Consider the following 56,155-nt stretch of genomic DNA (forward strand, 5'->3'; position numbering starts at 1 on the left):
GCTCGAACTGGAACGACACGTCGTCAAAACCCACGGCCAACGCCGCGTCGTGCAGCGACCGCTGGGCGCTCGCGTCGCGCGCGGGATCGTCGTCCACGAAATGCACCGGCCGCCCCATCACCACGCGGCAAGGCGCCTGGCCCAGCGCCTGCGCTGCGCGCTCGCGCAACTGGTGCAGAAAGATCTCGACGATCTGCTGGAAGCTGACCTGCTGGTGGTTGACGACCGTGGATTCGTTCAGCAAGGGGCTGCCCAGCAGGCTCTTGAGCGAGCGCAGCAGACGCCCTTCGGTGCCGCCGAGGTAGTGCGCAACGGCATCGCGTCCGAAGTGGGTGAGGCGGTCTTCGGCGTTGAAAAATACCGCGGTGGGCATCGAAGTGGCATCGCCTTCCAGCGGCAACAGCCGCGCGGCGCCACCGGGCGCGGCCCAGGACACGGCGGAGTTGGAGGTGCCGAAATCGATGCCGAGCATGCCGGCGGACGGAGATTGCATGGGAAAGGGCGTGAAGAAAGAGAGAGGTGCCAACGGCATCCGCGTCAGCGACAGCGTTGGGGAGCGGGGATTCTGCCAGCGCGGCCGCGCCGTCAGCGTGCAGGCGGGCGCGGTGCCTTCTGGGCGATGCGGTCCCAGTCCCGCAGCGTTTGCATCAGCCGGTTTTTCGCGTCGGCGTGGCTGCTGCTGAAGAGCTTCGTCAGGTGCTTCTTCAGCGCCTCATCGGCGGGTGGCGCCCCCACGGCCTTGAGGCGGTCGATCACGAGCATCACGGTTTGAAAGCTGCCCGAGCGCATCGCCATCGACAAAGGCGTGCGGCCAAAGTCGTCGGCGACGTCCAGCACATCGGCACCGTGTTCGATCATGTACCTGACCAGGCCGGCCTTGCCGTGCGCGCAAGCCCAGTGCAAGGGCACCAGGCCGTCGTCCAGCCGCGCATTGAAATCGGCCTCGGGCGCCAGCAGCTCCGGTGCCAATGGCCAGCCGGAGGCCTTGATCATCTGCTGGGTTTTCCAATCGGTCACGTGCGTCCAGGGTGTGGTGTGGGGTGAGGGAGTGTACGCAGGCGGGCCACCGCGCTCACGCCACAGTCGGCGTGGCAGCGGTTTTCGCCCACCGGAAACACCCCAGCGCGACCAGGGCCAACGCGAACTGCGTGACCGCACACGCCACCACCGGGTCGCGTCCGTAGCCCACCAGAAAGGTGCTCAACGCACCCATGGCCATCTGGTTGAATCCATAGATGCCCGCAGCGGAGCCGGACATCGAGGGCACGACGCCCATGGCCCGGCCGAGTGCGGCCGGACCTGCGATGCCCGCGCCCATGGTCATCGTGACGGTGATGCCCACCAGCCACGCTGGGTTGAGCCATCCCAAGCCGTACACCGCCACGAACAACACGGCCACGGCCATCTGCAGACCGACGCCAAGCGTCAGGAAGAACTCGGGCGGTCGTGTACCGGAGAGGCGGCGGGTCAGCAGGGTCCCCAGGCCGGCGCCCGCGATGGTGACGGCGGCAAACCAGCCGATGCTCTGGATGGGCAATCCCATCTGCTCGTGCACGATGTAGGAGACGGTCGCCAGGTAGGGAAACAGCACCGAGCTGCAGCATGCACCCCCCAGCGTGAAGCCCGCGAAGCGCCGGTTGAACAGCAACTGGGCGTAGCCATTGGTGAGGGCGCCCAATTGCAAGGTCCTCTGCTGGACATTGGTTTCGGGCAGGCGCCAGACCGACAGCCCCAGGGCAGCGCAACCAAATATCACCAGAAACACGTAGATCGCGCGCCAGCCGAAGTCGCTCGCGAGGTACGACCCCAGGATCGGCGCGAGCCCCGGCCCCACCAGCGCCAGCAGGTTGAGCAACGCGAGGTCCTTGGTGACACGCGCCGGCGTCGCCGTGTCCCGCACGATGGCACGCCCCAGAGAGAGCCCTGCAGCGCCACCCAGCGCTTGCAACAGGCGCGCCGCCGAGAGCACCTCGACAGTGGTTGCGAACAAGGCCACCAGGCTCGCCGACAGGTAGATGCCCAGCCCCAGCAGCAGCGCCGGGCGGCGGCCGGTCACGTCCGAGACGGGGCCGTAAATCAGTTGCCCCACCGCCAGCCCCACCATGTACAGCGTGATGGTCTGCTGCATGCTCGATGCCGAAGCGCCGAGCGCCTGCCCGGCCAGGGTCAACGCAGGCACGAAGATGTGCATGGCCATGGTGCCGCTCAAGGTCACCAGCACCAGCAACCACAGCGGTGCGGCCGGCGTGGATCCGATCGGAGAGGCGGCCGAGGCACTCATCTAGGGGCAGTTGCCATGGCTGTCATGTTGATGGAGCGCTTCGAAGCGGCCCGCGATCTTCTCCAGCGTGCGACGCGTCACCGCCAGTTCCTCGGCGCTGAGACCTTCGAGGATCAAGCGCTCGATCTCCAGGCTCCTGGCCAGAATCTGCGAGGCGACTTCGCGGCCCGATGGCGTCAATCCGATGCATTTCGCACGCCGATCGGCGGGATCGGGTTCCCAGTCCACGTAGCCGGCATCGCGCAACTGCGAAAGCACGCGCACCAGCGAAGACGTGTCCAGATGAAGGGTCTGCGCCATGTCCTTCTGGCGCATGTGCGCCCCGTCCTGCGCGTAGAGCGCCAGCAGAGGCATTCGGGTGGCGTCGGACAGACCGAGGGTCTTGAAACTCAGATCAACCTGTCGGCGCCATTGGCGGTACACACCGCCCAGAAGCAAGCCGAACCGGGAACGCGCTCGGGAAACATCGCTTTCAGGCACATCCGAATTGGTTTGCATGCCAAGCATTCTCCCGCATCGGGGAAGAGTGGGCCTCGAAACCAAGGGGAAACCCTAGGCTGCAACCGGGCATCGTGTCGGCGCGGGGCCCACTGCGCGTGTGGCGCCCCGCGTGAATCGCGGCGTGGGGCTGACTGGTCCAGCCCCTTGCTCTCACAAAAAAACAGGATGTTTACAGCGTCAGCGAGGCCGTGCCGATGCCCGGAAATTCCACCGTCACGGCCTGGCCTTCGGGCACTTCCAGCACACCGCACCAGGTGCCGGTGCTGACCACGGTGCCTGCGGCCATCGACGCGCCGTGGCGTGTGGCGTGGCGCATCCACGCGGGCAACACCCAGGCCGGGTCACCAATGCCCAAGGAGCCGCGAAAGGTCTGCACGGCGGCATCGCCGATGCGCACGCGACAGTCCTGCTGGCTCCATGCGCGCGCCGAAAAGGGCACGAAGTCGCCCAATACCAAGGCACCGTGCATCAGCAGGTCGGCCTGCTTGAGCAGGAGCGGCGCCTCACGCCCGCCGCGCCAGCGCGAGTCGAGCAACTCGATCGACACGCACATGCCGTCCAGCAGCGTCCAGGCGTCTTCCAGACCGATCCGTTGCGCTTCCTTGGGCGACACCTCGCGGCCGACACGCAAGGCCACTTCGGCTTCGAACAGGCGGTGGCCCAAGCGCAGATCGCCCACGTCGGAGCCGCTTTTCCTGACACCTCTGGCGGGCAGCGGCGCGTGCTTCGACACATCCACACGCGTGGGCGCGCCGGACTTCCAGTGCATCGGACAGGCACCCGGCGATGCACCGAGTGCCGCGAGCAGGCAGTCTTGCGCGGCATACGCCTGCTCTTCCGTGTGGAGGAGCCCCTGATGGGCCTGGTCGTCCGCCAGAGGCCCGCCCTGGTGCACGCGCAGCAGGCTCTGCACGACCGTGTCGACGGTGTCCATGGCGCCGGTCTGAATGGGGGTCATAGCTGGGGCTCGCGCGTCGGCGCGCCCGGGAGAAGAAAGGGAAAGTCGCAGCCTTCGCTGGCCTGGCTCACGTGGTCGTGGAACAGGCGACCCCAACCGCGCTGAATCGGCGGCTCGGGCATGACCCAGGCGGCGCGCCGGCGTGTGAGCTCTTCGTCGCTCACGTCGAGGTGGATGCGTTGGGCATCGACGTCGAGTTCGATGAAGTCACCGTCCTCAACCAGCGCCAACGGACCACCCACCGCGGACTCGGGGGTGACGTGCAGCACGACGGTGCCGAAGTGCGTGCCGCTCATGCGCGCATCGGAAATGCGCAGCATGTCGCGCACGCCTTGTTGCAGCAGCTTTTGTGGGATGGGCAACATGCCCCACTCCGGCATGCCCGGCACGCCACGCGGCCCGGCCGAGCGCAGCACCAGCACGGTGTCGGCGTCAACATCGAGCGTCGGGTCGTCGATGCGCGCGGTCATGTCGTCGTAGTTCTGGAACACCAGCGCGCGGCCACGGTGCTTCAGGCGCGCCGGATCGGCGGCCGAGCGCTTGATCACACAGCCATCCGGCGCGAGATTGCCGCGCAGAATCACCAGGCCGCCTTTGTCCTTGACCGGTTGGTCCATGGGCCGGATAACGTCCGGGTGGTAGACCTGCGCACCATCGATCGCCTGGCCCAGCGTCATGCCCGAGACGGTGGGCACCGACAGATCGAGCACGTCGCGCATCATGCTGAGCAAGCCGCGCACGCCGCCGGCTTCGAAGAAATCTTCCATCAGGTAGTCGCCCGAGGGCTTGAGGTTCACCAGCACGGGCACGCGGTCGGCAAACGGCTCGAAGTCGCTCAACGACAGGGGAATGCCCGCGCGCCGCGCCATGGCGATGAGGTGGATCATGGCGTTGGTGGAACCGCCGAGCGCCATCAACACCGCCAGCGCGTTGTCGAAAGCCTTTCGCGTGAGGATGGCGCTGGGCCGCAGGTCTTCCCACACCATGTCCACGATGCGCCGCCCACTGAGCGAGGCCATCTGCGCGTGGCGCGAGTCGGGCGCTGGAATGGCGGCGGCGCCGGGCAAGGTCATGCCCAACACCTCGGCCAGCGAGGTCATGGTGGCGGCCGTGCCCATGGTCATGCAGTGGCCGGGCGATCGCGAGCTGGCCAGCTCGCTTTCGACGAAGTCGGCGTGGCTGAGCTGCCCCGCCTTGTATTCCATGAACAGCTTGCTCGTGTCCGTGCCGCTGCCCAGCGGTTGACCACGCCAGCGGCCGGAGAGCATCGGCCCGGAGGGCACGAAGATGGCCGGCAGGTCCATCGACATGGCGCCCATCAGCAGGGCTGGCGTGGTCTTGTCGCAACCGCCCATGAGCACCACGCCATCGATCGGGTGGGCGCGCAGCATCTCTTCCACCTCCATGGCGAGCATGTTGCGGTACAGCAGCGCCGAGGGCTTGATGTAGGGCTCACCCAGAGACATGACGGGCACTTCCACCGGGAAGCCGCCGGCTTGCCACACGCCCTCCTTCACGTGTTGCGCGCGTTCGCGGAAATGCCCGTGGCACGGATTCAGATCGCTCCAGGTGCTGAAAATCCCGATGACGGGTTTGCCCTCGTAGTCCTGACGCGGGTGCCCGGCTTGCGCGGCGCGCTGCCGGTGCACCGAGCCCATGCGCGTGGGCGCGGCGTACCAGCGGGCGCTGCGCAACTCGTTCGGCTGGCGGCGCGTCATGGGCCGCTATTCCGGAAAGCCGAGGAGCGCCTTCACCTCGAGATACTCTTCGAACCCGGCCACGCCGAACTCACGCCCGTTGCCCGACTGTTTGTAGCCACCGAACGGCAGGCTGCGGTCGAACGGCGCGCCGTTGAGGTAGACCCGACCGGCCCGGATGCGGTTGGCCACCCCACGCGCGCGCGCCAGGTCCTTCGACTGCACGAAGCCCGCCAGGCCAAACGGCGTGTCGTTGGCGATGGCCACGGCTTCGTCCTCGCTGTCGTAACTGATGATGGACAGCACCGGGCCGAAGATTTCTTCGCGCGCAATGCGCATGTCGGGCGTCACATCACCGAACACCGTGGGGCGCACGAAGTACCCGCGCGCCTGCTCGGCGGGGCGGCCGGTGCCGCCGGCCACCAGCGTGGCGCCTTCGTCCAGGCCCGACTGGATCAGGTCCTGCACCTTGGCCACCTGGGCCGGGCTCACCAGAGGGCCCATGGTCGACGCCGGGTCCAGCGGGTCGCCCAGCCGGATGCTGGCCACCGCCTCGCGCGCCGCCGCGAAGGCGGTCTCGCGTTGTGCGCGCGGAATCAACATGCGCGTGGGCGACTGGCAGTTCTGGCCGGCATTGGTGTTGCAGGCGTGCACCCCCGCGATCACGGCGGCTCTCACATCGGCGTCGTCCAGGATGATGTTGGCGGACTTGCCACCCAGTTCCTGCGCCACGCGCTTCACGCTGTCGGCCGCGAGCTTGGCCACCTTCACGCCAGCCGCGGTCGAGCCGGTGAAGGACACCATGTCGATCTCGGGATGGGACGCGATGGCTTCGCCCACGGTCGGGCCATCGCCATTGACCAGGTTGAACACACCCGGTGGCAAGCCGGCGTCGTGCACGATTTCGGCAAACAGCATGGCGCTCAGGGGCGCGATCTCGCTCGGTTTGAGCACCACGGTGCAACCGGTCGCCAGCGCGGGCGCGACTTTCGACGCGACCTGGTTCAGCGGCCAGTTCCACGGTGTGATCAGCCCGCAAACGCCGATGGGCTCGTGCCGCACGATGCCGGGGCCCATGCGCTCTTCGAACTTGTAGTCCGCCAGCACGCGCAAGGCCTCTTCGAAATGGAACAAGGCCACGGTGGCCTGGCGTTCGGTCGAGAACGTGATGGGCGAACCCATCTCCAGCGTCATCATGCGCGCGAGCTCGGGCAGGCGCGCGCGAAAGCCGTCGATGATGCGCTGCAGGTAGCCCAGGCGCTCTTCGACACGCACGGTGGAATAGGACGCGAAGGCCCGGCGTGCGGCTTTCGCCGCACGGTCGACGTCCTCGCGCGAACCCAGGCTGATCTCGGCGAACGCCTCTTCCGTGGCGGGGTTGATGACCGGAATAGGCGACGGGGTGACCGGGTCGACCCAGGCCCCGTCGATGTAGAACTTCAGACTTTGCATGGGATGGCGGTGGGCTCAGTCCAGGGAGATCTTGGCCGACTGCGCCACTTGCTTCCACTTGCCAGCCTCGCTGCGCATGAGCTCCTGCAGTTGCGCGGGCGTGCCGCCCAGCGCTGTCATGCCCAGCGATGCCAGCTTGGCCTTGCCCTCGGCCGACGCGGTGTACTTGTTGATCTCGCTGTTGAGCGACTGGACGATCGCTGGCGACAGGCCGGCCGGGCCGACCATGGCACTCCACACCGTGGCTTCCAGGGGCACGCCTTGCTCGTTGGCGGTGGGCACGTTCGGCAGACCGGCGAAGCGGGTCTTCGAGGTGAACGCCAGCGCCTTGAGCTTGCCGGCCTGTACGTGCTGAATCTGCGAGGTCACCGGCACCGAGACCGCCTGTACCGTCCCGGCCAAGGTGTCGGCCAGCGCGGGCGTGTCGCCCTTGTACGGCACGGACCTGAACTTGCCGCCGCCGTTGACGCTCAGGAACTCGATGGCCAAGTGTCCGATCGTGCCATTGCCAGGGTGCGCCATCAGCAGGGGATCGGTCGACGATTTGCTCAGGGCGACGAATTCCGCGAGGTTGTTCGCCTTCACCGAGGGATTTACCGAAATCAGCAGCGGTATTTCACCGACCAGCGCGATCGGGGTGAGGTCTTTCTCCGGATCGAAAGGCATGGACGTGAACAGCGCCTTGTTGTTCGCCAGCGGCCCCGAGGTCCCCAGGCCCAGGATGTACCCATCGGGCGCCGCTTTGGCGACGAAGTCGACCCCGATGTTGCCGCTCGCGCCGGCGCGGTTCTCCACGATGAATTGCTGGCCATAGTGCTGCGTCAGGTGCAAGGCCAGTTGCCGGGCCACGAGGTCCGAACTGCCACCCGGCGCAAACGACGCGATGATGCGCACCGGCTTGTTGGGCCAGGGGCTTTGCGCCTGGGCAGCGCCCTGGAACGACAGGATCGCGCCGGCCGCGATGGCCAGGGCAAGGGAGAAAGGGCGAAGGATGCGGGTCGTGTTCATCGTTGTCTCCGTAAAAAACCTGTTTGCGCAGTTTCGGCACAAAGCGCAGCCGCCACAACCGGATGTTTCCGAGTTTCCGAGGCGCGAAACTTCGCCGCCCCCCCGCCCGGCACACTGGCGCCTCAACCGAGCACGAAGCCCGCCTCGATGTCGATGAGCTGCCCGGTGCTCTTGGTGGCCCCGGTGGCGAGCCAGTGGGCCGTGCGGGCCACGTCCTGCACGCTCATCACCGCGTTGAGCAAGGCGCGCGATTCCCAGCGCTGGCGGCGCTGCTCGAACACCTCGGGACCCAGGCCATTGCGCATCCAGTCGCCGTCGATCATGCCGGGCAGGATGGCGTTGACCCGCACCTGCGGCGCCAGCGACCGGGCCAACGCAAGGGTCAGGGTGTTCAGCGCGCCCTTGGAGCAGGCATAGGCGATCGACGAGCCGGCGCCCATGCGGCCGGCGAGCGACGAGATATTGACAATGGCCGACAGCGGGCCCGCCTTGAGCAGGGGTGCCAGCGCCCGCGACATCTGGTACGCGCCAATGACGTTGACGCGGTAGGTGGCTTCAAAGTCGTGCTCCGACAACGCGTCCAGGTCCTTGATGTCGGCGAACTTCGTGGAGATGCCCGCGTTGTTGACCAGCACATCGGCACGACCCCAGCGATGGCGCACGGCATCGGCCAGCGCGCGGCACTGCGCGTCGTCCGCCACGTCACCCTGCACCACCAGCACATCGGCCCCGGCTTCACGGCATTGCTCGGCCATGTTTTGCGCCGGCTCGGCCTTTTTCACGTAGTTGATGACCACGTTGTGCCCTTGTTGAGCGAACAAAAGCGCCGTGGCCGCACCGATGCCGGAGGAGGAACCTGTCACGACACAGACGGGCTTTGCAGAAGGGTTGTTCATGGAGCAGCCTGCCTTTCGGTTTTGGTTTGGATTTCGGAGGTCGCGTGCCAGTACGGCGCGCGAAGTTCTTTCTTGGACAGCTTTCCCAAAGCGTTGCGCGGCAGTTCGGGCAGCAGCTCCACGGCGGACAGGCGCTGCGTTTTTCCCAGTTGGCTGTTGGCCCAGTCGCGCAACGCGTCGGCGCCGAGCGTGGCCCCGGACTGGAGCACCACCAGCGCCAGCGGCGTCTCGCCCCATTGCGGGCTGGGCACGCCGATCACGGCGGCCTCGAGCACGTCGGCGTGACCTGCCAGTACGGCTTCGAGATCGGCGGCGTAGATGTTGTTGCCCCCCGAGATGATCACGTCCTTCTTGCGGTCCAGCAGCGTGAGGAAACCGTCGGCGTCGAAGCGCCCGATGTCGCCCGAGCGGTGGTACACGCGCCCTTCGGCGTCGAACCAGCGCATCTGCGCGTCGGCATCCGGGCGGTGGTGGTACCCGACCATCATGAAGGGCGAGCGCCCGACCACCTCGCCGGTGACGCTCTCACCGGGCGTGAGCCGCTGGCCGGCGTCGTCGATCAGAAACACGTCGGTGCCGGGCGCGGCCTTGCCCACGGTGTGCAACTTGTCGGGGTGCTCGCGCATCTCCAGCAGGCAGGTCACGCCGCCTTCCGTGAGGCCATACACCTCCAGGAAGCGCCCGGGCCAGCGGGCCAGAATCTCGCGCTTCAAAGCTGCGTCCATCGGCGCGCCGGTGGTCTGGCTGAGGGCGAGCGCAGAAAGGTCGCTGCCGGCGAAATCGGGGTGCGCCAGGATGCGCTGGACCTGCACCGGCACCAGCATGGTGTGGGTGGCGCGGTGCGCCGTGGCCATGGCGATGAAGCGGCCGGCGTCGAACTTGCGCATGAGAATGCAGGCGCCGCCATTGGCCACCGCACCCAGCATCGGCATGATCGTGGTATTCGAATAGAGCGGCGTGGACAACAGCGAACGGCTGGTGGGCGAGAAGGCAAACCCCTTGCGGCTGGCCTGGCGCTGGCGCATGCCGTGCGCGTGCACGATGCCCTTGGGCACGCCGGTGGTGCCCGAGCTGTAGATGATGTTGAACGCATCGTCCGCTTGGGCGCGTGGCAAGGCTTGTTGACTGTCCGCGCCCTTTGCCCGCCAGGCCGCAAAAGCAGCGCCGTCGCTGCCGGCGTTGCCAAACGGGATCACCCGCACCACGCCATGGGAAGCCAGGCGCTGCGCCAACTCGGCAATCGCCGGGCCCGTGTCGGGGTCCAGAAACAGCAGCCGGGCGCCGCTGTCGCGCACCATTGCCTCCAGCGCCGCCACGCTGGCCGAGGCCGGCAGCGGCACGGCGCAGGCGCGCGCCGCCACGGCACCGAAGAAACATTCGATGTAAGCCAGCGAGGACAAACCGATCAGCGCCACCTTGTCGCCCGCGCCCATGCCGTCGGCCGCCAGCGCCCGCGCGACCTGCACCACCTGTTCGTGAAAGTCGCGCCAACTCAGGGCACGATCGTCCACCTGGAACGCCAAGTGGTCCGGCTGGGCAGCAGCGTGCGCGGCGATCGCCTGGGCAAACGACACGAAGGCCGGGGTGTCGGGGACTGCGTTCGGGATGCTCATCGGTCGAAGATCTGAACGAGGGTCTCGGCAACGAGTGCGGGCCGCTCCTGCCCGTCAATGTCAACGGTGCAGTCGAACGTGAAGCGTGTGCCGCCCTCCACCGCCACGCACGCCTGGAGGGATTGGCGCAAGCGCACCCGCGAGCCCACCGGCACGGGGCTGATGAAGCGCACCCGGTTGCAGCCGTAGTTGAGGCCTTTGCCGCGCTGGCGGATGCTGAAGACACTGCGCTGCAGAAACGGGATCAGTGCGAGCACCAGAAAGCCATGCACGATGGTTTTGCCTTGCGGCATTTCCTGCGCGGCACGCTCCACATCGATGTGGATCCAGTGGTCGTCCCCCGTGAGTTCGGCAAAGGCGTCGATCTTGGCCTGGTCCAGCGTGATCCAGCCGCTCACGCCCAGCGGCTGGCCGACGTAGGCGGCCAGATCGGCGGCGCGCTCCACGGCGACGGCGCTCACGGGTGTACCTCGCGGCAGGGAATGCGGCTGGCGGTGAGCAGCGTCATCGCGGTCTCGCCGTTTTGCGTGCGCACGCTCACCCGGGTGCGCACGATACCGTGCGTGGGGCTGGAGCCCGAGCGGCGCAACTCGATCACCTCGCGGTGGACGGTGATCACATCACCCGCACGCACCGGCCGGTGCCAGCGCAGCTCATCCACACCAAGACCGACCACCGGCGTGCCGCCGTAGCCACCCGCGCGGTGGAATTCGCGCCAGGAGATGGCGGCCACATGCCAGCCGCTCGCGATCAAAGTCTTGAAAGGCCCCTGCGCCGCCTGGGCCGCGTCGATGTGCATGGGCTGTGGATCAAAGTCGTGGCCAAACGCCACGATTTCTTCGGCAGTGACCACGGTGGGCGGGCTCTCCCAGGTTTCGTTCAACTGGAAATCTTCAAAGAGTCGGTGGGCAACAGGCTGCGGCGTGGGCATGGGGTGAGGAAAAAAGAAGAAGGAGATCTGAAGCGGCGCACGGCCAGTCTAGGGAGGACCCCTTGGCGCGACAAGCAAGGATTGGCGACTTTTCGCAGATCGAAATACGGCCACCGGCTCCGCGCATCCAAGGGTTTTCCTGCTCCACCCAGGCCACCGGATGCCGGACAGTTCCGGTGTGCAGACCGTGTCTGCGGTGGATGGGTGCTTTTCATGAAAGTGTTGACATGAGTTCGTCGCCCCCCGTGCGGGCCGTGGTGCGCGCCATCGACCTGCTACAGGCGCTCAACCGCCAGGCGGTGTCGACACTGGACGTGCTGCATGCGCAGACCGGGATGCCCAAGCCGACGCTGGTGCGCCTGCTACAGACCTTCGAGAACCGGGGCATCGTCAAGCACGCACCGCAACATGGCGCCTATTTCCTCACCTCGGGCGTGCGGTCGCTCTCGTCGGGCTACCACAGCGAACCCATGATCGTGGAAGCGGCTGCGCCCTTGATGGACGAGCTGACCCTGCGTGTGAAATGGCCCACGGCCGTGGCCATGCTCGACCACAGCGCCATGGTGGTGCGTTACAGCACGATCCCGCTCTCGCCCCTGTCCATGCGCCACTCGACGATCAACTTTCGGCTCAGCCTGGTGACCCGCGCGCTGGGCCGGGCCTATCTGGCGTTCTGCCCCTCCGACCAACAGGAAGCCCTGCTCAAGGACATCCAGACTTCGCCCCACCAGCCCGAGGACGAGGCCGTGCGCGACCGGGGTGCGCTGGACCATGTCCTGGCCAAGGTCCACGACGCGGGCTATGCCTTGCGCGACCCCACGGTGGTGCCCGCCACCAATACACTGGCGGTGCCGGTGTTCGATACCCACGGCGTGGCCGCCACCCTGGGGATGACCTTCTTCTCCTCGACCATGAAGCCGGAACAAGCGGTCGAGCGCTACCTGGCCGACCTGCAAGCCGTCGCCCGCCAGGTCAGCGGACGCCTGAAGGAGCTGCAGGCGACCGCTTAACCGGTGCCCCCTGGCGTGAAGGAGTTTGCGGCGCCGCGCCTCCCAAGTGGTTCCTACCTATAACCAGTTAATGGGGAATCTGATAGAACTCCAGGGTTCTGCGCGGGTCTATCCGGACGTCGGCTACTGGAGCCTGGTCCCCAAGGGGGGCGCTCCTGGAACACTAATTGCGTCGCCAGCCTGCCCGGTTTACACAACCGACATGTTTCGGTGCAACCATGTGGAGGACTTTTGCGCTGCTGTCTGGCAGCGTGGATGTCCTCATTTTTGTGCGCGCCTCTCGACTGTTTGCCCATTTCATGCCATTCACTGCCACGACCTCTGTCGACTTCTCCACCTCCCCGGTCGCCGCGTATCCGTACGGCGCGGGCCGGTCCATGCGCCTTCGCTGGACCGCGCTGGGATTCGTGTTGGCCGGTGTGGCGACCTTGGCCGCCTGCAGCGGCAAGGACGCCTCCAGCGCCACGGCCCCACCGCCGCCACCCGGTGTCGGCTACATCACGATCGAGCCGAAAGCCCAGGGGCTGCACACCGACCTCACCGGCCGCACCAAGGCCTCGCAAAGCGCGGAAGTCCGGCCTCAGGTGTCGGGCATTCTGCAAAAAAGGCTGTTCACTGAAGGGGCCATCGTCAAGGCCGGGCAGCCGCTCTATCAGATCGACTCACGCTCGCTGCAAGCGGCGGTGTCCAGCGCCGAAGCCGCGCTGGCCAAGGCGCGGGCTTCGGCTCAGACCTCCAAAGCCAACGCCGCGCGCAACGCCGAATTGGTGAAGATCGACGCCATCAGCCGCCAGGCCAACGACGAAAGCCAGGCCCAGGCGGCCCAGGGCGCGGCCGATGTCGCCGTCGCGCAGGCAGCGCTGGAAAATGCCCGCATCAACCTGCAATACAGCAGCATCCTGGCGCCCATCAGCGGCCAGATCGACCTGTCCACCGTGCTGCCCGGAGCCCTGGTCACGGCCAACCAGACGCAAGCCCTCACCACCATCAGCCAGCTCGACCCGATCCTGGTCGACATCACCCAGTCCAGCGCCGAGCTGCTGGAACTTCGGCGGCAATGGCAGGCCGGCGTGTTCGGCAAAGTCGAGGGCAGTGGTGCCAAAGTGCGCCTGATTCTCGAAGACGGCAGCCGCTACCCCCACGTCGGCACCTTGCAATTCACCGGCACCAGCGTGAGCCAGACCACCGGCGCGATCACCCTGCGCGCCACCGTGCCCAACCCGGAGCGCGTGCTCATGCCGGGCATGTATGTGCGCGCGCAACTGGCCACCGGAGAGGCGAGCGAGGCCGTCGTGATTCCTCAGCCAGCGCTGCGGCGCGACCCGGCGGGCAACCCGAGCGTGCAGGTCATCAACGCCGAGAACAAGATCGAGAAGCGCCCGATCAAGCTGGGCCAGGCACTGGGCTCGCAGTGGATGGTCACCGAAGGCCTGGCGCGCGGCGACCGCGTCATGGTCGACGGCTTCCAGAAAGCCCGCGTCGGCCAGAACGTGACACCGCTGGAGATGCGCATGGAGGGCGGCCGGGTGGTGACCGCCCAGGCCACGGCGGATGCGGGTCCCGGCAAGGCGCCGGCCAAGGCCACGCCGGCGCCCTGAAAGCGCCACGGTGACAGGCACACCCCAAGGGCGGCCCCTGGCGCTTTGAATCAACCGACCCCCGGAACACCGCCACATGGCTTATTTCTTCATCCATCGCCCGGTCTTCGCCTGGGTGCTGTCCATCGTGATCATGCTGGCGGGCGCGCTGTCGATCTTCACGCTGCCCCTGGAACAGTATCCGGACATCGCCCCGCCGCGCGTCTCGCTCAACGCCACCTACACCGGCGCATCGGCCGAGACGGTCGCCGATTCGGTCACGCAGGTCATCGAGCAACAGCTCAAGGGCATCGACAGCGTGCTCTACATGAGCTCGACCAGCGACTCCGCCGGCCGCTCGCGCACGCAGATCACCTTCGCACCCGGCACCGACATCGACGTGGCCCAGGTGCAGGTGCAGAACAAGCTGCAAACCGCCATGAACCGCCTGCCCGAGGCGGTCAAGAGCCGGGGCGTGTTCGTCAACAAGGGCGGGCAAGACAACCTGATGACCTACGTCTTCACCTCGCCCGACCCCTTGGTGACGCAGGTGGCGATCGGCGACTACATCTCCAGCAACGTGGTGGACGTGATCTCGCGCATCGACGGCGTGGGTGATGTGAGCGTGTACGGCACCAACTACGCCATGCGGATCTGGATGGATCCGGCCCGCATGGAGCAGTTCGCGCTGATGCCGTCCGACATCATCTCCGCGCTGACCTCGCAGAACGCCCAGGTCTCGGCCGGCCAGCTCGGCGCGCTGCCCGCGGTGAAAGACCAGATGCTCAACGCGACCATCACCGCGCGCACCAAGCTCAAGACGGCGGAGGAATTCCGCGCCATCGTGCTCAAGTCGGCCAACGACGGTTCGCTGGTCACCATCGGCGACGTGGCGCGGGTGGCCCTGGAAGCCGACAACCTGCTGGTGAAGTCGCGTCTGAACAACCGCCCGGGCGCGGGCCTGGGCATCGTGCTCGCCGACGGCGCCAATGCCATGAAGGTGGCCGGCGCGGTCAACGCCAAGATGGCCGAACTCGCGCCCTTCTTTCCCGATGGCATCACCGGTGTCATCAGCTCCGACACCACACCCTACGTGAAGGCCTCCATCAAGGAAGTGGCGATCACCCTGTTCGAAGCGCTGTTGCTGGTGGTGATCGTGATGTTCGTGTTCCTGCAGAACCTGCGCGCCACGCTGATCCCGGCCATTGCCGTGCCGGTGGTGCTGCTGGGCACCTTCGGCGTGCTCTCGGCCATGGGCTATTCCATCAACATGCTCACCATGTTCGCCATGGTGCTGGCCATCGGCCTGCTGGTGGACGACGCGATCGTGGTGGTGGAAAACGTCGAGCGTGTGATGCACCAGGAAGGCTTGCCGGCCAAGGAAGCGACCATCAAATCGATGCGCGAGATCACGCCCGCGCTGGTGGGCATTGGCCTCACGCTGTCGGCCGTGTTCATCCCCATGGCCTTCTTCTCGGGTTCGGTCGGTGTGATCTACCGCCAGTTCTCGATCGCCATCGTCTCGGCCATGGCCTTCTCGGTGCTGGTGGCGCTCACGCTCACGCCGGCGCTCTGCGCGACCATCCTCAAGCCAACGAACCACTTGCACGAAGGCGCGCCGGCGCGCAAAGGCTTGCTGGGATGGGTCGACCGCTTCTTCCGCTGGTTCAACGCCGGCTTCGACCGCAATGCCACGCGCTACCAAGGCATCGTGGGCAAGCTGTTGACGCGCAGCAAACGCATGATGCTGATCTATGCCTTGCTCATCGGCGGCGTGGTGCTCATGTTCCAGAAGCTGCCCACCTCGTTCCTGCCGGTGGAAGACCAGGGCTTCTTCTCGGTCTCGGTCACGATGCCCAGCGGCTCCTCGGACGCGCAACTCGAAGTGGTGCTGCGCGAGATCAACGACTACTTCTACCAGCAGCCCGATGTGCTGCGCGTGAACTCGCTGGCGGGCAACAACGGCAACCAGAGCTCCGGCATGATTTTCGTGCGCCTGAAGGACTGGAGCGAGCGGCCCGATGCGTCACAGAGTGCCGACGCCATCGCCCGCAAAGCCACCCGCGACCTGGCCAAGATCCGCTCGGCACGCATCTTCGTGAGCCTTCCACCGGCCGTGCGCGGCCTGGGCTCCAGCTCGGGCGTGAACTTCATGATCAAGGACATCAACGGCCTCGGCCACGAAGCCTTGCGCGCCGCCAAGGACCGCGCGATCGAGATGGCCGGGCAGCGCCCTGAACTGCGCAACATGCGTACCACCGATTTCGACAACACCTCGGAGCTGCAAGTGGTGGTCGACGACCGCAAGGCCGCCGCGCTGGGCCTGTCCACCAACGACATCAACAGCGTGCTCTCCAGTGCCATGGGCGGGTCCTACGTGAACGACTTCGTGCACAACGGCCGCGTCAAACGTGTCTACGTGCAAGGCGACGCCCCGTACCGCATGCTGCCGCAGGACATCGGTCAATGGACCGTGCGCAACCGCAGTGGCGAGATGGTGCCCTTCTCCACCTTCTCCACCACCCGCTGGACCAGCAGCGCGCCACAGCTGATGCGCTACAACGGTTCACCGTCGATGGAAATGCAGGCCGATGCGGCGCCGGGCGTGAGTTCCGGCGCGGCGATGCGTGCGATCGAAGAGATCATGAGCGAGATGCCGGTGGGCATCGGCTATGAATGGACCGGCGCGTCCTTGCAGGAGCGGCAGTCCGGCGCGCAGGCGCCCCTGCTGTACGCCATCTCGATCCTGTTCGTGTTCCTGTGCCTGGCCGCGCTGTACGAAAGCTGGAGCGTGCCGTTCTCGGTCATCCTGGCGGTGCCGCTGGGCGTGATCGGCGCACTGCTGGCCACCTACACGCGCGGCCTGTCCAACGACGTGTACTTCCAGGTCGGCCTGCTCACCACCGTCGGGCTGGCGTCGAAGAACGCGATTCTGATCGTCGAATTCGCGGTGCAGCTGCAGAACCAGGGCCGCAGCATCGTGCAGGCCGTGGTCGAGGCCGTGCGCCTGCGCCTGCGCCCGATCCTGATGACCTCGCTGGCCTTCGGCTTCGGCGTGCTGCCACTCGCGCTGGGCAGCGGCCCGGGCGGGGCCAGCCGCCAGGCCATCGGCACTGCCGTGCTGGGCGGCACCGTGCTATCCACGGGACTGGGCCTGTTCTTCGTGCCGGTGTTCTTCCTGCTGGTGCGCAGCTGGGTCAGTCGCAGAACGAAAAAAACGCCCGAACCGGCCGACACGCCGCACGCCCACACCGGCACCGGCACGCAGCCCCTGGCCACGCAGGGAGATGCCTGATGCCTGGCCGCAGCCCTCATCGCTTCGAGAAGAGACTTTCCGTGAACCATCGACCCTGGATGCCGCTGGTGCTGCTGAGCGCGGCCGTGCTCGCTGGCTGCGCGCTCACACCGCCCGCCCCACCCGACGTGCAAGGCGTGGTGCCGCCGGCCCTGGGCCAGTCGCAACCGCCTGCCAACGCCACGCAGCAGGCGCTGGACGAGGCCCAGGCGCTGGCCTGGGTGCAGCACCCCGGCCTGCGCCAGACCATCGCCCAGGCGCTCACTCACAACCGCGATCTGCGCACGGCGCTGTTCAACATCGAGCGCGCACGCGCCCAGTACGGCATTGCCAGCGCGGCCCAGTTGCCCACCGTGGCAGCCAACGCCCAGGGCAGCCGCACACGCACACCGGGTGATCTGTCCAGCTCGGGCAACCCCACCACCAGCACGCAGATCACCGCGCAGCTGGCCATCACGAGCTTCGAGCTCGATCTCTGGGGCCGGGTGCGCAACCTCAACGAGGCCGCACTGCAGCAGTTCCTGCAGTCCGAGGCCAACCAGCAGAACGTGCGTATCACGCTGGTGGCCGATGTGGCCAACGCCTGGCTCAACCTGGCCGCGAACCAGTCGCGCCTGAAGCTGGCACAGGACACCCTGGCCGGCCGCGAGAAGGCTTACCAGCTCACCGAGCGCATCTTCCAGTTGGGCGCCACCTCGGGCCTGGTACTGGCGCAGAACCGCAGCACGGTGGAGACGGCACGCGGCGACGTGGCCGCCTTCACCGCCCAGGTGGCGAAAGACCGCAACGCACTCATCCTCCTGGTGGGCAACGGACTGAACGCCGACTGGCTGCCAACGGCCGACACCTTGCAAGGCACACAGGCGCCAGCGGCCTTGCTCGAACGCCCGGCGACGATCGACTCCTCCGTGCTGCTCCAGCGCCCGGACGTGCGTGCCTCCGAACTCAACCTGCGCGCCGTGTCGGCCAACGTCGCTGCCGCGCGCGCCGCGCTGTTCCCCACCATCAGCCTGACCACCAGCGTGGGCACGGGCAGCCGCGAGCTCGACGGCCTGTTCGGCAGCGGCAACGGCAGTTGGAGTTTCGTGCCGCAGATCCGCCTGCCGATCTTCGATGGCGGCAGCGGCCGCGCGGCGGTGAACGTGGCGCAGGCCAACCGCGACATCGCCATCTCCCAATACGAGAAAGCCATCCAGACTGCGTTCCGCGAAGCGTCGGACGCATTGGCCGAGCGCGCGCAATGGCAGGCGCGGCTGAGTGCGCAGGAAGCCGTGGTGGCCGCGAATGCGCAGGCCTTTCAACTGTCCGAGGCGCGCTTCACCTCCGGCGTGGACAACTACCTCACCGTGCTCGATGCGCAGCGCAGCCTGTACGCCGCGCAGCAGAACCTGATCGCGCTGCGCCTGTCCGAGCAGGCCAACCGCATCGCGTTGTGGAAGGTGCTGGGCGGGTAGCGCACTATCTCGCGGCGGTCCATAGAAAAAAAAGCCCCCCGGCTCGCACCGGGGGGCTTTTTTCTCCATGGGTGAGGCACTGGCACGAACCTGCAAAGGTTCGGCGTGACGCCCTTGCCGGAACGGCTTAACGCGGCGCGCGGCGTGCCACGGGGCGGGCTGGGCCGCCTTCGCTGCGGCGCGGGGCGAACTCACCACCGCGCATGGCACCGCGTTCGGCATTGCCACGGTCGCTGAAACCACCACGGTCACCACCAGCAGGCCTGTCGCCACGGCCAAAGCTGCTGAAGCCGTTATTGGGCCGTGCGCCGAAGCCCGGACGCGCGCCTGTGGGTGCGCGGTCGAAGCTGCGGCCAGCGGGGCGCGTGTCGTTGCGGTAACCGCCCTGGTCACCACGGCCTTCGCCGCGGTGGTCGAAACGGTTGTCGTTGCGGCCTTGCGGCTCTTCACGGCCTTCGAAGCGCGGGTCGAAACGCGGGCCTGGGCGGCCGTGGTCGGCGCGGGGAGCCGCGTCGAAGCGACCTTCCGGGCGGCCTTCCGAACGGCCTTCGAAACGCGGGCCACGCGGAGCCGGGCCACGGGCATTGAAACCACTGCGGTCGGCGTAATTGCGATCGCCGCCACCGCCGAAACGCTCACCACGGCCACCCGGGCGGCCACGGCCACCAAACTCGGGCTGCGGTGCGCGCTGGCGCGGCTCCAGGCCAGGCACGGTTTCCACGTTGATGCGCTGGCGCGTGTAGGCCTCGATGTCACCGATCTTGCGGCGGTCGCGGAACTCGGCGAAGGTGACGGCCAGGCCGTCACGGCCGGCGCGGCCGGTGCGGCCAATGCGGTGCGTGTAGTCCTCGGCCTTCATCGGCAGGCCGAAGTTGAAGACGTGGGTAATCGTGGGCACGTCGATGCCGCGTGCGGCAACGTCGGTGGCCACGAGAAACTGCGTCTGGCCGTTGCGCAGCGCCATCAGGCGGCGGTTGCGCATGCCCTGGCTGAGCGCGCCGTGCAGCGCCACGGCGGCAAAGCCCGATTGCTGCAGGTCATTCGCCAGGCCATCACATTCCACCTGCGTGCTGCAGAACACCACCGCCTGGTTGATGGTGGTGTCGCGCATCCAGTGGTCGAGCAGCTTGCGCTTGTGGTCGGCGTTGTCGGCCCAGAAGAGCACCTGCTTGATGTTGGCGTGTTGCTCTTGCGGCGAATCGATCTGCACCTTCTGCACGTGCTTGCCGTTTTCGTGCATCACGCGCATGGCGAGTTGCTGGATGCGCGGCGCGAAGGTAGCGCTGAACATCATGGTCTGGCGGCGTTCGCTGGTGAGGTCGTTGACTTCGGCAAGGTCGTCGGAGAAGCCGAGGTCGAGCATGCGGTCGGCTTCGTCGACCACGAGGAACTGCACCTTGTCGAGCTTGAGCTGCTGCGAACGCTGCAGGTCGAGCAGACGACCAGGCGTGGCAACGACCAGGTCGGCGTTCTGCAGACGTGCGATCTGCAACTGGTAAGGCATGCCGCCGACCACGTTGGCGATGCGCAGGCCACGGCAGTGGCGCACGAGGTCGATGGCGTCGTTGGCCACCTGCTGCGCGAGTTCGCGCGTGGGGCACAGAATGAGCGCGCCGGGGGTGGCGGCCTTGAAGTTGCGCGGGCTGGTGGGGTCCTTGCGCTTGGGTGCCTTGGGTGGGGCTTCGCCGCGGGCGATGGCCTCGGCCGCGAGGCGCTCGCGTTCGGCGCGTTCCTTGGCGTCGTTCTCGGCGCGTTGCTGCAGCAGGGTGTGGAGCACAGGCAGCAGGAAGGCCGCCGTCTTGCCGCTGCCGGTCTGGCTGGAGACCATCATGTCGGCAAAGCGCTGTTGGCCCTCGGCCTGCATGGCCTTGGGGATCACGTTGTTTTGCACGGCGGTGGGCTGTGTGTAGCCCAGGTCCACGCAGGCTTGCACCAGCTCGGGTGCCAGGCCCAGCAGCTCGAAGCCGTTGGGTGCTACGGGCGCTTCGCTCACGGTGGTGGAGGTGTCGGTGTCCGCGTCGGCAGACAGGATTTCGGGCGAGAGTTCGCCGCGTTCTTCAAAAGAGTCGCTCATGTTCGTCCATGCGCCTATCGGCGCAATTGAATGCAAACGTCAGAGGGAAGCCGGCCTGAAAGGCCGGCGGCTCCGTGGCGTCGGATGCGTTCGTGGTTACAAAACATCAACCATCAAACGATCGACGCGCCTTGGGTCACAGAGGAGAAAACGTGACGCCGGGAGCGAGGGCTCCATCCGCTGGCGTTGGTGAGGTCCTGGAGCGGACGACGTGCCAACGGGGTGTTCGGGGAGCCTGGTGTGTGAGGCAGATGCACAAAATTCGCAGTTGCCTGCGAAGCCCGCGATTATGGCACAGTTTCAGGGAAAACCCCAAGCGAGATATGGGAACACCCCCCTGCGCCGCTGCGCGGCTTCCCCCCTCTCTTGCGCGCCTTCGGCGCTTGGAGGGGGGACGGCCTCTTGGGCCGGCGCAGCCGTCCCTCGATGCCCCTGGGTTCGGGCACGCTCGCCGGAGAGGGGACGGCCTCTTGGGCTGGCGAAGCCGTCCCTCGATGCCCCTGGATGGGGGCACGCGCGCCGGAGAGGGGGCGGTCCACACCGCCTAACGTTCACGGCAGATTTTCGCGGAACATGATCTGCCCGCGCACCGCTTCCACACCGGTGAGCGCGTCGCGCCCGTCGCGCAGGTTGGCAAAGATGCGCACGCAGGTGAGCATGGCGCCTTGCGGGCTCTGGCTGATGACGGCGTCCATCGTGCCGTCGATCAGCAAGGCGCGCGTGTCGGGCGAAAGGCCATGGCCGATGAACACCACCTTCTGGTCGCGCCCCGCTTCCTTCAGGGCGCGGCCCACGCCATCGGAGGCGCCGCCGATGTTGTAGATGCCGGCGAGATCGGGGTATTGGTCGAGCAGCGTGCGCGTGAGCGCGTGGTTGCGCTCGGCGTCGTCGTGCCCCTCGCGCAGGCCCACCACCTCGATGTGGGGAAACGATTCCTTGAAGAGGTAGAGAAAACCCATCTCGCGCTCTTCGTGCGCGCGGTAGCTCAGGCTGCCGGCGATCATGGCCACCTGTGCCGGGCGCTCACCGATGAAGCGCGCGATGAGATAGGCCGCCGTGCGGCCGGCGGCGCGGTTGTCCAGCCCCACATAGGCCGCGCGCCGCGCGCCCGACAGATCGGAGATGAGGGTCACTGTGTGCACACCGCGCTCGGCGAGCTGGTCGACCGCGTCGCGCACCAAAGGATGTTCGAGCGCCATGAAGGCGATACCTTGCGCGCGTGCGCCATGGCGCAGCAAGGCTTTCGCCAGCACCTCGGGGTTGAAGCCCTCGACGAACTCGACCTTGCATTGCACGTTGTAGGGCGTGCAGTGCTCCTGCGAATAGCCGATGGTGTCGCCGAGCATGCGCAGGAAACGGTTGCTGCCCGCGGGCAGCAGGAACACAAGTTGCATGGGCGGGGGCTGCAGTGCGGCGCGCACGTCGGCATCGGGCAGATACTGCAGGCGCTCGGCGGCCTGCATCACGCGCTCCACCGTGGCCCGGCGCACACCCGGTCGCCGATTCAGCACACGGTCCACGGTGGCGGTGGAGACGCCGGCCATGTGGGCGATGTCGGGAATACGGGCGACTTTGCTCATGCGAAAAATCCATCAAAAACCATCAGATCTTCAACTGGCCGTTGAAGGATTCAAACGATACCATTCCTCTCGATTCTGATGCATCAAAACATCAAATCCAATCAAACAAGAGCCGAAGACCTTTCACCGTCGGCGGCGTTCCAGGAGACGACATGCCCATTGCCTTTCGCCCTTGCCGCCCCAGCGCAACCACGTTCCCCCGTTGCTGACGAGGCTCGGCGCGCGTGACCTACGAATTCGATTTCGCCAGCGTGCTGGCAGCCTGGCCGCTCTTCCTGGAGGGCGCCTGGATGACGATCCAGCTATCGTTCCCGGCCACAGTGCTGGGCTTCGTGATCGGCACCGTGCTGGCCATCGGCCGTCGCAGTGACGTGCGCTGGATCTCGCGGCTGTGCGGCGCGTACGTGGAAGTGATCCGCAACACGCCATTGCTGGTGCAGGTGTTCCTGGTGTTCTTCGGCCTGGCCAGCCTGGGCTGGAAGGTCTCGGCCTTCACGGCCGCGCTGGTGTCGCTGGTGATCAACGTGGCAGCCTACTCGTGCGAAATCATGCGCGCGGGCATGGACTCGATCCACAAGGGCCAGCTCGAAGCGGCCGAGTGCCTGGGCCTCACGAAGCGCCAGGTGTACTGGCACGTGGTGCTGCGCCCGGCCATGGAAAAGGTGTATCCCGCCCTCACCAGCCAGTTCGTGCTGCTGATGCTGGCCACCTCCATCACCTCGCAGATTTCGGTGGAAGAGCTCACCGCCATCGCGGCGCGTGTGCAGTCTGAAACCTTCCGGCCGTTCGAGGCCTACATCCTGGTGGCCGTGGGTTATTTGCTGTTGTCGCTGTTGATGCGCGCCGGGCTCTGGGTGTTCGGCCAGCTCGTCTTCACGCGCAAGCGCCGGCTCGGTGCAGGGAGCGCGAAATGATCGACGGCGGACTCAATCTATTCCACCTGCAGTTCCTGGGGGTGGGCGTGCTGTGGACGCTGTGCCTGTCGCTGATCGCCTTCGTGGGTGGTGGTCTGGCCGGCGGCGTTGTGGCCCTGTGCCGCATCAGCCCCATGGCGCCGGTGCGCTGGCTCGCCATCGGCTGGATCCAGCTGATCCAGGGCACGCCGCTGCTGGTGGTGCTGTTCGTGTGTTACTTCGGCCTGAGCATCGTGGGCCTGGAGCTGCCCGGTCTGGTGGCCGCGAGCATCGCCATGGTGGTCTACGTCAGCGCCTACCTGGGCGAGATCTGGCGCGGTTGCATCGAGTCGGTACCGCGCACGCAGTGGGAAGCGGCCGAATGCCTGGCACTCTCGCGCAGCCAGCGCATGCGCCTGGTGGTGTTGCCACAGGCGCTGCGCATCGCCACACCGCCCACGGTGGGCTTCATGGTGCAGATCGTGAAGAACACCTCGCTCGCCTCCATCGTCGGTTTCGTCGAACTGGTGCGTGCGGGTCAGCTCATCAACAACTCGATTTTTCAACCCTTCCTCGTCTACCTGATCATCGCGGCGCTGTACTTCGCGATGTGTTTCCCGCTGTCGGTGTGGAGCCGCCGACTCGAGAGGCGTTTGAACGTGGGCAGCCGCATCCAGGGCGAAGCATGAAGAAAGACACCAACGCCATGACCCCAGTCGTCGAACTCAAGGACGTGCACAAGCGCTTTGGCAGCAACCAGGTGCTCAAGGGTGTGTCCTTCGCCATTCCCAAGGGCCAGGTGGTGGCCATCATCGGCAAGAGCGGCTCGGGCAAGAGCACGGCCCTGCGCTGCATTGACCGCCTCGAGATCATCGACAGCGGCAGCATTCAAGTGTGCGGCCACGCGGTGCACGACCCGGCCATCGACCTGCGCAAACTGCGCATGGACGTGGGCATCGTGTTCCAGAGCTACAACCTGTTCCCGCACCTCACGGTGGAACAGAACGTGACGCTGGCGCCCAAGGCGGTGAAGGGGTTGTCCAACGCCGATGCGAAGGCCGTCGCCGAGCGCACGCTGCGCCAGGTGGGTCTGGCCGAAAAGGCGCAGGCCTATCCGGAACAGCTCTCGGGCGGGCAGCAGCAGCGCGTGGCGATCGCGCGTTCGCTGGCCATGGAGCCGCAGGTGATGCTGTTCGACGAGGTCACCTCCGCGCTCGACCCGCAGCTCACCGGCGAGGTGCTGCGCGTGATCGAACAACTGGCCGAAGGCGGCATGACCATGGTGCTGGTGACGCACGAAATGGAGTTCGCCGCGCGCGTGGCCGACACCATCATCTACATGCACGAGGGCAAGGTCTGGGAGACCGGCCCCGGCACCATGCTGCGCGAGCCGCAGACGCCCGAGCTGCGCGAGTTTCTTTCCCACGGTCTCTGACCTGCTTCTTTTCCCCGTTCTTTTCAACAACACCTGGAGACACACCATGAACACGTCCCGCATCCTGCGCCGCACCGTCCTCGCCGCCACCCTGGGCGCGCTGTGCCTGCCGGCCATGGCCGATCTGGCCGACATCAAGGCCGCCGGCAAGATCCGCATCGCGATCGACCTGAGCGCGCCGTTCTACGGCTACGTGGACGACAAGGTGAACCCGGCCGGCTCCGATGTGGAAGCGGCGCAGTTGCTGGCGAAAGACCTGGGCGTGCAACTGGAGATCGTGAACTCGACCAATTCGGCGCGCATTCCCAACCTGCTGTCGAACAAGGCCGACCTGATCATCTCCTCGCTCTCGATCACGCCCGAACGCCAGAAGGCGGTGGACTTCTCGATTCCCTATGGCGCCATCCAGGCTGCCGTCGGTGCGCCCAAGAGCCTGAAGATCACCGGCATCGACGACCTCGCCGGCAAGACCGTGGCCGTGACCCGTGGTGGCCCGCAGGACAAGATCGTGACCGAGCGCGCGCCGCAGGCCAAGGTGGTGCGCTTCGACGACGAAGCCGCGTCCATCACCGCCGCCGCCAGTGGCCAGACCGACATCGTCGCGATCACGCCGCCCATCATCGCGGCCATCGCCAAGCGTGCGCCGGCGAAAGAGTTCGAAGTGAAGTTCGTGCTGCAGTCGTACCAGCTCGCGGTGGCCATGCGCAAGAACCAGCCCGAGCTGATGAACTGGGTCAACGGCTGGGTCAAGACCAACCTGTCCAACGGCAAGCTCAACGCCATCCACCTGAAGCACGCCGGCGTGCCGATCCCCAAGGAAATCGTCGACGGCGCGAAGTGAACGCCATCGTCTGTATCCGCACCTGAGAGAGAAATCACATGAGTCGCCATTTCGGAGAAATCCGCCAGCTCGGTTATGTCGTGCACGACATCGAAGCCGCCATGGACTACTGGAGCCGCACGCTGGGCGTGGGCCCGTGGTACTACAACCCGCGCGTGCCGATCAAGAACTACCAGTACGACGGCCAGGACTACGAGCCGCACAACTCGGTGGCGTTGGCGAACTCCGGCTTCGTGCAGGTGGAGCTGATCCAGACGCGCAACGACGTGCCGTCGATGTACCGCGACTTCCTGCAGGCCGGGCGCACCGGTCTGCAACATGTCGCCTATTGGACGAGCGACTACGACGCCGACCTCAAGCGCCTGCTGGCCGAAGGCTTCAAGCCCAAGATGCAGGGCGAAGTCGGCGAGCGCGGCCGCTTCATCTACTTCGACACCGAGTACCACCCGGGCACGGTGATCGAGCTGTCGGAAGTGGCCGGCCCCAAGGGCCGCATGTTCGACCTGATCCGCGAATCGTCGAAAACCTGGGATGGCGTGACCGAGCCGGTGCGCCCCTTTCCCGACCTGAGCAAAATCTGACATGGCATCCGAGCGCCTGCACGCCACCTACCTGATCGAAACCCCGTTGGAGCCCGCGCAGGTGGCCGAGGTGATGGCGGGCGAACAGTCCTGCGGCACCTTCACGCGCGTCGCGGGCGAAACCGACGACCTGCGCGAGCGCGCGCGCGCCACGGTGGAGCACATCGAGTTGTTGCCCGACGCGCCCGCGCCGAGCCTGCCCAACGCCTGGCTGGAGCGCCAGGGCTGCACGGGTCCTTGGCGGCGCGCGCGGGTGCGCATTGCGTTCCCCACCGCGAACATCGGCGCGAACCTGCCGACGCTGGCCGCCACCGTGAGCGGCAATCTGTACGACCTCGGTGAAGTCACGGGGTTGCGCCTGGAGTCGATGCAACTGCCAGCGGCTTACCGCGCACGCTTCGACATGCCGCAACTCGGCATTGCCGGCACGCGCCAACGCACCGGCGTGACCAGCGGTGCGCTGGTGGGCACCATCATCAAACCCAACGTGGGCTTCTCGGCCGCGCAAACCGCCGAGCTTGTGGCGCAGCTCTGCGCGGCTGGCGTGGACTTCATCAAGGACGACGAGGTCTGTGCCGACCCCGAGCACGCACCGCTGGCCGAACGCGTGCCCGCCGTGATGGCGGTGGTGCGCGAACACCAAGAGCGCACCGGCAAGCACGTGATGGTGGCCTTCAACATCACCGACGAAACCGACGCCATGCGCCGCCACGCCGACCTGGTCGAACGCGAAGGCGGCTCGTGCGTGATGGCCAGCCTGAACTGGTGCGGCTATTCGGCGATGCAAACCTTGCGCCGGCACACGCCGCTGGCGATCCACGGCCACCGCAACGGTTTTGGCGCCCTTGCGCGCCATCCGCTGCTGGGCATCGGCTTCCAGGCCTACCAGACGCTGTGGCGGCTGGCCGGCGTGGACCACATGCACGTGCACGGCCTGCAGGGCAAGTTCTCGCAAACGGATGAAGAAGTGGTCGAGTCCGCGCGGGACTGTCTCGCGCCCCTGACCGATGGACATGCCGATGCGGTGATGCCCGCGTTCTCCTCCGGCCAGTGGGCCGGCACCGTGCCCGCCACCTGGAGCGCGGTGGGCACCGACGACCTGATGTTCATGTCCGGCGGCGGCATCCTCGCGCACCCGCAGGGGCCTGCGGCCGGCGTGGCCAGCATCCGCCAGGCCTGGGCCGCCGCGCGCGCCGGCACGCCGCTGGCCGAGGCCGCGCGCCAGGCGCCCGAGCTCGCCGCCGCGTTGGCGTTCTTCGGCCCCAAGACAAAGTAAACCCGTGAACACACCCCGGCTGGCCTGGTACGGCGACGACTTCACCGGCGCGACCGACACCCTGGCCACCGCGGCACAAGCGGGGTTGCGCAGCCTGCTCTTTCTCGGCGTGCCCAGCGCTGCCCACTTGCAGGCGGCCGGCCCGCTGGACGCCATCGGTATCGCTGGCGCGGCGCGCGCGATGGACCCGCAGGCCATGGCGGCAGAACTCGAACCCGTGGGCCGCTTCTTCGCCGCGCTGCGCGCGCCGGTCGTGCACTACAAGTGCTGCTCCACCTTCGACAGCGCCCCCCACGTGGGCAGCATCGGCCAGGCGGTGCGCGTGCTCAACCGGCACATCGGCAGTGCCTGGGTGCCCATCGTGGGCGGGCAACCCAATATCGGCCGCTACTGCTGCTTCAGCCAGCTGTTCGCTTCGGCCGGCGCGCAAGGCGAAGTGCACCGCATCGACCGCCATCCCACCATGAGCCGGCACCCGGTCACGCCCATGGGCGAGGCCGATCTGCGCCGGCATCTGCAGGCGCAAGGTCTGGCGCGGGTGGCCGCCCTGCACTACCCCGCGCATGCGCAGACCGCCGACGCACACGACGCCGCATTGCAGCAGTTGCTGGCGACGCAACCCGATGCGGTGTTGATGGACATTTCAGGACCTCAGGACCTCGGCCCGGTCGGCCGCCTGATCTGGCGGCGTGCGCAAGAAGCGCCACTGCTGGTCGTGGGCCCCAGCGGTGTGGTGCAGGCGCTGGCCGCGCATTGGCATGGCGCAGCGAACCCGGCGCCCGCGTTGCCTGCACCCACGCCGGTGGACAGCCCGGTGTTCGCCTTCGCGGGCAGCCTCTCACCGCAGACCGCGGCGCAAGTGGCCGCCGCGACATCGTTTCAGAAGATCCCAGTCGACGTGCGCCGGCTGCTGGAAGAGCCGGACTATGCGAGCGCCTGCTGCGACGCCGTGCTCGCCGGCCTGGCCGCGCGGCGCCACGTGCTCGCGCACACCGAATCCCACACGCGCCACGCCGACCTCGACGCACACGCCATCGCTTCGGCCACCGGCGATCTCGTGGCCAGCGTGGTGCGCGCGCGCGCGGCATCGGCCGTGCCCTTGCGCCGCGTCGGCATCGCGGGCGGCGACACCTCCAGCCTCGCCGTGCAGCGGCTGGGCCTCTGGGGGCTGGCCTGCCAAGGCGTGCTGGCACCGGGCGTCACGCTCAGCCGCGCGCGCAGCGATGCGCCATCGCTCGATGGCCTGGAACTCATGCTCAAGGGCGGCCAGATGGGGCCGCTAGACATGTTCGAGCGGCTGCTCCACGGCACGGTGCCCTGAAGTTCAGTCGAGAACGGCGCGAACGATGTAGAACAATACGGCCGCCAGCACCGCCGTGGCCGGCACGGTCACGATCCAGGCGGCCACGATGCGCATGACCACCGAGCGTTTGACGATTTCCTTCTTGTAGGCCTTCTTGAACGCCTTCTGCTCCTTCTTGGCGAACACGGCGCCGTCTTCGTCCGTGGCGACGGCCTCGCGCTGCCTGGCGCGTTGTTTCAACTCCGCGAGCATGCGCTTCTTCTCGCTCACCTCGGCCGCCTCGAAACGGCTCAAGTAGGCCTCGACCACGTCGCGGTCGGCGCCCTGGTGTCCCTTGCGCACCACGGCTTCCATCTTGGCGTAGTTCACCTTCAACAGCTCGCGCAGAAAACCGACGCCGAACACCGCGCCGATCGAGATGTGGGTGGTCGACACCGGCATACCCATCTGCGAGGCGACGATCACCGTCAGCGTGGCCGACATGGCAATGGCGTAGGCACGCATGTTGTCCAGCTCGGTGATTTCCTTGCCCACGGTGCGGATCAGGCGCGCACCGTACAAGGCCAGGCCCACCGCCAAGCCCAATGCGCCCAGCACCATGATCCACATCGGCGTGCCGGCCGACGTGGCGATCGCACCGTCCTTCACCGCCTCGTAAATCGCCGCCAGCGGCCCGATGGCATTGGCCACGTCGTTCGCGCCATGCGCGAAGCTCAGCAGCGCCGCCGAACAGATCAGTGGCCAGGTGAACAAGCGGTTGACGCTCTTCTTGCTGTTGTCCTGTCGGCGCGCCATGGTCGCGATCGGCTTGCGGATCAACACCCACACCAGCAACGCCATCACCACCCCGGCCACCAAGGCCTGCAGCACGTTCACATGCACCAGCTGGCCCAGCCCCTTGAGCAGCATGTACGTGGTGTACACGCCGACCATGAGGGCGATCAGGATCGGTACCACGCGGCCGGCGGCCTCGATCATGTCGCTGCGGTAGGTCACGCTGCGCTTGATGATGTACAGGAATGCGGCGGCTATCGCGCCGCCCGCCAGCGGCGAGACCACCCAGCTGATCACGATCTGGCCGATGGTCCCCCAGTTCACCAGGCCCCAGCCGCCCGCCGCGATGCCCGCGCCCATGACCGCGCCCACGATGGAGTGGGTGGTGGACACCGGCGCGCCCACCGCAGTGGCCAGATTCAACCAGAGCGCGCCGGCCAACAACGCCGAGAACATCACCCAGGCGAACAGCGCCGGGTCGGAAATGGCGCGCGGGTCGATGATGTTGCCCTTGATCGTGCCCACCACGTCGCCCCCGGCCACGATGGCGCCCAAGGCTTCGAAAACGGCCGCGATCAGGATCGCCCAACCCATGGTCATGGCCCCGGAGCCCACCGCGGGCCCCATGTTGTTGGCCACGTCGTTGGCGCCGATGTTCATCGACATGTACGCGCCCACGGATGCCGCGACGATGAGCAGCCAGATAGCCGATGTGCTCAGCCCCGCGCTGGACGCGCCGGTCAGCGAGGCATACGCCCCGACCACCACCAGGAACAGGAGTGCCACGCTCAGTTGCAGCACCTCCTGGTGCTTGATGAGGAAGCGGCGGCGGGATTTTTTGGTCATGCTGAACTCAGCGGAAGTACGGGTTGGACACGGGGTCGCGGCGCGATCGCGCCGAGCGCGAAGAAAATCGCGCGGGTCAGCGCAGGAAATGGGTACGGTAGTGCTCGAGCTCGTCGATCGACTCGTGCACGTCCGCCAGGGCGGTGTGCCGCTGGTGCTTCTTGAACGCGTCGTACACCTCGGGCCGCCAGCGCTTGGCCAGCTCCTTGAGCGTGCTCACGTCCAGGCAGCGGTAGTGGAAATAGGCCTCCAGCTTGGGCATGTACTTCACCAGGAAACGGCGGTCCTGGCTGATAGTGTTGCCGCACATGGGCGAACTGTTCTTGGGCACGTACCGGCCAATGAACGCCAACAACTCGGCCGTGGCCTGTTCTTCGTCCACCGTGCTGGCCTTGACCTTGTCGATCAGACCGCTCCTTCCATGCGTGCCCTTGTTCCAGGCGTCCATGGCGTTGAGCACGGCGTCGCTCTGGTGCAGCACGATCACCGGCCCTTCCACGCGCGGCGTGAGCTGCGGACCGGTGATGACCACTGCGATTTCCAGCAAGCGTTCTTTTTCGGGGTCCAGGCCGCTCATCTCGCAGTCGAGCCACACCAGGTTCTGGTCGCTCCTGGCCAGTGTAGGGATGTCGCTGGAGGGGGTTTCAACGGCCGCGCTGGCCGGGGGGGGAGAAGAAGTCATGGCGGGGATTTTCGCCGATCCGCCGCCAGACCCGTCGGCGCGCGATCCGGGCCCACTTCGATAGACTCGGCCCATGGACACCGCCTCGCTCTCTTTCACCGCCCTCTTCTGCGCCCTGCTGGTGCTCGGCCTGGTCGTGCGCACCGTGCTCGCCAGCCGCCAGATGCGCCACGTGGCGCGCCACCGCAGCGCCGTACCGGCCGCTTTCAGCGGCACCGTTTCGCTCCAGGCCCACCAGAAAGCCGCCGACTACACCATCACCAAGACCCGCTACGGCCTGCTCGAAGCCACTCTGGACGCCGCGCTTCTGCTGGGCTGGACCTTGCTGGGCGGGCTGGACTGGCTCAACCAGTCGCTGCTCTCGGCCATGGGGGGTGGCCTGGCACAGCAGCTCGCGCTGCTGGCCGCGTTCGTGCTGATCGGCGGTCTCCTCACCCTGCCACTGGGCTGGTACGCCACCTTCCGCATCGAGGAACGCTTTGGCTTCAACAAGATGACGCTCGGCCTCTGGCTGGGCGACCTCGTCAAAGGCGCGCTGGTCGGTGCGCTGATCGGCCTGCCCATCGCCGCGCTGGTGCTGTGGCTGATGGGCGCAGCCGGCCCGAACTGGTGGCTCTGGGCCTGGGGCGTGTGGATGGCCTTCAACGTGCTCGCGCTGGTGCTCTACCCCACCGTCATAGCGCCACTGTTCAACAAGTTCGAACCACTGTCGGACGAGACGCTCAAGGCGCGTGTGAACGCGCTCATGCAGCGCTGTGGCTTCGCGGCCAAGGGCCTGTTCGTGATGGACGGCAGCAAGCGCAGCGCGCACGCCAATGCCTACTTCACCGGCTTCGGCGCGGCCAAGCGCGTGGTGTTCTTCGACACCTTGCTCCAGCAGCTCAGCCCCGATGAAATCGACGCGGTGCTCGCGCACGAACTGGGCCACTACAAACGCCGACACATCCTCAAGCGCATCGTGCTCATGTTCGCGCTCAGCCTCGCCGGCTTCGCCCTGCTGGGCTGGGTCTCCAGCCAGGCCTGGTTCTACAGCGGCCTGGGCGTCACGCCGTCCATGGACACGCCCAACGACGCCCTGGCCTTGCTGCTGTTCATGATGGTCGTGCCCCTGCTCACCTACTTCCTCTCGCCGCTGATGGCCCAGCTCTCGCGCAAGCACGAGTTCGAAGCCGACGCCTATGCCGTCGCGCACACCAGCGGCAACGATCTCGCCGCGGCCTTGCTCAAGCTCTACAAGGACAACGCCAGCACGCTCACGCCCGATCCGCTCTACGCGCGTTTCTACTACTCCCACCCACCCGCCAGCGAACGCCTTTCCCGGTTGCAGGCGGCCTGAAGTGAACAAGAGCTCGATATGAACCCCATCCACCAAAACCGCCGCGCACTCTCCGCCACCGAAGTCGTGACCCAGCTCACCCAGCTCAACGGCGATGCCGCACAAGGCTGGAAGCTGATCGACGGCGCGCTGGAGAAAACCTACCACTTCGCCAACTTCCACGAGACCATGGCCTTTGTCAACGCGCTGGCGTGGATCGCCCACCGGGAAGACCACCACCCCGACCTGGCGGTGAGCTACAACCGCTGCACCGTGCGCTTCAACACGCACGACGTGAGCGGCATCTCGGTCAGCGACTTCCATTGCGCTGCCGCGGTGGACGCGTTGCAGAAGGCCTGATGGCCCAGCTTCAACCGGGACTGGTGGTGGCGGCCCACGGGCGCCACTGCCTCGTCGAAAGCCCCGACGGCGAACGCCGCATCTGCCACCCGCGCGGAAAGAAGAACGCCGTGGTCGTGGGCGACCAGGTGCAATGGCAGACCACGGGCGACGAAGGCAGCATCGAGCGCGTGCAGGAGCGGCGCAACCTGTTCTACCGACAGGACGAGATGCGCACCAAGTCGTTCGCCGCCAACCTCGACCAGGTGCTGGTGCTGGTGGCGGCCGACCCGGAGTTCTCCGAAAGCCAGCTCACGCGCGCGCTGATCGCAGCGCAGGCCGAACACATCGACGCCCTGATCGTGCTCAACAAGAGCGATCTGCAGCCGGCGTTCGATCGGGCCTGGGCCCGGCTCGAACCGTACCGCCGCATGGGCTTGTCCGTGCTTCCCTTGCGCCTGAAATCGGCCGACGGCAGCGAAGCCGGCCTGGGCGAACTGCAAGCACGCCTGTTGAACAAGCGCACGTTGGTGCTAGGCCCTTCCGGTGTGGGCAAGAGCACGCTGGTGAACCGGCTGGTGCCCGAGGCACGCGCCCAGACCGGTGAGATCTCGCGCGCGCTCAACTCGGGCAAGCACACGACCACCAGCACGACCTGGTACTGGGTCGATGACACGCGCCAGACCGCGCTGATCGACTCGCCAGGTTTCCAGGAATTCGGCCTGAACCACATCGAACCGATGCAACTGGCCCATCTCATGCCGGATCTGAATGCCACCCTGGGTGCGTGCCGCTTCTACAACTGCACTCACCTGCACGAGCCCGGCTGCGGCGTGGTGGCGCATGTACAAAGCGGCGACGCGGGCCAGGCCGGTGCGGATCCTCTGGCCATCAGCGCCAACCGCTACCGCTTGTACGGCGAACTGTTCGCGGAACTCTCGGACAAGCGAAAGTACTAGAGCCCTGCCAGCGTCAACAAAGCGAGCAGCAGCATCCACAGCACCACCGAGCGCCACACCAGCCCCACCACACTGCCCAGGTGGGCGAGTTGGGGCTCGGGACGGTCACCGGGGTCGTCGTCTTCCGGCACGGCGAGCGCGTCGGGCCGCGGCGCCAGGCGCACGTTCAAGGCACCCGAGGTGGCGGCCAGCACCACGCCGTCGCTGCCCGGCGCAAAGCGCTCGGCGTCGGCGCGCCAGCTCGCCAACGCTTCCTCGAAGTTGCCGACGACGGCAAACCCGAGCGCGGTGACGCGGGCGGGCACATGGTCGATCCAGCGCCAGGCCGTGGCGGCCGCGCGTTGCAACCCGGGGCTGGGCGTGCCATCGAGCCTTGCGCGCCAGTTGCGCGACAGGTACTCGGCCATGCGGTAGAACACCGCCCCCGCAGGCCCCAGGCCCACCACCCAGAACACCACGAAACACACCAGCACGCCGAACACATGGCGGTGCGCCGACAGCACCGAGTGCTCAATCACCTGGCGCAGCAGCTCGGTGCGTGGCAGGCTCGACGCATCCACACGCAGCCAGTTCGCCAGCTTCTCGCGCGCGAGCATGTCATTGCCCTCGTCCAGCGCATGGCGGATCTCGCTGAAATGGTGGCTGAACTGGCGAAACCCCAGGGTGACGTAGAGGATGCCCACCGTCCAGGCAAAGGCCAGCACCGAGCTGAACTGCCACAGGCCCCAGTACACGAGGCCGGCCACCACGGCGGGCACGCCCACGGCCAGGCACCAGGCCACCCAGCCGTGCGAGGCCTGACCCGCATCGAGATTGCGCCGCACCGTGCGCGCCCAACCGCGCAGGCCCGCGTGCACCGGGTTGTCGAACGCAAGTGGACGTGCTTGCTCCAGCAGCAACGCAAGAAGAATGGCAAAGAAACTCATGGCGCCATCATAGTGGCGTCCCCCACCCCGCCCCACAAGCCCACGGCACGGGAATATCCGCTACTCAGGCGCTGAGCAGGCGGTAGAAATTGCGCAGCATGCCCGCCGTGGCGCCCCAGATGAAACGCTCGCGGTCGCCGTCCAGGTACGGCATGGAATACCACTGGCGGACCACGCCTTCGAAGTCGTGCGCATGCCGGCGGTGGTGCAAGGGGTTCATGAGATACGCGAGTGGCACTTCGAACACATCGTCGACCTCGTCCGGGTTGGGCATCAATTCAAAACCGGGCTGCACCAGGCCCACCACCGGTGTGACCGTGAAAGACGTGCCTGTCACGTACACGGGCAGCGTGCCCAGCACCTCCACCCGCTCGGGCATCAGGCCGATTTCCTCGTGCGCTTCGCGCAAGGCCGCGGCGGTGGCATCGGCATCCTGCGGATCCAGCTTGCCACCGGGCAAGGCGATCTGCCCCGAGTGCGTGGACAGGTGCGTGGCGCGCTGGGTGAGGATCAGGGTGAGTTCGTCGCGCATGACCAGGGGCAACAACACCGCCGCTTCGGCGGGCTGGCGATCGGCGAACTTGGGCTCGCGGCGCAGTTCGGGCGTCCACACGGGTGGGCGGGCAAACAGTTCGCGCAAGCCCGCGGGCGTGAGGCGCTGTGCTTGCGCGGGCAGCAGCACTTCGTCATCGGTGTCCGCGACGATGGGCACCAGACGCGGGTCAAAGGCAGGGAGAAGCTGGGTCATGAGAGGATCCAAGCATAGCGACATGTGGGCCGCCTTGCCGTCTGCGGGTCGCAAGCCGGAAATGCCTGTCTCCAGACGCAAAAAAGCCGCTTCGGAGAGCGGCTTTTTTTGGGACCGGAGACGGACTCCGATGCGCTTTACGCGCCCAGCTTTTCCTTGATGCGGGCCGACTTGCCGCTGCGCTCGCGCAGGTAGTACAGCTTGGCACGGCGCACGGCACCACGGCGCTTGACTTCGATCTTGGCGATCAGCGGGCTGTACAGCGGGAAAGTGCGCTCGACGCCTTCACCGTTGGAGATCTTGCGCACGATGAAGCTGGAGTTCAGGCCACGGTTGCGGCGGGCAACCACCACACCTTCGTATGCCTGCACACGCTTGCGTGCACCTTCGATCACGTTGACGCTCACGATCACGGTGTCGCCAGGGGCGAACGGCGGGATGACTTTGCCGAGGCGAGCAATTTCTTCTTGCTCAAGGGTCTGGATGAGGTTCATGGTTTCCTGTTCGTCGATCGTGACCGCGCTGCACTAAAGGCTGCGAATCCGGCAAGGGCCCCGTCCATTCCCTTGCGGGTCTGCGGGCTGGCCCGGTCACAGCGGCCGGTCAGAGGATCGAAAAGCCTTGGATTATAGCAATCTCTGAGAGCGCAGAAAAGCCAGGTCGGCCTTGTCGAGCAAACCCTGCTCCCGGGCCAGGGCGAGCAGGTCCGGCCGCTGGCGCGCGGTGAGTTGCAGGCTCTGTTCGCGGCGGTGGCGGGCAATGCGCTCGTGATGTCCCCCCAGCAGGACCTCGGGCACCGGCTGGTCTTGCCAGACTTCGGGGCGGGTGAAGTGCGGGCTGTCCAACAGGCCGTCCAGCGCGGGATTGAAGCTGTCCTGCTGGTGGCTGCCCTGATCGCCGAGCACGCCGGGTTGCAGGCGCGCGACCGCATCGAGCAGGGCCATGGCCGCGATTTCGCCGCCCGAGAGCACGAAATCGCCCAGGCTGATCTGCAGGTCCACACACGTGTCGATGAAGCGCTGGTCGATGCCTTCGTAGCGACCACACACGAGCACCGCGCCTTGGCTGCGCGACCAAGACTCCACGCGACCGTGGTTCAGGGGGGCGCCAATGGGCGAGAACAACACGACCGGAGCACGCTCGGCATCGGGCTCGGCACGAGACGCACGAACCGCCTGCAAGCACTGCCACAGCGGCTCGGCCATCATGACCATGCCGGGGCCACCACCGAACGGTCGATCATCGACGCGGCGGTAGTTGCCTTCAGCGAAATCGCGCGGATTCCACAGGTGCACGTCCACCAGGCCAGCGTCGAAAGCACGGCGGTTGATGCCGTGCTGCAGAAATGGCGCGAAAAGTTCAGGAAACAGGGTGATGACGTCGAAGCGCATGGCGGTGTGGCCGGCGCGGGCGTCAGTAGTCTTTTTGCCAATCGGCGGTGATGCGCCGCTGGGCCTTGTCCACATCGTCGATGTATGCCGCCACGAAAGGGATCATGCGCTCAGCGACGCTCTCCGAGCCGTCCACCGTTTCGGTGTATTCGAGCACCAGCACCGAGGTAGGCCCCGTGGGCATCAGATCGCGGACCACACCCAGGTGCTCGCCTTCGCGGTTGACCACGTCCAGGCCGATCAGGTCGACCCAGTAGTACTCGCCTTCGGGCGTGGCCGGGAACGCGCTGCGCGGCAGGTAGAGACGCACACCTTTGAGCGCCTCGGCCGCATTGCGATCCGCCACGCCTTCCAACTGGGCCACGAGCCCATCGGCATGCGCCTTGACCTCAAGGACGTTCACGCCCACACAACCCGAAAACGCCGAAAAGCCGCGCGCGAAGCGGGCTTCGGGCGGCTGCAGGAACCATTGAGAGGAAGCAAACAGCGCCGACGTGTCGGCGCTGTGAGGCAGGATTCGAACCCAGCCCTTGATGCCCCACGCGTCCTGTATGCGCCCCAGCTCGACGGCATCGTCGGGCAGGGACGACGCCTGGAAGGCGCCGGACGCGGGCGTGCTCACCGGGGCAAGGACGGGATCAGGCCGCGGCCTTGGCGGCGTTTTGCTTGACCAGGCGGGCCACGGTGTCCGAAGGCTCAGCGCCCACACCGGTCCAGTAGGTCAGGCGGTCCACGGCGACGCGCAGGGGCTCTTCGCCACCGCGGGCCAGCGGGTTGTAGAAGCCGATGCGCTCGATGAAGCGGCCATCGCGGCGGTTGCGCTTGTCGGCAACGACGATGTTGTAGAAAGGACGGGCTTTGGAGCCGCCGCGGGAGAGTCGAATGACGACCATGATTTATCCTTCGGGTGGAGAGGTACCAACAGTGGTACTTCACGGGATCTTGCGATCCGCTTTTCTGCAGCGCTTGAGACACACGACTGACCACCCGGCCAGCGAAACGCCACGAAGCCCGCGATTATAGCCCGTTCGCCGGTTTCCCCCAGACGCCCCCTCTCCTGAGTTCGAAACACCCATGCCCCTGATACGCCCCAGCCGCGACGAAGACCTCGACGCGATCACCCGCATTTACGCCCACCATGTGCTGCACGGCACCGGCACCTTCGAAACCACGCCGCCCACGGCAGCCGAGATGGCGGCACGCCGCGCCGACGTGCTGGGCAAGGGCCTGCCCTGGCTGGTGGCCGAGGAACAAGGCCAGGTGCAGGGCTTCGCCTACGGCAACTGGTTCAAGCCGCGCCCGGCCTACCGCTTCTCGGTCGAGGATTCGATCTACCTCGACCCCAACGCACACCGCAAAGGCCTGGGCCGCGCGCTGCTGACGGAACTGCTGGCGGTGCTGGAGCGCGCCGGCACGCGCAAGGTGATGGCCGTCATCGGCGACTCGGCCAACGCGGGTTCGATCGGCGTGCACAAGGCCTTGGGCTTCGAGCCGGTGGGCGTGGTGCAGTCGTGCGGCTGGAAGTTCGACCGCTGGCTCGACATCGTGCTGATGCAGAAAACCCTGGGTGCTGGCGACACCACGCCACCGGTCGAGGGCGTCTGAGCATGGCCTACAGAAAAAACAAGACGCTGGCGGTCTGGCTGGCGCTCATCGGTGGCGTGCTCGGCCTGCACCGCTTCTACCTGCGCGGCCTGGGCGACTGGATCGGCTGGTTGCACCCGATTCCGGCCGCATTGGGCCTATGGGGCGTGGACCGCGTGCTGCTCTACGGACAGGACGACAAGCTCTCCTGGGTACTGATCCCGCTGCTGGGCTTCACGGTAGCGGCCAGTTGCCTGGCCGCTATCGTCTACGCGTTGACCGAGCGGGAGAAGTGGAATCTCAAGTTCAATCCCGAGCTGCCCGCCGACGCCGTGGCCGGCGGCACGAACTGGCTCACCATTGGCGCCCTCGTGTTCGCGTTGCTGCTGGGCACGGTGGCGCTCATGGGCAGCCTGGCCTTTACCTTTCAGCGCTACTTCGAATACCAGGTCGAGGAAGGCCGCAAGATCAGCCAGTGAAGCTGGGCCCTAATTGAGCCAGGCCATGAGCAGCATGGTCAGGCTCAAGGTGAACAGCGCCAGCACGGTCGACAGGCCCATGCTCGCAATGGTGACTTCCTGCGCCACGTCGTAACGTTGAGCGAACAGAAACACGTTCGCGCCTGCAGGCAGGGCCGCGGCGACCACGAGCACGGTGAGCGGCATGCCGGTGATGCCGAGCGCCCAGGCGCTCAGGCCCACCAACACGGGCAGCACCAGGTTCTTGGCCACGCACACCCACAGCGCCTCGCGCAGATGGCCTGCCATGGACGTGCGCGCGAGCGTGACGCCCACCAGCACCAACGCAATCGGCGCGAAGGCGCTGGCCAGCAACTGCAGCGGCCGGTCGATCACGGCAGGCAATGCCAGGCCGGTCTGCGCGAACAGCAGGCCGCAGAGAATAGGCAATGGAATGGGATGGATGAGCGCACCCTTGATGGCAGACCATGCCGTGGCCAGCACGTGGGGCGCGCGCGCGCCACCTTCACGGGCCTCTCGCGCCACCGCGAGTTCGAGCGTGATCGAACCGATCGTGAGCAGGATCAGCGCGTGCACCGATACCAAGGTGAGCAGGGTGACTTGCGCCTCCTTGCCATAGGCGAGTTCGATCAGCGCGATGCCGATCATCACCATGTTGGAGAAGGTGCTCGCCAACCCCAGCACCACGCTGCGGCGGTTGAACCCGCGCCATGCGATCGACGCACCCAGCAGCGTGAGGGCCGCCAGGAAATAGGCCAGCACCGGCCGCCAGTCCAGCGTTTCGAAGTGCACCGAGGCCATGGTGCGGAACATCAGCGCCGGAATCAACAGCAGGAACACCAGGTTGGACAGGTCGCGCACCGAAGATTCGCGGATCCATTGGCGCCGCCCGGCCAGGAAGCCCAGCGCGATCAGCAGGAATACCGGTGTGAGAGAGGCGACGACGGGATGGCTGGCGATGTTCACCCGGCGATGGTACTCATTCGACCCCGATGGCCTCGGTGATGCGGTAGTACAGACCGTAGGGGTCGTTCTGCAGCACGTGGAAAGTGCCCTCCACCACCACCGCTTCCAGCCGGTATTTCACGGGCTTGCGAGTGCGCACCTCAACCATGCTCTCAGGCCCGCCCGGCGTGCAGAAACTGCAGGTCAGGGGCACGGATGCGAGAAGAAAGTGGCGCTGCGTTTCTCCCGGTCCCAGCGGCATCATGAAACCTTGCAGGCGCAGCTTCTTCTGGTTCAACGCTGCCACTGGCGCGGGATAGACCGGCACGATGCGCTTGTTCACCACCTGGGTGGTGATGTCGGTGAGGGTCGACCAGGCCACCACGTCGTTGCGCCTGGGCAGCGGCGCAAAGGGGCTGAGCGGGCTGTGCACGCCTGCGCCCTGACCTGCGTGCGGCAGGCCCGGGGCCTGCGGGGACGGCGCGCCCGTGCCACTGCCCGATGGCACCGGCGAACTCAGCACCTGGGCGTGGGCGCCGCCAAGCAGCAAGCTGCTCATGACCACGAAAGCGGCGAGAGGCGAGGCGCGACAGGGAAGGAGCACGTGCTTCATCGGCGTGGACTTCGAGGCGTGCGCATCAATGCGCATGGCGCATGCCGCAGTACTTGCCCAGCGCCAGACCCTTGCAGGCGACCGAGAGTTCCGCCATGCACACCTTCTCGCCCTTGCCCGCTTCCAGGCACTTGGCCGCGCCTTCGTGGGCGGCCGCCATGGCGCGGTGGCGCGCGATGTCTTCCTGGGTTTCCTTGTCGGAATGCTGGGCCAGCGCGCCGGTCGACAGCAATGCGGCAGCGAACAGCAGGGAGGACGGGATTTTCTTCATGGCAATGCCCTTGAGTTGAGAAGTTGAGAAACATCGACGCGGTAGGCGTGAAGGGCCGGCAACAACGCCGCCACCACCGCCACCCCGAGGGCCAGGACGGGCACCCAGGCTTCACCCGGCACCCACTGCCAGCCCGTGATGGCCAGCGACTGCCGGGCCATCAGCATGTCGCCTGCCACCGCAGTGAGTGCGTGCGCGGCCAGCAGGCCGATCGCGCAGGCCAGCACGGCCAGCCAGAGTGCTTCGCACAAGAGCACGGCGGCGATGCGCGAAGGCGGCGCGCCCAGCATGCGCAGCATGGCCAGGTCGGCGCGGCGCTCGCGCACCGCGCTCCACAGCGCGATGAAGACCGACAGCCCGGCCACCACCAGCAGCACCGCCGCCAGGGCGCGCAGCACCTGCGTGCCCACGCCCACCATGCTCAGGAGGCGGGTGATTTCCAGCGCCGGCGCGGCCGCCTGCAGCGGTGTGGTCTCGTTGATGGAGCGCGGGAAGCTCACCGCGGCCAAGGGCGTGCGGTAGCGGATCAAGGCCAATGTGATTTCGCGTTCGGCGGCCAGCGCTTCGTTCAATTCCGCGCGCTCGGCAGCGTCCATGCCGTCGCCCGCGTGCATGTCGTCGTGCACCTGCCAGACCGACTCGGTGGCGGTGAGCACGAGCCGGTCGAGCACGCAGGCGCAGGGCTTGAGCACACCGCTGACGGCATACGGCGTCTCGCCGTGCGATGCGCCACCTGCCCCCAGCCCGTGCGCGCCTTCGAACGCCTGGCCGATCCGCAAGCCCGTGCGCTCGGCCACTTGCGCGCCCAGCACCGCCTGCATGGGCCCGCTCCAGAGCTGGCCGCCGGCCAGTTGCGCGCCGTAGTGCGCGGGGTAGTCGTGCGTGGTGCCGACGATGCGAAAGCCATCCAGGTTGTCGCCCAGGCTGAGCGGGATCAGCTGCGCCACCTGCGGGTGCCGCGCCAGCGCATTCGCTTCGGACAGGGGCATGTTGCCGGGTGGCACGTCCAGGTGGAACACACCGGCGAGGATGAGCTGCATGGGGCTGCCCTTGGCGCCGACCACGGCGTCGATGCCAGCCAGATCGCGCTCGAACGCGCGGTCGACCTGGTCGCGCGCGATCAGCACGAAGGCCAGCGACGCCAGCCCGAGCGCGAGCAACACCAGGTTGAGCACCGTGGCCAAGGGCCGCGACCACAGGTAGCGCCACGACAACCCCAACACATTCATGCAGCCACCCGGGCGTCCAAGGCCAACACCTGTGCGCGCGGCAGGGCTTGCGCCACGCGAGCGTCGTGCGTGGCGATCACCAGCGTGGCGTCCAGCGTGGACGCACTGTTCTGCAGCAAGGTCAAGGCCGCGGCACACGCGCCGTCGTCCAGACTGGCGGTGGGCTCGTCCACCAGGAACACGCGCGGGTTCAACAACATGGCGCGCGCCAGCGCCACGCGCTGTGCCTGCCCCCCCGAAAGCTGCGATGGACGGCGCGATGCGAGCGCGCCACCCACCTGGAGGGCGTCGAGCGTGCGCGCGATGGCCGCGTGGTCCACCGGCAGACCGGCCGCGAAGTACACCAGCGCCAGGTTGTCGGCCACGCTGAGCGCTTCGCTCAAGTGCAGCTTCTGCGGCAGAAAGCCGATGTGGCGCGCACGCCAGCCGTCGCGCGCGGCCGGTCCCAGGGCCGCCAACGATTGGCCCGCGACGGTGATTTCGCCCGCGCTGGGGGCCACCAGACCCGCCGCCAGCGCCAGCCAGGTGGACTTGCCGCTGCCCGAGGGGCCGCGCAACAGCAGGCGGCCGCCTTGCGCCACCGACACATCGCGCAAGTGCAAGGGCTCGCTGCCCGGATAGGCGTATGCAAGACCACGGGCTTCGATCACGCCGCCGCCTCGGTGCAGTCCGCGCAGGTGCCGTGCACCGCGACGTCCACCCGTTCGCTGCGGTGACCCAGCTGCGCCGCCAGGCGTTGCAGGTCGCGCGCCAGCGCGCGCAATGGCTCGCCCGCCCCCGGGAGTTCGAACTGGCGGTGGCAGGCATCGCATTCGAATGGCAGCAGGCCTGCCGCCTTGGCCGCGCGGCTGCCCACGCCTTGCTCGGGCGCCAGGCTGAAGCGCCAGGTGCGCTCCTCGTCGTCCGTCTGGCGCTGCAGCACACCGCAGACGGCAAGCCGGTCCAGCAGGCGGTAGAGCGTGACGCGGTTGATGTCCAGCCCGCGCGCGGTGAGCGCGTTCATCGCCTGCGCATGGGTCAGCCCGCCCGGGGGTTGTGCCAGGAACAGGCCGAGCACCGCGCGCGTGGCCAGAGTGCGGCGCAATCCCGCAGCTTCCAGGCGGGTCTGGATGTAGGACGGCACGGTCGCGGCGTCCTGGATGGAACGGGTCGGCATGGCGAATTCCTTATTGCAACATTGTTGCGTTAATATGCGCACTATCGCAATTCAGTTGCAATATCTTAAAGCCAAGTGCCCGTGCCGTCACCCAACCTGCCTTCCCAGCCCCGAGCGGCCATGGTCCTGCACGACCTCACGCTGGGCTACGAGCGGCACCCCGCCGTACACCACCTGTCCATGGCCATCGCGGACGGTGCCCTGCTGGCCGTGGTGGGCCCCAACGGCGCGGGCAAATCGACGCTGATCAAGGCCTTGGCGGGCCGGCTCAAACCCATTGGCGGCTGGATCGATGGCCTTTGCCAGCGGCGCGTGGCCTGGCTGCCGCAGCAGTCGGCCATCGACCGCAGCTTTCCGATTTCGGTCCGCGACATGGTGCTGCTCGGTCTGTGGCACGAGGTCGGTGCGCTCGGCCGCCCCACCGCCGCGCACCGGCAGGCGTGCCACGATGCCCTGGCAGACGTGGGCCTGCTCGGCTTCGAACGACGCGGCATCGACACGCTGTCGGGCGGGCAATTCCAGCGCGCGCTGTTCGCTCGCCTCATCGTGCAGGACGCGCCGGTGGTCTTGCTGGACGAGCCCTTCGCCGCCATCGACACGCGCACCACCGACGATCTGCTGGGCCTGCTGCACCGCTGGCACGCCCAGGGCCGCACCGTGGTCGCGGTGCTGCACGACCTGGCCCAGGTGCGTGCCCATTTCCCGCAAACCCTGCTGCTGGCGCGCGAGCCCGTGGCGTTCGGCGCCACCGCCGACGTGCTCACACCGGCGCACTGGCAACGCGCGCTGCGCCTTCAGGAGCCGTTCGACGAAGGCGCTCCCGCCTGTGAGGCAACGGCGCGTGGCACGGCGGTGGAGGCCTGCGCATGAACATCCCCTTCGGCAGCCTGTGGCTCGCACCCTTCCTGGAATTCGGCTTCATGCAACGCGCCCTGCTCGGCTGTGTGGCACTCTCCCTGAGCGCCGCGCCGGTGGGCGTGTTCCTGATGCTGCGGCGCATGAGCCTCGTGGGCGATGCAATGGCCCACGCCATCCTGCCCGGCGCGGCCATCGGCTACCTCGTGGCCGGACTGTCGCTGGGCGCCATGACGGTCGGCGGCATTGCCGCGGGCCTGGCGGTGGGGCTGGGTTCGGGCTGGGTGTCACGCCACACGGTGCTGCGCGAAGACAGCAGCCTCGCCGCCTTCTACCTGCTCTCGCTTGCCCTGGGTGTGCTCATCGTCTCCACCCGGGGCAACAGCGTGGACCTGCTGCACGTGCTGTTCGGCACCGTGCTCGCGCTGGACGATGCCGCGCTGCAATTGCTGGGGTCCATCGCGGCGATCACCCTGGTCTCGCTGGTGGTGTTGCGGCGGCCGCTGGTGCTCGAATGCCTGGACCCGGACTTCCTTCGCGGCAGGAGCCGCTGGAGCGCGGTCGCGCACCACGGCTTCGTGGCCCTGATGGTCATCAACCTGGTGGCCGGCTTTCATGCGCTGGGCACGCTGATGGCCGTGGGCCTGATGGTGTTGCCGGCCGCGACCGCCCGTTTCTGGGTGCGCCGACTCGGCTCCCTGCTCATCGCCTCCGTGTGCCTGGCCCTCGTGGCGAGCGTGGTCGGCCTGCTCGTGTCGTACCACGCCGACTGGCCCACCAGCCCGGTGATCGTGCTGAGCCTCGGTGCGATGTATGCCTTCTCGCTGGTGTGCGCGCCCCACGGCCTGCTGCGCCACCGGCGCTCTTCGTTTTCCCACCTCCAAGCCTGAACCGAAAGCCTTTCATGAAACTGCAGCAGACCTTCGTCCCTACGCGCCGCCAAGCCATCGTCGCGGCGTCCTTCGCTCTTGCGCTGGGCACGGTCGCAACGCCGCTCCAGGCACAAACCCCAACACCCGTGCAGGCCGTCGCCAGCTTCAGCATCCTGGGCGATCTGGTGCGCCAGGTCGGCGGTGACCGCGTGAAGGTCGAGGTGCTCGTGGGCCCGGGAAGCGATGCCCATGTGTTTCAGCCCACGCCCGCACACGCCCGTGCCGTGGCCCAAGCCCGGATCGTGTTCGCCAACGGCCTGGGCTTCGAAGGCTGGATGGCGCGATTGCTCAAGACCTCGGGCAGCAAGGCACAGACCGTGGTGGTCAGCAAAGGCGTGAAGCCGATCCAGGAAGACGGGCACGGCCACGGCCACAAGAAGGACCATGCGCACGACCACGGCCACACCGATCCACACGCCTGGCAAAGCGCGGGCAACGTGAAGCTGTACGTGAAGAACATCGCGCAAGGCCTGTGCCGGGCCGACGTGGCCGGTTGCGAGGTGTACGACCGCAACGCGAAGGCCTACACCGCGCAGCTCGACGCGCTGGATGCCGAGATCCGCGCGGGCTGGGCATCCATTCCCGCCGCGCAGCGCAAGGTGATCACCTCGCACGATGCCTTCGGCTACTACGCCCGCGACCACGGCGTGAGGTTCCTCGCGCCACAAGGCGTGAGCACCGACAGCGAGGCCTCGGCCCAGGGCGTGGCGCGGCTGGTGCGCCAGATCCGCCAGGAACAGATCCGGGCGCTCTTCGTGGAGAACATCGCCGACCCCCGGCTGATCGAGCAGATCGCGCGCGAAGCCGGCGTAAAGCCCGCCGGCGCGCTGTTCTCGGACTCGCTCTCCGCCCCGGGCGGCGAGGCGCCCACCTACATCGACATGATGCGTTTCAACACCCGAGCGCTCACAACCGCGGTGCGAGGCGGGTAAGACCATGAACAAGTTGCTCTCTTCTCGCGGCGCACGCCGCCCCCTGCCGCTCGCCTTGGCCATGACAGGCGCCATGTCCTGCGGTGCCGGCCTCGCGCAAACCGACACCAGTGGTCCGGCTGACGCCACCATCACGCTCAAGGAAGTGCAAGTCAGCGCAGGGCAAAGCCCGGTGGATCTGCAGGGCAAACGCCTTGCCGTCATCGACGACAGCGTCGGGCTGCCGTCCGCCGTTACGGTCATCACGCGGGACGACATCGACACCCTCAACGTGGGCCGCGACATCTCCAACGTCTTTCGCCGCGTGCCCGGCGTGGTGGCCAACAACATCGACCAGGGCGACACCGGCAACGGCTTTCGCATGCGCGGCTTCGCCACGCAGGGTACGCACGGCGCGGACACCGCGGTCTATGTGGACGGCGTGCCGCAGAACATCCCGTCGAGCCAGGCCGGCGCAGGACACGGTCCAGCCTTCCTCGAATGGCTCACGCCCGACATGATCGGACGCATCGACGTCATCAAAGGTCCCATCTCCGCCCTCTTTGGCGACCAGAACCGCGCGGGCGCCGTTCATATCGCGACGCCCAGCGGACCCATACCGTCCAGCGTAGGGCTGTCGCTCGAAAGCTTCGGTGGTCGTCGGGCATCGCTCGTGTTGTCGAACACCTTCAGCGACGACATCCAGTCGCTCCTCATCGCGGACCGCTACCGCAGCGACAGCTACCGGCGCGACGGCGAGCAGTCGCGCGACAACCTCTTCTGGAAGCTCTCCACCCGCGCGGGCGAGGGCCGCTACAGCCTGCGCCTGAACCACTACAAGGCCCACGCCCAGGCGGCTGGCTACCTGCTGCTGCCCGATCTGCAACGGGGCGTGGTGGATCCGCGGTCCACCCAGTTCAACGTGCCGGGCTTTGGCAGCGGCGAGCGCACGGGGTTTGTCTTCCACCGAACACCAGCCATCGGCGAAGCCGGCTGGTCGGCCTCCGTGTATGCGGAACGCTTCGAACGCGTGCGTGGCATCACGAACAGCGCCGTCCAGCACACGGTGGGTTCGGACGACCGCCACTTCTTCGGTGGCCGGTTTTCGCAGAACACCGTCATCAGCGACAAGGCCTCGCTCACGCTGGGTGGGGAGTTGCGCCGCGACCAGGGCGATGCCGACCGGCGCATCTGGAACACCGGACAACCCACCGCCAACTACGTCAACAGCCACCATCTCGACCTCGTGACCACGGGCTTGTTCGCACAGGGGCAGTACAAACTGACGCCCGGCGTCAAGCTGCTGGGCGGCGTGCGGCGCGACTGGTTCGATCACGACATCGAGAACCGCAAACTGCCCGGCGCCTCCACCACCTACAAGGCGGCGGTCACCACGCCGAAGCTGGGCGCCGTGTGGAGCGCCGCGCCCACGCTCGATCTGTTTGCCAACGTGGCCGAAGGCTTGCGTTCCCCGGCCGCCGAACAGATCAGCAGCAGCGGTCCCATCGGCCCGCTCGGCGCGGCAGGCGGCACGGTCTACGGCGTGCAGCCCTCCAAGGTGCGATCGCACGACCTTGGCTTTACCGCCACACCCGCGCGGGACTGGACCGTCTCGGGCGTCGCCTACCGCACGCTCAACGAGGACGAGATCGTGGCCCAGGCCGATGGGTCCTTCCGCTCGGTGGGCAACACCGCGCGCAAGGGCTTCGAGCTGGAGACGAGGCTGCGCCTCGGTTCGAGCTGGTCGGTCTACGGCAGCTACGGCCGCATCCTCAAAGCGCGCATCGTCAATCCGTTGCCCAACACCGGCGCGCGGCTCTCGGTGCCCGAGCACCAGCTCAAGCTCGGTGCCGAATACCGGCAGCGCCTGGGCGCTGGACGGCTCACGCTCAACGCCGACGCCTACGTGACCTCGAAGAACCCCTACTACGTCGGCACACCACAGATCCAGCTGCGCGCGATGCCCACTTACGTGCGCTACGACCTCAAGGCCACGTATGACATGGAGAAGCTCCAGCTCTCGGTCTTCGCGATCTTCCAGCCGCACCGCTTCGCCTCGGACATCGCGTATGGCAGCGCCGCCGGTTTGCTGCTGTCGCCACAGCCCCGCACGCAGATCGGCGCATCGGTGCGCTATTTCTTCTAGAAGCATGGAACCCGGCATCCTCTCGCTGCGCGCGCTCGTGGTCGAGCGCGGTGGACGGCGCACCATCGACGGACTCGATCTGGACGTCCACGCCGGGTCGGTGTACGCCCTGCTCGGCGGCAATGGCGCGGGCAAGACCACTGCGCTCAACGTCCTGCTGGGCCTCGTCGCACCCGCATCGGGCGAAGCCCGGGTCGCGGGCGCCTGTCCCATCCAGAACGCCGTCCAGGCGCGCCAGCAGTTGGCCTATCTGCCCGAGAACGTGGCGCTCTACCCCTACCTGAGCGGTGTGGAGAACCTGCAATACTTCTGCACGCTGGGCGGCATCGCGCTCACCACAGCCCGGGCGTGCACCCTGTTGGCACAAGCGGGACTGCAAGACAAGGCCCACACGGCACGTGTATCCACCTACTCCAAGGGCATGCGCCAGAAAGTCGGCCTGGCCATCGCGCACGCCAAACAAGCCTGCGCGATGCTGCTGGACGAGCCAACCTCCGGTCTGGACCCGGGCGCCGCCAACGACTTCGCGCGGCGCATCCGCTCGGCCGCCGACGCGGGCCTGGCGGTTTTGATGGCGACGCACGATCTGTTCAACGCGCGCCAGGTGGCCGACCGCATCGGGATCCTGCGGGAAGGTCGCCTGGTTGCCGAGTTCGACGCTCACACGGTCGACCACGACGCCCTGGAACGGGCCTACCTTCTGCACACCCGCCAGGACAACGCGGTGCCATTGCCATGATGCGCGCGGTGGTTCGCAAGGAGTTGCGCGCTCTCTGGCGCGACGGCCGCTTCGCCGTGCTCGTCCTGTCGCTGGCGCTGCTCCTCGCAGGGATCGTCGTCGCGTCTGCACAGCAACACCGGACGATGGCCGAAGAAAAGAGGGATGTGGCAGCGATCGTGCGCGACCAATGGGATGCTCAAGGCGACAAGCACCCGCACCGCGGCGCACACTTCGGCCTCTACGCGTTTCGGCCTGACTCACCGCTGGCGGGCATCGATCCCGGTCTGAACGACTTCTGGGGCCAGGCGCTCTGGCTGGAGCCGCACCGGCGCAACCTGGCGCGGTTTCGACCGGCTGCCGATGAAGCGCCTTCGGTGCGCTTCGGGCAACCCACTCCAGCCTTCGCGCTGATCACGCTGCTGCCCCTGTTGATCATTGCGCTGGCCTTTCACAGCGTCAGCGACGAGCGCGAAAGCGGCACCCTGCGCATGTTGCACAGCGCCGGGCTGGCCAGCGGCCGCTTGCTGCTCGGCAAGCTGCTCACCTTGCTCGTGGTGGTCGCGGTGTTGCTGTTGCTGGTGCTCGGCGGCGGCCTCGCGCTGGCCGCTGGCGCAGGACCATGGCCGCCCGATGCCCTGGGGCGCGGCGCGCTGCTCGCCATGGGCTACCTGCTGTATGGCGCGGTGTTTGTGGCATTGGCGCTGGCGGCGTCGGCCTGGATGCCGACCAGTCGGCTCAGCCTCTTCGCACTGCTGGCACTGTGGATCGCTTTCGTCTTCGCAGTGCCGCGCCTGGGCGCTGCGGTGGCGCAGAGCGCCGTGCCGCTGCCCGCGGCCGAACACTTCTGGGCTGGCATCCAGCGCGACTACACGCAGGGCCTGCCTGGCGATCAGGATCTCGCGGCCCGGGGCAGGGCGTTCGATGCCGAGCTGCTGCAGCGCCACGGCGCCCAACGGGTCGAGGACCTGCCCTTCGGCGTGGCCGCGGCCCGGCGCCTGGCCCGCGACGCGTATGCGGATCGCGTGCATGCCCTGCACTTCGATGCGCTGTGGGAGCGCTACGCCCGGCAGGAACGCTGGCTGCGGGCCGTCGCGCTGTTCAGCCCCGCCGTGGCCATGCGCTCGATCTCGATGAAGATGGCGGGCACCGACCTCTCACACCAGCAGCACTTCGAGGCGCAAGCCGAGACGTACCGGCGCGAGGTCAACGCCTCGATCGACCGCTGGGACATCGACAACACCCAGGGCATCACGTCCTTCGAGGACCGTTACGCCGACAACCGCCTGTGGCGCTCCATCGCCCCGTTCCACTACACGCCACCCCGCCTCGGGTTCGCGCTGCGCGCTGTGTGGCCCGACCTCGCCGTGTTGCTCGGCTGGGTGCTGGTTGCCGGGGCACTGCTGCGCGCCAGCGTCCGAAAGCTCCGGCCGTGAACCTCTCGATCGCACGTGCCGAGTGGCGGCGCTTCGTCCGCCAACGCCTGAACCTGGGGGTGCTCGCCGTGTTCGCGCTGCTGCTGGGCGCCAGTGCCCTGTGGTCCGGCCTGGGCGCGCGTGAGTACCGCGCAGCAGCGGCGGGCCAGCAGGCAGACGCAGAACAGGCTCGCCTGAAAGCCCAATGGGCTGCCACGCACGCACCGAACGGAACCCAGGCCATGATGGCCGCGTTCCAGTTCGCGCGGGCCGACGCGCCACCGGCACACCTGCCCGCGCTCGGTGGCCTGGCCCTGGGCACCGGCACGTTCATGTTGCTCGTCCCCGACGTCCGCGTCACGGTCGAGAGCCGGCACACGGACGCACGCAAGGCCGAACGGCTGAGCAACCCGCTGCTGGAAGCATTCGGCCTCCCCGACTTCGCCACCGTGCTCGCACTGCTGTTGCCTCTGGCGTTGCTCGGCCTCACCTATGGCTGGGTACAGGAAGCGCGCGAACAAGGCCAGTGGCGGCTGGTGGTGGCGCAGTGCGCACGGCCCGGCCGGCTTTTTGCCGCGGCACTGGCGCTGCGCGGCACGGCCGTCTGGTGCGTGGCCGCGCTGGCATCCTCGCTCGCGTTGGCACTCGACCCCGGCGCCACCCCGGGCGCCTGGCTCGGCTGGCTTGCCGCCGTGGCAGCGTTCTGCGCGGTGTGGCTGGCGATGGCGGGGCTGTTCTGCCTGCTGCCCTTGTCCTCTGCCGGCGCGGCCTTGGGCCTGCTGGCGTGCTGGCTGGTGACCACCTTCGCCGTTCCCGCGGCGCTGGTGGCCAGGGCGGACCAGGATCTCCCCATGCCGTCCCGGCTCGCCGCGACCGCCGCCGTGCGAGAGGCCCAACAGGAAGCCGAAGTCCACATGGACGCGCTGGTCGCCCACTGGTACGCGGCGCACCCGGGCGTCGAGCCCGCCGCACGCCGCACCCACACCTGGCCGGTTTCGTTCCTGCCGCGCTACCTGGAGCAGGATCTGACCATCCGCCCTCTCATGGAAGATTTCGACCACGTGCGTGCGCGGCGGTACTTGTGGCTCGAACAGCGTGCCTGGCTCTCGCCCAGCCTGGCGCTGGCGATGGTCGCGGACCGCTTGGCGGGCATTGATGCGCCGCGGTACCGTCGCCATGTTCAACAGGTCAACGCTTTCGAAGACGCTTGGCGGGATTTCTTCGTGCCGCACCTCATGGGCTACCGGGGGCTCGCGCTGCAGGACTTCGACCGCCTGCCGCGTTTCGAGGCACTGGAAGAAGGCCTCGACAACGAAGCGATGGCGCCGGTCATGGCTCAGCTCGTGGCGCTGGCCCTGTTGGCGATGGCCCTGGCAGCCGGCGCAGTGGCCGCGCGCCGGTCGCTGCACCGACCTTGATGTGTGCCGCGCACGGGCCTCGCGGAGATGCCAACGATGCCGTCCCCGGCCGTCGTCGGGTTGTTCGGCCATGGCTACACTGCGGGCACCTCACCCCTACGGAGCCACACCTTGCCCACGTCCCACCTGCTGCTCGCCCTTTCGGTGGTGTTCGTCTGGGGCACCAACTTCGTGGTGATCCGCTGGGGTCTGAACGGCCTGCCGCCGTTTCTGTTCGCCGCGCTGCGCTTCGCGCTCTCGGCCCTGCCCTGGCTGCTGTTCATGCCCCGTCCCACCGCGCCCTGGCACAAGGTGGCGGCCTTCGGCGTGCTGCTCGGGGTGGGCCAGTTCGGCCTGTTGTTCCTGGCGATGCGCAGCGACATTTCGCCCGGCCTGGCGTCCCTGGTGGTGCAGTTGCAGGTGTTCTTCACCATCGGCCTGTCGCTCTGGCTCCTGCACGAGCGCGTGAGAGGCTTCCAGGTCGTCGGTCTGCTGCTGGCGCTGGCCGGCCTGGGCTTGATCGCAGCCAATCTGGACGCAACCGTCACCCTGGTCGGCATGGGCCTGGTGTTGAGCGCGGCGTTCTTCTGGTCGCTCGCGAACCTGGTGGTGAAGTCGCTCGGGCCGGTGAACATGCTGCACTTCATGGTCTGGAGCAGCCTGTTCGCCGTGCCCCCGCTGCTGGCACTGTCGTGGTGGCTCGAAGGCCCGCAACTCATGCGCTCCTCGCTCGAACACGCCAGTGGCCTGGTGTGGGCCAGCGTGCTGTGGCAGGCCGTGGGCAACACCCTGTTCGGCTACGGTGCCTGGAACTGGTTGCTCGCGCGGCACCCGGCCGCCACCGTCACGCCCTGGGCCTTGATGGTGCCGGTGTTCGGCATCGGCGCCTCGGCGTTTTCGCTGGGCGAGGCACTGCCCGGCTGGAAGCTGGGCGCGGCGGCACTCGTGCTGATGGGATTGGCGGTGATCGTCCTGTGGCCCCGCGTGCAAACGCACTCGCGAAAAAAATAGCTCTTTTTGAATCCAGTGCGGGGTCGCGCTGCGTATCTCCTTCAGCCGCAGTTCCGGCTGACAACCCAAGGAGATTTTCATGATCAAGCAGACCCTCGGCAAGACCGTACTCGCCCTCACCATCGGCACCGCATCGCTCGGCGCCTTCGCGCAAGTCATGGTGGGCGGTGCGCCCATGCTGGCGAGCAAGGACATCATCGACAACGCGGTCAATTCCAAGGACCACACCACGCTGGTCGCTGCCGTCAAAGCCGCCAGCCTGGTCGACACCCTCAAGGGCCCGGGCCCCTTCACCGTCTTCGCGCCCACCAATGCGGCGTTCGCGGCCTTGCCCGCCGGCACGGTGGACACCCTGCTCAAGCCCGAAAACAAAGGCTCGCTCACCAACATCCTCACCTACCACGTGGTGGCGGGCAAATGGGACGCTGCCGCGATCGCCAAGATGATCCAGGACGGCAAGGGCAGCGCCTCGATCAAGACCGTGGCGGGCGGTACGCTGGTGGCGAAATCGGCGGGCGGCAAGGTAACCCTCACCGATGAAAAAGGCGGCTCGGCCAACGTGACCATTGCCGACGTCTACCAATCGAACGGCGTGATCCACGTCATCGACAAGGTGCTGCTGCCCAAGTAAGCCACACACCTCGCAGGCAAAGGCGGGCTCTCAGGTTTCGGGAGCTCGCCTTTTCCAGGCGCTGTCTTACTTCGCCAGCCGCGCAAAGGTCTTGCGGAATTTCGCGACCTTGGGCGCGGCCACCGCCATGCAGTAGCCCTGGTGCGGGTTCTTTTCGAAGAAGTCCTGGTGGTAGGCCTCGGCCGGCCAGTAGTTGTCCAGCGGCTTCACCTCGGTGACGATGGGCTTGCCGAAGGCGTTGTCCTTCGCGAGCTCGTCGAGCATGTCTTGCGCCACCTGCTGCTGCTCGGGCGTGGTGAAGTAGATGCCGCTGCGGTACTGCGTGCCCACGTCGTTGCCCTGGCGGTTCAGCGTGGTCGGGTCGTGCACCACGAAGAAGATTTCCAGGATCTCGCGCGTGCCGATCTGCGCCGGGTCGTACTCGAGCTTCACCACTTCGTTGTGGCCGGTGGTGCCGGTGCACACCTGCTCGTAGCTCGGTTGTTTCACCTGTCCGTTGCTGTAGCCGGACTCGACGTCGGTCACGCCCCGCACTTCCTTGTAGACGGACTCGGTGCACCAGAAGCAGCCGCCGCCCAATACCAGCACTTGTCTGTCGCTCATCGTGTTCTCCAGTTGAGCGCCCTACTCTATCGGGACCGCAAAAGCCCGCACGGCGTCCAGGAATGCAAACTGGGCCGTGGTGTGGCGCTCGCCGATCCACAGGCAGTGCGTCTCGTAAGGCGGCGAGTCCACGTCCAGCGGCACGAACACCACCCCCGGCAAACCCGCCTGCCGCATCGCGGCCGGCACCAACGCCACCGCCAGGCCCTGGGACACCAGCGACACCACGCTGAGCCAATGGCGCAATTCGTAGCCTATCTCGGGCACGAAACCCGCGTCCGCACACAGGCCCAGGAAGCGCTCGTGGTAGTCCGGCGACACCGCGCGCGACACCATGGCAAAGGGCTCTGCGTGCAGGTGCGCGAGCGGCAAGCGCCGGCGTCTGGCCAGCGCATGTCCCGTGGGCAGGCAGGCCACGAAGGGTTGGCGCGAGAGCAGGATCTGCGAGAAACCCGCCGGCACGTGCGTGGTGTGCACGAAGCCCACGTCCAGCCGCTCGTGCCGCAGGTCGATGAGCTGCTCGCTCGAACTCATTTCCTGCAGCACCAGCCGCAGCCGAGGATGCGCGGCGCCGAACGACTTCAGGATGTCGGGCAGTCCCCGGTACAACGCCGTGCCCACGAAGCCGATGCGCAAGTTGCCGACAAGCCCCTGAGACACGTCGCGCGCCTCACGCGCCGCCTGTTGCGCCTGGTCCAGCAGCGCCCGCGCCGCCGGCACGAAGGCTTGGCCGGCCGCTGTGAGCTGCACCCCCCGGCTGTTGCGCGTGAACAGCTGCGCCCCCACCGAGGCTTCGAGCTGCTGGATGTTCAGCGACAGCGGCGGCTGGGTGATCGCCAGGCGCTGGGCGGCGCGGCCGAAGTGCAACTCTTCGGCGAGCACAAGGAAGTAGCGCAGGTGTCGGAATTCCATAAATTCAAGTTTTGTATGGCCGAATACACCATCGATATTAGACAAGTATTCATGTGAAACCGACAATCGCGCCATCGCGCCTCGTCCAACCCCGGAGACACACACCATGAGCACCAACGCCAAAGCCCGCTTCAGCTGGGAAGACCCTTTTCACCTCACCGCCCAGTTGAGCGACGACGAACGCCAGGTGCAGGACGCCGCCCGCGCCTACTGCCAGGAAAAGCTGCTGCCGCGCGTGCAGATGGCCTTTCGCAACGAGACCACCGACGCCAGCATCTTCCGCGAGATGGGTGAACTCGGCCTGCTCGGCGCGACCATCCCCGAGCAGTACGGCGGCGCCGGCCTGAACTATGTGTGCTATGGCCTGGTGGCGCGCGAAGTGGAGCGCGTGGACTCGGGCTACCGCTCCATGATGAGCGTGCAGAGTTCGCTGGTGATGGTGCCGATCAACGAGTTCGGCACCGAGGCGCAGAAGCAGAAATACCTGCCCAAGCTCGCCACGGGCGAGTGGATCGGCTGCTTCGGGCTCACCGAGCCCAACCACGGCTCCGACCCCGGCAGCATGATCACGCGCGCCAAGAAAGTCGATGGCGGCTACAGCTTGAGCGGCGCGAAGATGTGGATCACCAACAGCCCCATCGCCGACGTGTTCGTGGTCTGGGCCAAGGACGACGGCGGGCAGATTCGCGGCTTCATCCTGGAGAAGGGTTGGAAGGGCCTGAGTGCACCCGCCGTGCACGGCAAGGTCGGCCTGCGCGCCAGCATCACCGGCGAGATCGTGATGGACGAGGTGTTCGTGCCGGAAGAAAACGCGTTCCCCGACGTGCGCGGCTTGAAAGGCCCGTTCACCTGCCTCAACAGCGCGCGCTATGGCATTGCCTGGGGCGCGCTCGGTGCGGCAGAAGACTGCTACTTCCGCGCCCGCCAGTACGTGCTGGACCGCCAACAGTTCGGCCGCCCGCTCGCGGCGAACCAACTGATCCAGAAGAAGCTGGCCGACATGCTGACCGAGATCAGCCTGGGCCTGCAGGGTTGCCTGCGCCTGGGCCGCATGAAGGACGAAGGCACGGCCTCGGTGGAGATCACCTCCATCCTCAAGCGCAACAGCTGCGGCAAGGCCTTGGACATCGCCCGCGTGGCGCGCGACATGATGGGCGGCAACGGCATCAGCGACGAATTCGGCGTGGCGCGCCACCTGGTGAACCTGGAGGTGGTGAACACCTATGAGGGCACGCACGACGTGCATGCGCTGATTCTGGGGCGGGCGATCACGGGGATTGCGGCGTTCAACTGAGTTGTGAACGGGCTGCCATTGCAGCCTACGCCTGCGCCGCTCTCGACTTGCCACATCGGTGCTGCATTCAAACCGCCCCGTCGTGCGCGCACGAGATGCCTTCACAACACTCGGCCACCAAGGCACGCAACCACTTGTGCGCCGGTGAATCGTCGTCGCGCTGGCTCCACAGCGCGTGGTAGTGGGCCACCACGCCGTCGAAGGGCAGTTCGAACTGCCGCAGCGGCCAGCGTGTGCACAGCTCGTCGGCGAGGGTACGTGGCAAGGTGCACAGCATCTCGCTGCCCGTCAGAAGATTGGCGATGCCCGCCAGGAACGGCACCTTGACGGCGACACGCCGCCTTTGTCCGTGCGCCGCGAGCACACGGTCGACGATGCTACGCTGCTCGGTTCCCGCGGACACGAGCACGTGGCGCA

Annotated in this window: 57 protein-coding genes (2 of these 57 only partly in view); 26 read left to right on the forward strand and 31 right to left on the reverse strand. The window is 67.2% G+C overall.

Annotated elements, in window-relative coordinates:
- The 12 genes from F9K07_RS21400 to F9K07_RS21455 form a co-directional block, all read right to left on the reverse strand.
- A protein-coding gene (locus F9K07_RS21400; RefSeq protein ID WP_159595340.1) for an Hsp70 family protein crosses the window boundary here: on the reverse strand, positions 1-493 show its beginning. Its footprint begins 764 nt before the window's first position; 493 of the gene's 1,257 nt are visible here — the first part of the coding sequence; the start codon lies at positions 491-493; the stop codon falls past the left edge of the window.
- Between the two features lie 92 nt (positions 494-585).
- Positions 586-1,017 carry an ankyrin repeat domain-containing protein gene (locus F9K07_RS21405; protein ID WP_159595341.1) on the reverse strand — a complete coding sequence of 144 codons (432 nt, stop codon included), beginning with the start codon at positions 1,015-1,017 and terminating at the stop codon, positions 586-588.
- 55 nt (positions 1,018-1,072) lie between these two features.
- The gene (locus tag F9K07_RS21410) at positions 1,073-2,281 is read right to left on the reverse strand and encodes a multidrug effflux MFS transporter (protein ID WP_236581415.1); all 1,209 of its coding nucleotides are present in this window, start codon (positions 2,279-2,281) and stop codon (positions 1,073-1,075) included.
- Positions 2,282-2,779, reverse strand: a complete 498-nt coding sequence (locus F9K07_RS21415; RefSeq protein WP_159595342.1) for a MarR family winged helix-turn-helix transcriptional regulator — start codon at positions 2,777-2,779, stop codon at positions 2,282-2,284.
- A 172-nt stretch (positions 2,780-2,951) separates the two neighbouring features.
- Positions 2,952-3,740, reverse strand: coding sequence for a fumarylacetoacetate hydrolase family protein (locus tag F9K07_RS21420; RefSeq protein WP_159595343.1), 789 nt, complete (start codon positions 3,738-3,740; stop codon positions 2,952-2,954).
- Positions 3,737-5,458 carry an L-arabinonate dehydratase gene (araD, locus tag F9K07_RS21425; protein WP_159595344.1) on the reverse strand — a complete coding sequence of 574 codons (1,722 nt, stop codon included), beginning with the start codon at positions 5,456-5,458 and terminating at the stop codon, positions 3,737-3,739. The genes F9K07_RS21420 and araD overlap by 4 nt, the downstream gene beginning before the upstream one ends.
- Before the next feature lie 6 nt (positions 5,459-5,464).
- Positions 5,465-6,889, reverse strand: a complete 1,425-nt coding sequence (locus F9K07_RS21430) for an aldehyde dehydrogenase family protein (protein WP_159595345.1) — start codon at positions 6,887-6,889, stop codon at positions 5,465-5,467.
- A gap of 15 nt (positions 6,890-6,904) precedes the next feature.
- Positions 6,905-7,897, reverse strand: coding sequence for a Bug family tripartite tricarboxylate transporter substrate binding protein (locus F9K07_RS21435; protein ID WP_159595346.1), 993 nt, complete (start codon positions 7,895-7,897; stop codon positions 6,905-6,907).
- A 122-nt stretch (positions 7,898-8,019) separates the two neighbouring features.
- Entirely contained in the window at positions 8,020-8,793 is a 774-nt protein-coding gene (locus F9K07_RS21440; protein ID WP_159595347.1) for an SDR family NAD(P)-dependent oxidoreductase, read from the reverse strand.
- A complete protein-coding gene (locus tag F9K07_RS21445; RefSeq protein ID WP_159595348.1) occupies positions 8,790-10,406 on the reverse strand; it encodes a class I adenylate-forming enzyme family protein in 1,617 nt (538 codons plus the stop codon). The genes F9K07_RS21440 and F9K07_RS21445 overlap by 4 nt, the downstream gene beginning before the upstream one ends.
- Entirely contained in the window at positions 10,403-10,867 is a 465-nt protein-coding gene (locus tag F9K07_RS21450; protein WP_236581416.1) for a MaoC family dehydratase, read from the reverse strand. The genes F9K07_RS21445 and F9K07_RS21450 overlap by 4 nt, the downstream gene beginning before the upstream one ends.
- Positions 10,864-11,289 carry a MaoC/PaaZ C-terminal domain-containing protein gene (locus F9K07_RS21455; protein ID WP_236581418.1) on the reverse strand — a complete coding sequence of 142 codons (426 nt, stop codon included), beginning with the start codon at positions 11,287-11,289 and terminating at the stop codon, positions 10,864-10,866. Before F9K07_RS21455 ends, F9K07_RS21450 begins: the two co-directional genes overlap by 4 nt.
- A 275-nt stretch (positions 11,290-11,564) precedes the next feature.
- Here F9K07_RS21455 and F9K07_RS21460 point away from each other — a divergent pair, with 275 nt between their 5' ends.
- The 4 genes from F9K07_RS21460 (at position 11,565) to F9K07_RS21475 (ending at position 18,673) form a co-directional block, all read left to right on the forward strand.
- On the forward strand, positions 11,565-12,347 hold the full coding sequence (locus tag F9K07_RS21460; protein WP_159595350.1) for a DNA-binding transcriptional regulator: 783 nt from the start codon (positions 11,565-11,567) through the stop codon (positions 12,345-12,347).
- A gap of 299 nt (positions 12,348-12,646) precedes the next feature.
- Positions 12,647-13,945, forward strand: coding sequence for an efflux RND transporter periplasmic adaptor subunit (locus F9K07_RS21465; protein ID WP_159595351.1), 1,299 nt, complete (start codon positions 12,647-12,649; stop codon positions 13,943-13,945).
- A 76-nt stretch (positions 13,946-14,021) separates the two neighbouring features.
- Entirely contained in the window at positions 14,022-17,219 is a 3,198-nt protein-coding gene (locus F9K07_RS21470) for an efflux RND transporter permease subunit (RefSeq protein WP_159595352.1), read from the forward strand.
- Between the two features lie 59 nt (positions 17,220-17,278).
- Positions 17,279-18,673 (forward strand): efflux transporter outer membrane subunit, encoded by a 1,395-nt coding sequence (locus F9K07_RS21475; protein WP_159597038.1) that lies wholly within the window; start codon positions 17,279-17,281, stop codon positions 18,671-18,673.
- A gap of 127 nt (positions 18,674-18,800) precedes the next feature.
- Here the strand turns inward: F9K07_RS21475 and F9K07_RS21480 are convergent, their stop codons facing one another.
- Both F9K07_RS21480 and F9K07_RS21485 read right to left on the reverse strand, forming a co-directional pair.
- Positions 18,801-20,747 carry a DEAD/DEAH box helicase gene (locus F9K07_RS21480; protein WP_159595353.1) on the reverse strand — a complete coding sequence of 649 codons (1,947 nt, stop codon included), beginning with the start codon at positions 20,745-20,747 and terminating at the stop codon, positions 18,801-18,803.
- Between the two features lie 551 nt (positions 20,748-21,298).
- On the reverse strand, positions 21,299-22,327 hold the full coding sequence (locus F9K07_RS21485; RefSeq protein WP_159595354.1) for a LacI family DNA-binding transcriptional regulator: 1,029 nt from the start codon (positions 22,325-22,327) through the stop codon (positions 21,299-21,301).
- A 224-nt stretch (positions 22,328-22,551) separates the two neighbouring features.
- Here F9K07_RS21485 and F9K07_RS21490 point away from each other — a divergent pair, with 224 nt between their 5' ends.
- The 7 genes from F9K07_RS21490 to F9K07_RS21520 are packed head-to-tail and all read left to right on the forward strand — an operon-like array spanning position 22,552 to position 28,674.
- On the forward strand, positions 22,552-23,241 hold the full coding sequence (locus F9K07_RS21490; RefSeq protein WP_159595355.1) for an amino acid ABC transporter permease: 690 nt from the start codon (positions 22,552-22,554) through the stop codon (positions 23,239-23,241).
- A complete protein-coding gene (locus tag F9K07_RS21495; RefSeq protein WP_159595356.1) occupies positions 23,238-23,909 on the forward strand; it encodes an amino acid ABC transporter permease in 672 nt (223 codons plus the stop codon). The genes F9K07_RS21490 and F9K07_RS21495 overlap by 4 nt, the downstream gene beginning before the upstream one ends.
- A 17-nt stretch (positions 23,910-23,926) precedes the next feature.
- Entirely contained in the window at positions 23,927-24,655 is a 729-nt protein-coding gene (locus tag F9K07_RS21500) for an amino acid ABC transporter ATP-binding protein (protein ID WP_159597039.1), read from the forward strand.
- A 46-nt stretch (positions 24,656-24,701) separates the two neighbouring features.
- Positions 24,702-25,496: a transporter substrate-binding domain-containing protein gene (locus F9K07_RS21505; protein ID WP_159595357.1), complete on the forward strand. Its 795-nt coding sequence runs from the start codon at positions 24,702-24,704 to the stop codon at positions 25,494-25,496.
- A 38-nt stretch (positions 25,497-25,534) separates the two neighbouring features.
- Complete coding sequence (locus F9K07_RS21510) at positions 25,535-26,077, forward strand: VOC family protein (RefSeq protein WP_159595358.1); 543 nt, start codon at positions 25,535-25,537, stop codon at positions 26,075-26,077.
- Position 26,078: 1 nt separating this feature from the next.
- On the forward strand, positions 26,079-27,353 hold the full coding sequence (locus tag F9K07_RS21515) for a ribulose-bisphosphate carboxylase large subunit family protein (protein WP_159595359.1): 1,275 nt from the start codon (positions 26,079-26,081) through the stop codon (positions 27,351-27,353).
- 4 nt (positions 27,354-27,357) lie between these two features.
- On the forward strand, positions 27,358-28,674 hold the full coding sequence (locus tag F9K07_RS21520) for a four-carbon acid sugar kinase family protein (protein WP_159595360.1): 1,317 nt from the start codon (positions 27,358-27,360) through the stop codon (positions 28,672-28,674).
- Positions 28,675-28,677: 3 nt separating this feature from the next.
- On the opposite strand, the gene F9K07_RS21525 is transcribed toward F9K07_RS21520, so the two are convergent.
- The gene (locus F9K07_RS21525; RefSeq protein ID WP_159595361.1) at positions 28,678-30,276 is read right to left on the reverse strand and encodes an inorganic phosphate transporter; all 1,599 of its coding nucleotides are present in this window, start codon (positions 30,274-30,276) and stop codon (positions 28,678-28,680) included.
- A gap of 76 nt (positions 30,277-30,352) precedes the next feature.
- Positions 30,353-30,958 (reverse strand): oligoribonuclease, encoded by a 606-nt coding sequence (gene orn, locus F9K07_RS21530; RefSeq protein ID WP_159595362.1) that lies wholly within the window; start codon positions 30,956-30,958, stop codon positions 30,353-30,355.
- A 73-nt stretch (positions 30,959-31,031) separates the two neighbouring features.
- Between orn and F9K07_RS21535 the strand changes: the two genes are divergently transcribed.
- Genes F9K07_RS21535 through rsgA form a run of 3 tightly spaced genes read left to right on the forward strand, consistent with a single transcriptional unit; the run spans position 31,032 to position 33,571 of the window.
- Entirely contained in the window at positions 31,032-32,294 is a 1,263-nt protein-coding gene (locus tag F9K07_RS21535) for a M48 family metallopeptidase (RefSeq protein ID WP_159595363.1), read from the forward strand.
- Positions 32,295-32,312: 18 nt separating this feature from the next.
- A complete protein-coding gene (locus F9K07_RS21540) occupies positions 32,313-32,633 on the forward strand; it encodes a 4a-hydroxytetrahydrobiopterin dehydratase (protein ID WP_159595364.1) in 321 nt (106 codons plus the stop codon).
- Positions 32,633-33,571 (forward strand): ribosome small subunit-dependent GTPase A, encoded by a 939-nt coding sequence (gene rsgA, locus F9K07_RS21545; protein ID WP_159595365.1) that lies wholly within the window; start codon positions 32,633-32,635, stop codon positions 33,569-33,571. The genes F9K07_RS21540 and rsgA overlap by 1 nt, the downstream gene beginning before the upstream one ends.
- Here rsgA and F9K07_RS21550 read toward each other — a convergent pair.
- From F9K07_RS21550 to rpsP, 6 genes are all read right to left on the reverse strand, one after another.
- Positions 33,568-34,497 (reverse strand): CobD/CbiB family protein, encoded by a 930-nt coding sequence (locus F9K07_RS21550; protein WP_159595366.1) that lies wholly within the window; start codon positions 34,495-34,497, stop codon positions 33,568-33,570. The genes rsgA and F9K07_RS21550 overlap by 4 nt on opposite strands.
- A 64-nt stretch (positions 34,498-34,561) precedes the next feature.
- A complete protein-coding gene (locus F9K07_RS21555) occupies positions 34,562-35,245 on the reverse strand; it encodes a CoA pyrophosphatase (protein WP_159595367.1) in 684 nt (227 codons plus the stop codon).
- A gap of 137 nt (positions 35,246-35,382) precedes the next feature.
- Complete coding sequence (gene rplS, locus F9K07_RS21560; protein ID WP_159595368.1) at positions 35,383-35,739, reverse strand: 50S ribosomal protein L19; 357 nt, start codon at positions 35,737-35,739, stop codon at positions 35,383-35,385.
- Positions 35,740-35,871: 132 nt separating this feature from the next.
- Positions 35,872-36,636, reverse strand: coding sequence for a tRNA (guanosine(37)-N1)-methyltransferase TrmD (gene trmD, locus F9K07_RS21565; RefSeq protein WP_159595369.1), 765 nt, complete (start codon positions 36,634-36,636; stop codon positions 35,872-35,874).
- Between the two features lie 22 nt (positions 36,637-36,658).
- A complete protein-coding gene (gene rimM, locus F9K07_RS21570; protein WP_159595370.1) occupies positions 36,659-37,258 on the reverse strand; it encodes a ribosome maturation factor RimM in 600 nt (199 codons plus the stop codon).
- Positions 37,259-37,274: 16 nt separating this feature from the next.
- The gene (rpsP, locus tag F9K07_RS21575) at positions 37,275-37,529 is read right to left on the reverse strand and encodes a 30S ribosomal protein S16 (protein WP_159595371.1); all 255 of its coding nucleotides are present in this window, start codon (positions 37,527-37,529) and stop codon (positions 37,275-37,277) included.
- Between the two features lie 181 nt (positions 37,530-37,710).
- Here rpsP and F9K07_RS21580 point away from each other — a divergent pair, with 181 nt between their 5' ends.
- Together F9K07_RS21580 and F9K07_RS21585 are read left to right on the forward strand one after the other, a co-directional pair.
- Entirely contained in the window at positions 37,711-38,241 is a 531-nt protein-coding gene (locus tag F9K07_RS21580; RefSeq protein ID WP_159595372.1) for a GNAT family N-acetyltransferase, read from the forward strand.
- A 2-nt stretch (positions 38,242-38,243) separates the two neighbouring features.
- The gene (locus F9K07_RS21585; protein WP_159595373.1) at positions 38,244-38,699 is read left to right on the forward strand and encodes a hypothetical protein; all 456 of its coding nucleotides are present in this window, start codon (positions 38,244-38,246) and stop codon (positions 38,697-38,699) included.
- A gap of 9 nt (positions 38,700-38,708) precedes the next feature.
- Here the strand turns inward: F9K07_RS21585 and F9K07_RS21590 are convergent, their stop codons facing one another.
- From F9K07_RS21590 to F9K07_RS21615, 6 genes are all read right to left on the reverse strand, one after another.
- Positions 38,709-39,665, reverse strand: a complete 957-nt coding sequence (locus F9K07_RS21590; RefSeq protein WP_159595374.1) for an AEC family transporter — start codon at positions 39,663-39,665, stop codon at positions 38,709-38,711.
- Between the two features lie 13 nt (positions 39,666-39,678).
- Positions 39,679-40,203, reverse strand: coding sequence for a DUF3299 domain-containing protein (locus F9K07_RS21595; protein ID WP_236581423.1), 525 nt, complete (start codon positions 40,201-40,203; stop codon positions 39,679-39,681).
- A gap of 79 nt (positions 40,204-40,282) precedes the next feature.
- The gene (locus F9K07_RS21600) at positions 40,283-40,528 is read right to left on the reverse strand and encodes a hypothetical protein (protein WP_159595375.1); all 246 of its coding nucleotides are present in this window, start codon (positions 40,526-40,528) and stop codon (positions 40,283-40,285) included.
- Complete coding sequence (locus F9K07_RS21605) at positions 40,525-41,757, reverse strand: ABC transporter permease (RefSeq protein WP_159595376.1); 1,233 nt, start codon at positions 41,755-41,757, stop codon at positions 40,525-40,527. The genes F9K07_RS21600 and F9K07_RS21605 overlap by 4 nt, the downstream gene beginning before the upstream one ends.
- Positions 41,754-42,407, reverse strand: coding sequence for an ABC transporter ATP-binding protein (locus F9K07_RS21610; RefSeq protein WP_159595377.1), 654 nt, complete (start codon positions 42,405-42,407; stop codon positions 41,754-41,756). The genes F9K07_RS21605 and F9K07_RS21610 overlap by 4 nt, the downstream gene beginning before the upstream one ends.
- Complete coding sequence (locus F9K07_RS21615) at positions 42,404-42,913, reverse strand: Fur family transcriptional regulator (protein WP_159595378.1); 510 nt, start codon at positions 42,911-42,913, stop codon at positions 42,404-42,406. The genes F9K07_RS21610 and F9K07_RS21615 overlap by 4 nt, the downstream gene beginning before the upstream one ends.
- A 120-nt stretch (positions 42,914-43,033) precedes the next feature.
- Here F9K07_RS21615 and aztA point away from each other — a divergent pair, with 120 nt between their 5' ends.
- The 9 genes from aztA (at position 43,034) to F9K07_RS21660 (ending at position 52,929) form a co-directional block, all read left to right on the forward strand.
- Positions 43,034-43,783 (forward strand): zinc ABC transporter ATP-binding protein AztA, encoded by a 750-nt coding sequence (aztA, locus tag F9K07_RS21620; RefSeq protein WP_159595379.1) that lies wholly within the window; start codon positions 43,034-43,036, stop codon positions 43,781-43,783.
- Complete coding sequence (locus F9K07_RS21625) at positions 43,780-44,658, forward strand: metal ABC transporter permease (protein ID WP_159595380.1); 879 nt, start codon at positions 43,780-43,782, stop codon at positions 44,656-44,658. The genes aztA and F9K07_RS21625 overlap by 4 nt, the downstream gene beginning before the upstream one ends.
- A gap of 14 nt (positions 44,659-44,672) precedes the next feature.
- Entirely contained in the window at positions 44,673-45,632 is a 960-nt protein-coding gene (locus F9K07_RS21630; RefSeq protein ID WP_159595381.1) for a metal ABC transporter substrate-binding protein, read from the forward strand.
- 4 nt (positions 45,633-45,636) lie between these two features.
- Positions 45,637-47,757, forward strand: coding sequence for a TonB-dependent receptor (locus F9K07_RS21635; protein WP_159595382.1), 2,121 nt, complete (start codon positions 45,637-45,639; stop codon positions 47,755-47,757).
- 4 nt (positions 47,758-47,761) lie between these two features.
- Positions 47,762-48,496 carry an ABC transporter ATP-binding protein gene (locus tag F9K07_RS21640; RefSeq protein WP_159595383.1) on the forward strand — a complete coding sequence of 245 codons (735 nt, stop codon included), beginning with the start codon at positions 47,762-47,764 and terminating at the stop codon, positions 48,494-48,496.
- Positions 48,493-49,911, forward strand: a complete 1,419-nt coding sequence (locus tag F9K07_RS21645; protein WP_159595384.1) for a DUF3526 domain-containing protein — start codon at positions 48,493-48,495, stop codon at positions 49,909-49,911. The genes F9K07_RS21640 and F9K07_RS21645 overlap by 4 nt, the downstream gene beginning before the upstream one ends.
- Positions 49,908-51,308, forward strand: a complete 1,401-nt coding sequence (locus F9K07_RS21650; protein ID WP_159595385.1) for a DUF3526 domain-containing protein — start codon at positions 49,908-49,910, stop codon at positions 51,306-51,308. Before F9K07_RS21645 ends, F9K07_RS21650 begins: the two co-directional genes overlap by 4 nt.
- Positions 51,309-51,419: 111 nt before the next feature.
- Positions 51,420-52,298 (forward strand): EamA family transporter, encoded by an 879-nt coding sequence (locus F9K07_RS21655; protein ID WP_201451462.1) that lies wholly within the window; start codon positions 51,420-51,422, stop codon positions 52,296-52,298.
- Between the two features lie 79 nt (positions 52,299-52,377).
- Entirely contained in the window at positions 52,378-52,929 is a 552-nt protein-coding gene (locus tag F9K07_RS21660) for a fasciclin domain-containing protein (RefSeq protein ID WP_159595387.1), read from the forward strand.
- A 66-nt stretch (positions 52,930-52,995) separates the two neighbouring features.
- On the opposite strand, the gene msrA is transcribed toward F9K07_RS21660, so the two are convergent.
- Both msrA and F9K07_RS21670 read right to left on the reverse strand, forming a co-directional pair.
- Entirely contained in the window at positions 52,996-53,532 is a 537-nt protein-coding gene (msrA, locus tag F9K07_RS21665; RefSeq protein WP_159595388.1) for a peptide-methionine (S)-S-oxide reductase MsrA, read from the reverse strand.
- Between the two features lie 21 nt (positions 53,533-53,553).
- Positions 53,554-54,444 (reverse strand): LysR family transcriptional regulator, encoded by an 891-nt coding sequence (locus F9K07_RS21670; protein ID WP_159595389.1) that lies wholly within the window; start codon positions 54,442-54,444, stop codon positions 53,554-53,556.
- A 106-nt stretch (positions 54,445-54,550) separates the two neighbouring features.
- Here F9K07_RS21670 and F9K07_RS21675 point away from each other — a divergent pair, with 106 nt between their 5' ends.
- Complete coding sequence (locus F9K07_RS21675; RefSeq protein ID WP_159595390.1) at positions 54,551-55,738, forward strand: acyl-CoA dehydrogenase; 1,188 nt, start codon at positions 54,551-54,553, stop codon at positions 55,736-55,738.
- Between the two features lie 67 nt (positions 55,739-55,805).
- Here the strand turns inward: F9K07_RS21675 and F9K07_RS21680 are convergent, their stop codons facing one another.
- On the reverse strand, positions 55,806-56,155 hold the final stretch of the coding sequence (locus F9K07_RS21680) for a LysR family transcriptional regulator (RefSeq protein ID WP_159595391.1). The gene runs 589 nt beyond the window's last position; 350 of the gene's 939 nt are visible here — the last part of the coding sequence; the start codon falls outside the window, past its right edge — the gene reads right to left on this strand; it ends in the stop codon at positions 55,806-55,808.

This window comes from Hydrogenophaga sp. BPS33 (assembly GCF_009859475.1).
Classification (GTDB): Bacteria; Pseudomonadota; Gammaproteobacteria; order Burkholderiales; family Burkholderiaceae_C; genus Hydrogenophaga.

Coding starts and splice junctions, on each gene's coding strand:
- F9K07_RS21410 (WP_236581415.1), bottom strand. CDS start 2,281: ATGAGTGCCTCGGCCGCCTCTCCGATCGGATCCACGCCGGCCGCACCG.
- F9K07_RS21415 (WP_159595342.1), bottom strand. CDS start 2,779: ATGCAAACCAATTCGGATGTGCCTGAAAGCGATGTTTCCCGAGCGCGT.
- F9K07_RS21420 (WP_159595343.1), bottom strand. CDS start 3,740: ATGACCCCCATTCAGACCGGCGCCATGGACACCGTCGACACGGTCGTG.
- araD (WP_159595344.1), bottom strand. CDS start 5,458: ATGACGCGCCGCCAGCCGAACGAGTTGCGCAGCGCCCGCTGGTACGCC.
- F9K07_RS21430 (WP_159595345.1), bottom strand. CDS start 6,889: ATGCAAAGTCTGAAGTTCTACATCGACGGGGCCTGGGTCGACCCGGTC.
- F9K07_RS21435 (WP_159595346.1), bottom strand. CDS start 7,897: ATGAACACGACCCGCATCCTTCGCCCTTTCTCCCTTGCCCTGGCCATC.
- F9K07_RS21440 (WP_159595347.1), bottom strand. CDS start 8,793: ATGAACAACCCTTCTGCAAAGCCCGTCTGTGTCGTGACAGGTTCCTCC.
- F9K07_RS21445 (WP_159595348.1), bottom strand. CDS start 10,406: ATGAGCATCCCGAACGCAGTCCCCGACACCCCGGCCTTCGTGTCGTTT.
- F9K07_RS21460 (WP_159595350.1), top strand. CDS start 11,565: ATGAGTTCGTCGCCCCCCGTGCGGGCCGTGGTGCGCGCCATCGACCTG.
- F9K07_RS21465 (WP_159595351.1), top strand. CDS start 12,647: ATGCCATTCACTGCCACGACCTCTGTCGACTTCTCCACCTCCCCGGTC.
- F9K07_RS21470 (WP_159595352.1), top strand. CDS start 14,022: ATGGCTTATTTCTTCATCCATCGCCCGGTCTTCGCCTGGGTGCTGTCC.
- F9K07_RS21475 (WP_159597038.1), top strand. CDS start 17,279: ATGCCGCTGGTGCTGCTGAGCGCGGCCGTGCTCGCTGGCTGCGCGCTC.
- F9K07_RS21480 (WP_159595353.1), bottom strand. CDS start 20,747: ATGAGCGACTCTTTTGAAGAACGCGGCGAACTCTCGCCCGAAATCCTG.
- F9K07_RS21485 (WP_159595354.1), bottom strand. CDS start 22,327: ATGAGCAAAGTCGCCCGTATTCCCGACATCGCCCACATGGCCGGCGTC.
- F9K07_RS21495 (WP_159595356.1), top strand. CDS start 23,238: ATGATCGACGGCGGACTCAATCTATTCCACCTGCAGTTCCTGGGGGTG.
- F9K07_RS21500 (WP_159597039.1), top strand. CDS start 23,927: ATGACCCCAGTCGTCGAACTCAAGGACGTGCACAAGCGCTTTGGCAGC.
- F9K07_RS21505 (WP_159595357.1), top strand. CDS start 24,702: ATGAACACGTCCCGCATCCTGCGCCGCACCGTCCTCGCCGCCACCCTG.
- F9K07_RS21510 (WP_159595358.1), top strand. CDS start 25,535: ATGAGTCGCCATTTCGGAGAAATCCGCCAGCTCGGTTATGTCGTGCAC.
- F9K07_RS21515 (WP_159595359.1), top strand. CDS start 26,079: ATGGCATCCGAGCGCCTGCACGCCACCTACCTGATCGAAACCCCGTTG.
- F9K07_RS21525 (WP_159595361.1), bottom strand. CDS start 30,276: ATGACCAAAAAATCCCGCCGCCGCTTCCTCATCAAGCACCAGGAGGTG.
- orn (WP_159595362.1), bottom strand. CDS start 30,958: ATGACTTCTTCTCCCCCCCCGGCCAGCGCGGCCGTTGAAACCCCCTCC.
- F9K07_RS21535 (WP_159595363.1), top strand. CDS start 31,032: ATGGACACCGCCTCGCTCTCTTTCACCGCCCTCTTCTGCGCCCTGCTG.
- F9K07_RS21540 (WP_159595364.1), top strand. CDS start 32,313: ATGAACCCCATCCACCAAAACCGCCGCGCACTCTCCGCCACCGAAGTC.
- rsgA (WP_159595365.1), top strand. CDS start 32,633: ATGGCCCAGCTTCAACCGGGACTGGTGGTGGCGGCCCACGGGCGCCAC.
- F9K07_RS21550 (WP_159595366.1), bottom strand. CDS start 34,497: ATGAGTTTCTTTGCCATTCTTCTTGCGTTGCTGCTGGAGCAAGCACGT.
- F9K07_RS21555 (WP_159595367.1), bottom strand. CDS start 35,245: ATGACCCAGCTTCTCCCTGCCTTTGACCCGCGTCTGGTGCCCATCGTC.
- rplS (WP_159595368.1), bottom strand. CDS start 35,739: ATGAACCTCATCCAGACCCTTGAGCAAGAAGAAATTGCTCGCCTCGGC.
- trmD (WP_159595369.1), bottom strand. CDS start 36,636: ATGCGCTTCGACGTCATCACCCTGTTTCCTGAACTTTTCGCGCCATTT.
- rpsP (WP_159595371.1), bottom strand. CDS start 37,529: ATGGTCGTCATTCGACTCTCCCGCGGCGGCTCCAAAGCCCGTCCTTTC.
- F9K07_RS21580 (WP_159595372.1), top strand. CDS start 37,711: ATGCCCCTGATACGCCCCAGCCGCGACGAAGACCTCGACGCGATCACC.
- F9K07_RS21585 (WP_159595373.1), top strand. CDS start 38,244: ATGGCCTACAGAAAAAACAAGACGCTGGCGGTCTGGCTGGCGCTCATC.
- F9K07_RS21595 (WP_236581423.1), bottom strand. CDS start 40,203: ATGAGCAGCTTGCTGCTTGGCGGCGCCCACGCCCAGGTGCTGAGTTCG.
- F9K07_RS21600 (WP_159595375.1), bottom strand. CDS start 40,528: ATGAAGAAAATCCCGTCCTCCCTGCTGTTCGCTGCCGCATTGCTGTCG.
- F9K07_RS21605 (WP_159595376.1), bottom strand. CDS start 41,757: ATGAATGTGTTGGGGTTGTCGTGGCGCTACCTGTGGTCGCGGCCCTTG.
- F9K07_RS21615 (WP_159595378.1), bottom strand. CDS start 42,913: ATGCCGACCCGTTCCATCCAGGACGCCGCGACCGTGCCGTCCTACATC.
- aztA (WP_159595379.1), top strand. CDS start 43,034: ATGGTCCTGCACGACCTCACGCTGGGCTACGAGCGGCACCCCGCCGTA.
- F9K07_RS21625 (WP_159595380.1), top strand. CDS start 43,780: ATGAACATCCCCTTCGGCAGCCTGTGGCTCGCACCCTTCCTGGAATTC.
- F9K07_RS21630 (WP_159595381.1), top strand. CDS start 44,673: ATGAAACTGCAGCAGACCTTCGTCCCTACGCGCCGCCAAGCCATCGTC.
- F9K07_RS21635 (WP_159595382.1), top strand. CDS start 45,637: ATGAACAAGTTGCTCTCTTCTCGCGGCGCACGCCGCCCCCTGCCGCTC.
- F9K07_RS21640 (WP_159595383.1), top strand. CDS start 47,762: ATGGAACCCGGCATCCTCTCGCTGCGCGCGCTCGTGGTCGAGCGCGGT.
- F9K07_RS21645 (WP_159595384.1), top strand. CDS start 48,493: ATGATGCGCGCGGTGGTTCGCAAGGAGTTGCGCGCTCTCTGGCGCGAC.
- F9K07_RS21660 (WP_159595387.1), top strand. CDS start 52,378: ATGATCAAGCAGACCCTCGGCAAGACCGTACTCGCCCTCACCATCGGC.
- msrA (WP_159595388.1), bottom strand. CDS start 53,532: ATGAGCGACAGACAAGTGCTGGTATTGGGCGGCGGCTGCTTCTGGTGC.
- F9K07_RS21670 (WP_159595389.1), bottom strand. CDS start 54,444: ATGGAATTCCGACACCTGCGCTACTTCCTTGTGCTCGCCGAAGAGTTG.
- F9K07_RS21675 (WP_159595390.1), top strand. CDS start 54,551: ATGAGCACCAACGCCAAAGCCCGCTTCAGCTGGGAAGACCCTTTTCAC.